General features: G+C 39.2%; 51 protein-coding genes (2 of these 51 only partly in view). 35 read left to right on the forward strand and 16 right to left on the reverse strand.

Going from position 1 to position 57671, the window contains the following annotated elements; translation table 11 throughout:
• The 7 genes from V5M36_RS02610 to V5M36_RS02640 all read left to right on the forward strand — a co-directional run.
• Positions 1–1958 carry the 3' portion of a carboxy terminal-processing peptidase gene (locus tag V5M36_RS02610; RefSeq protein ID WP_338561729.1) on the forward strand. The gene continues 229 nt to the left of window position 1, outside the view, so only the last 1958 of its 2187 coding nucleotides appear in the window; its start codon lies off the left edge, out of view; the stop codon is at positions 1956–1958.
• Positions 1959–2166: 208 nt separating this feature from the next.
• Complete coding sequence (locus V5M36_RS02615; protein ID WP_338561731.1) at positions 2167–4227, forward strand: bifunctional diguanylate cyclase/phosphodiesterase; 2061 nt, start codon at positions 2167–2169, stop codon at positions 4225–4227.
• Positions 4228–4375: 148 nt separating this feature from the next.
• Entirely contained in the window at positions 4376–5968 is a 1593-nt protein-coding gene (locus V5M36_RS02620) for a peptide chain release factor 3 (RefSeq protein WP_338561733.1), read from the forward strand.
• Positions 5969–6194: 226 nt separating this feature from the next.
• Positions 6195–7013: a hypothetical protein gene (locus V5M36_RS02625; protein ID WP_338561735.1), complete on the forward strand. Its 819-nt coding sequence runs from the start codon at positions 6195–6197 to the stop codon at positions 7011–7013.
• A 152-nt stretch (positions 7014–7165) separates the two neighbouring features.
• Positions 7166–8128 (forward strand): RsiV family protein, encoded by a 963-nt coding sequence (locus V5M36_RS02630; protein WP_338561737.1) that lies wholly within the window; start codon positions 7166–7168, stop codon positions 8126–8128.
• Positions 8129–8133: 5 nt separating this feature from the next.
• Positions 8134–8961, forward strand: a complete 828-nt coding sequence (locus tag V5M36_RS02635; protein WP_338561739.1) for a TatD family hydrolase — start codon at positions 8134–8136, stop codon at positions 8959–8961.
• 552 nt (positions 8962–9513) lie between these two features.
• Complete coding sequence (locus tag V5M36_RS02640) at positions 9514–10281, forward strand: tRNA threonylcarbamoyladenosine dehydratase (protein ID WP_338561741.1); 768 nt, start codon at positions 9514–9516, stop codon at positions 10279–10281.
• A gap of 7 nt (positions 10282–10288) precedes the next feature.
• Here the strand turns inward: V5M36_RS02640 and V5M36_RS02645 are convergent, their stop codons facing one another.
• Both V5M36_RS02645 and dusA read right to left on the reverse strand, forming a co-directional pair.
• Positions 10289–11083 carry a hypothetical protein gene (locus V5M36_RS02645; RefSeq protein ID WP_338561743.1) on the reverse strand — a complete coding sequence of 265 codons (795 nt, stop codon included), beginning with the start codon at positions 11081–11083 and terminating at the stop codon, positions 10289–10291.
• A gap of 94 nt (positions 11084–11177) precedes the next feature.
• Positions 11178–12215, reverse strand: coding sequence for a tRNA dihydrouridine(20/20a) synthase DusA (gene dusA, locus V5M36_RS02650; RefSeq protein WP_338561745.1), 1038 nt, complete (start codon positions 12213–12215; stop codon positions 11178–11180).
• Between the two features lie 523 nt (positions 12216–12738).
• Between dusA and V5M36_RS02655 the strand changes: the two genes are divergently transcribed.
• The 6 genes from V5M36_RS02655 (at position 12739) to V5M36_RS02680 (ending at position 19334) form a co-directional block, all read left to right on the forward strand.
• Positions 12739–13854, forward strand: a complete 1116-nt coding sequence (locus V5M36_RS02655) for an aromatic ring-hydroxylating dioxygenase subunit alpha (protein ID WP_338561747.1) — start codon at positions 12739–12741, stop codon at positions 13852–13854.
• Positions 13855–13938: 84 nt separating this feature from the next.
• The gene (locus V5M36_RS02660) at positions 13939–14901 is read left to right on the forward strand and encodes a PDR/VanB family oxidoreductase (RefSeq protein WP_338563988.1); all 963 of its coding nucleotides are present in this window, start codon (positions 13939–13941) and stop codon (positions 14899–14901) included.
• A 30-nt stretch (positions 14902–14931) separates the two neighbouring features.
• Positions 14932–16086, forward strand: coding sequence for an OmpP1/FadL family transporter (locus V5M36_RS02665; protein ID WP_338561749.1), 1155 nt, complete (start codon positions 14932–14934; stop codon positions 16084–16086).
• A gap of 186 nt (positions 16087–16272) precedes the next feature.
• Positions 16273–17229, forward strand: coding sequence for a PDR/VanB family oxidoreductase (locus V5M36_RS02670; protein WP_338561751.1), 957 nt, complete (start codon positions 16273–16275; stop codon positions 17227–17229).
• 34 nt (positions 17230–17263) lie between these two features.
• The gene (locus tag V5M36_RS02675; RefSeq protein WP_338561753.1) at positions 17264–18145 is read left to right on the forward strand and encodes a LysR family transcriptional regulator; all 882 of its coding nucleotides are present in this window, start codon (positions 17264–17266) and stop codon (positions 18143–18145) included.
• Between the two features lie 79 nt (positions 18146–18224).
• The gene (locus V5M36_RS02680) at positions 18225–19334 is read left to right on the forward strand and encodes an S-(hydroxymethyl)glutathione dehydrogenase/class III alcohol dehydrogenase (RefSeq protein ID WP_338561755.1); all 1110 of its coding nucleotides are present in this window, start codon (positions 18225–18227) and stop codon (positions 19332–19334) included.
• A 475-nt stretch (positions 19335–19809) separates the two neighbouring features.
• Here the strand turns inward: V5M36_RS02680 and V5M36_RS02685 are convergent, their stop codons facing one another.
• The 3 genes from V5M36_RS02685 to V5M36_RS02695 form a co-directional block, all read right to left on the reverse strand.
• Positions 19810–20985 carry a zinc-binding dehydrogenase gene (locus tag V5M36_RS02685; protein WP_338561758.1) on the reverse strand — a complete coding sequence of 392 codons (1176 nt, stop codon included), beginning with the start codon at positions 20983–20985 and terminating at the stop codon, positions 19810–19812.
• Between the two features lie 173 nt (positions 20986–21158).
• Entirely contained in the window at positions 21159–22340 is a 1182-nt protein-coding gene (locus V5M36_RS02690; RefSeq protein ID WP_338563991.1) for an MFS transporter, read from the reverse strand.
• Positions 22341–22619: 279 nt separating this feature from the next.
• A complete protein-coding gene (locus V5M36_RS02695; RefSeq protein ID WP_338561760.1) occupies positions 22620–23546 on the reverse strand; it encodes a DMT family transporter in 927 nt (308 codons plus the stop codon).
• Between the two features lie 874 nt (positions 23547–24420).
• Here V5M36_RS02695 and V5M36_RS02700 point away from each other — a divergent pair.
• Genes V5M36_RS02700 through V5M36_RS02710 form a run of 3 tightly spaced genes read left to right on the forward strand, consistent with a single transcriptional unit; the run spans position 24421 to position 27329 of the window.
• Complete coding sequence (locus tag V5M36_RS02700) at positions 24421–25548, forward strand: Re/Si-specific NAD(P)(+) transhydrogenase subunit alpha (protein ID WP_338561762.1); 1128 nt, start codon at positions 24421–24423, stop codon at positions 25546–25548.
• A gap of 11 nt (positions 25549–25559) precedes the next feature.
• The gene (locus V5M36_RS02705) at positions 25560–25883 is read left to right on the forward strand and encodes a proton-translocating transhydrogenase family protein (RefSeq protein WP_067655944.1); all 324 of its coding nucleotides are present in this window, start codon (positions 25560–25562) and stop codon (positions 25881–25883) included.
• Positions 25884–25886: 3 nt separating this feature from the next.
• Entirely contained in the window at positions 25887–27329 is a 1443-nt protein-coding gene (locus V5M36_RS02710; RefSeq protein ID WP_338561766.1) for an NAD(P)(+) transhydrogenase (Re/Si-specific) subunit beta, read from the forward strand.
• A 515-nt stretch (positions 27330–27844) separates the two neighbouring features.
• On the opposite strand, the gene rsfS is transcribed toward V5M36_RS02710, so the two are convergent.
• From rsfS to V5M36_RS02735, 5 genes are all read right to left on the reverse strand, one after another.
• On the reverse strand, positions 27845–28246 hold the full coding sequence (gene rsfS / locus V5M36_RS02715; protein WP_338561768.1) for a ribosome silencing factor: 402 nt from the start codon (positions 28244–28246) through the stop codon (positions 27845–27847).
• A 93-nt stretch (positions 28247–28339) separates the two neighbouring features.
• Positions 28340–29122 (reverse strand): hydroxypyruvate isomerase family protein, encoded by a 783-nt coding sequence (locus V5M36_RS02720; protein WP_338561770.1) that lies wholly within the window; start codon positions 29120–29122, stop codon positions 28340–28342.
• A 44-nt stretch (positions 29123–29166) separates the two neighbouring features.
• Complete coding sequence (locus tag V5M36_RS02725; RefSeq protein WP_338561772.1) at positions 29167–30033, reverse strand: NAD(P)-dependent oxidoreductase; 867 nt, start codon at positions 30031–30033, stop codon at positions 29167–29169.
• A gap of 12 nt (positions 30034–30045) precedes the next feature.
• Positions 30046–30834 (reverse strand): crotonase/enoyl-CoA hydratase family protein, encoded by a 789-nt coding sequence (locus tag V5M36_RS02730; protein ID WP_338561774.1) that lies wholly within the window; start codon positions 30832–30834, stop codon positions 30046–30048.
• A gap of 108 nt (positions 30835–30942) precedes the next feature.
• Complete coding sequence (locus V5M36_RS02735; RefSeq protein ID WP_338561776.1) at positions 30943–33747, reverse strand: GacS-like sensor histidine kinase; 2805 nt, start codon at positions 33745–33747, stop codon at positions 30943–30945.
• 152 nt (positions 33748–33899) lie between these two features.
• On the opposite strand from V5M36_RS02735, the gene cysM reads away from it, so the two are divergent.
• Genes cysM through V5M36_RS02755 form a run of 4 tightly spaced genes read left to right on the forward strand, consistent with a single transcriptional unit; the run spans position 33900 to position 39405 of the window.
• Positions 33900–34820, forward strand: coding sequence for a cysteine synthase CysM (cysM, locus tag V5M36_RS02740; protein ID WP_338561778.1), 921 nt, complete (start codon positions 33900–33902; stop codon positions 34818–34820).
• 16 nt (positions 34821–34836) lie between these two features.
• The gene (locus tag V5M36_RS02745; protein ID WP_338561781.1) at positions 34837–35658 is read left to right on the forward strand and encodes a 3'-5' exonuclease; all 822 of its coding nucleotides are present in this window, start codon (positions 34837–34839) and stop codon (positions 35656–35658) included.
• A gap of 8 nt (positions 35659–35666) precedes the next feature.
• Positions 35667–37052, forward strand: coding sequence for a 23S rRNA (uracil(1939)-C(5))-methyltransferase RlmD (gene rlmD / locus V5M36_RS02750; RefSeq protein ID WP_338561784.1), 1386 nt, complete (start codon positions 35667–35669; stop codon positions 37050–37052).
• A gap of 46 nt (positions 37053–37098) precedes the next feature.
• Positions 37099–39405, forward strand: coding sequence for a RelA/SpoT family protein (locus V5M36_RS02755; RefSeq protein WP_338561787.1), 2307 nt, complete (start codon positions 37099–37101; stop codon positions 39403–39405).
• 123 nt (positions 39406–39528) lie between these two features.
• On the opposite strand, the gene V5M36_RS02760 is transcribed toward V5M36_RS02755, so the two are convergent.
• Positions 39529–39957: a hypothetical protein gene (locus V5M36_RS02760; RefSeq protein ID WP_338561790.1), complete on the reverse strand. Its 429-nt coding sequence runs from the start codon at positions 39955–39957 to the stop codon at positions 39529–39531.
• Positions 39958–40037: 80 nt separating this feature from the next.
• The gene (locus V5M36_RS02765) at positions 40038–40814 is read right to left on the reverse strand and encodes an SDR family oxidoreductase (protein WP_338561792.1); all 777 of its coding nucleotides are present in this window, start codon (positions 40812–40814) and stop codon (positions 40038–40040) included.
• A 120-nt stretch (positions 40815–40934) separates the two neighbouring features.
• On the opposite strand from V5M36_RS02765, the gene mazG reads away from it, so the two are divergent.
• The 10 genes from mazG to V5M36_RS02815 all read left to right on the forward strand — a co-directional run bounded on the left by mazG (position 40935) and on the right by V5M36_RS02815 (position 48408).
• Positions 40935–41795 (forward strand): nucleoside triphosphate pyrophosphohydrolase, encoded by an 861-nt coding sequence (gene mazG / locus V5M36_RS02770; protein ID WP_338561794.1) that lies wholly within the window; start codon positions 40935–40937, stop codon positions 41793–41795.
• The gene (locus V5M36_RS02775; protein WP_445206322.1) at positions 41755–42216 is read left to right on the forward strand and encodes a ComEA family DNA-binding protein; all 462 of its coding nucleotides are present in this window, start codon (positions 41755–41757) and stop codon (positions 42214–42216) included. The genes mazG and V5M36_RS02775 overlap by 41 nt, the downstream gene beginning before the upstream one ends.
• A 153-nt stretch (positions 42217–42369) precedes the next feature.
• Entirely contained in the window at positions 42370–43845 is a 1476-nt protein-coding gene (pcnB, locus tag V5M36_RS02780) for a polynucleotide adenylyltransferase PcnB (RefSeq protein WP_338561796.1), read from the forward strand.
• Positions 43842–44330 carry a 2-amino-4-hydroxy-6-hydroxymethyldihydropteridine diphosphokinase gene (folK, locus tag V5M36_RS02785; RefSeq protein ID WP_338561798.1) on the forward strand — a complete coding sequence of 163 codons (489 nt, stop codon included), beginning with the start codon at positions 43842–43844 and terminating at the stop codon, positions 44328–44330. Before pcnB ends, folK begins: the two co-directional genes overlap by 4 nt.
• A 59-nt stretch (positions 44331–44389) precedes the next feature.
• The gene (panB, locus tag V5M36_RS02790) at positions 44390–45199 is read left to right on the forward strand and encodes a 3-methyl-2-oxobutanoate hydroxymethyltransferase (RefSeq protein ID WP_338561800.1); all 810 of its coding nucleotides are present in this window, start codon (positions 44390–44392) and stop codon (positions 45197–45199) included.
• 18 nt (positions 45200–45217) lie between these two features.
• On the forward strand, positions 45218–46066 hold the full coding sequence (panC, locus tag V5M36_RS02795) for a pantoate--beta-alanine ligase (RefSeq protein ID WP_338561802.1): 849 nt from the start codon (positions 45218–45220) through the stop codon (positions 46064–46066).
• 21 nt (positions 46067–46087) lie between these two features.
• Positions 46088–46939, forward strand: coding sequence for an RNase adapter RapZ (gene rapZ / locus V5M36_RS02800; protein WP_338561804.1), 852 nt, complete (start codon positions 46088–46090; stop codon positions 46937–46939).
• Positions 46936–47205, forward strand: coding sequence for an HPr family phosphocarrier protein (locus tag V5M36_RS02805; RefSeq protein ID WP_338561806.1), 270 nt, complete (start codon positions 46936–46938; stop codon positions 47203–47205). Before rapZ ends, V5M36_RS02805 begins: the two co-directional genes overlap by 4 nt.
• Before the next feature lie 2 nt (positions 47206–47207).
• The gene (gene yjgA / locus V5M36_RS02810; RefSeq protein WP_338561808.1) at positions 47208–47747 is read left to right on the forward strand and encodes a ribosome biogenesis factor YjgA; all 540 of its coding nucleotides are present in this window, start codon (positions 47208–47210) and stop codon (positions 47745–47747) included.
• 139 nt (positions 47748–47886) lie between these two features.
• Positions 47887–48408 carry a cysteine peptidase family C39 domain-containing protein gene (locus V5M36_RS02815; protein ID WP_338561810.1) on the forward strand — a complete coding sequence of 174 codons (522 nt, stop codon included), beginning with the start codon at positions 47887–47889 and terminating at the stop codon, positions 48406–48408.
• A gap of 83 nt (positions 48409–48491) precedes the next feature.
• Here V5M36_RS02815 and V5M36_RS02820 read toward each other — a convergent pair whose 3' ends face one another.
• Together V5M36_RS02820 and V5M36_RS02825 are read right to left on the reverse strand one after the other, a co-directional pair.
• Positions 48492–50138: an acyl-CoA synthetase gene (locus V5M36_RS02820; protein ID WP_338561812.1), complete on the reverse strand. Its 1647-nt coding sequence runs from the start codon at positions 50136–50138 to the stop codon at positions 48492–48494.
• Positions 50139–50460: 322 nt separating this feature from the next.
• Positions 50461–52080, reverse strand: a complete 1620-nt coding sequence (locus V5M36_RS02825; protein ID WP_338561815.1) for a glutamate synthase-related protein — start codon at positions 52078–52080, stop codon at positions 50461–50463.
• A gap of 597 nt (positions 52081–52677) precedes the next feature.
• Here V5M36_RS02825 and thrS point away from each other — a divergent pair.
• Both thrS and infC read left to right on the forward strand, forming a co-directional pair.
• On the forward strand, positions 52678–54600 hold the full coding sequence (gene thrS / locus V5M36_RS02830; protein WP_338561818.1) for a threonine--tRNA ligase: 1923 nt from the start codon (positions 52678–52680) through the stop codon (positions 54598–54600).
• Positions 54601–54605: 5 nt separating this feature from the next.
• Positions 54606–55157 (forward strand): translation initiation factor IF-3, encoded by a 552-nt coding sequence (gene infC, locus V5M36_RS02835; protein WP_081405911.1) that lies wholly within the window; start codon positions 54606–54608, stop codon positions 55155–55157.
• Positions 55158–55395: 238 nt separating this feature from the next.
• Here infC and V5M36_RS02840 read toward each other — a convergent pair whose 3' ends face one another.
• Positions 55396–55854 (reverse strand): Hsp20 family protein, encoded by a 459-nt coding sequence (locus tag V5M36_RS02840; RefSeq protein WP_338561820.1) that lies wholly within the window; start codon positions 55852–55854, stop codon positions 55396–55398.
• A 294-nt stretch (positions 55855–56148) separates the two neighbouring features.
• Between V5M36_RS02840 and V5M36_RS02845 the strand changes: the two genes are divergently transcribed.
• The 3 genes from V5M36_RS02845 (at position 56149) to V5M36_RS02855 (ending at position 57564) form a co-directional block, all read left to right on the forward strand.
• Complete coding sequence (locus V5M36_RS02845) at positions 56149–56766, forward strand: glutathione S-transferase N-terminal domain-containing protein (RefSeq protein WP_338561822.1); 618 nt, start codon at positions 56149–56151, stop codon at positions 56764–56766.
• 85 nt (positions 56767–56851) lie between these two features.
• Positions 56852–57136: a hypothetical protein gene (locus tag V5M36_RS02850; RefSeq protein WP_338561824.1), complete on the forward strand. Its 285-nt coding sequence runs from the start codon at positions 56852–56854 to the stop codon at positions 57134–57136.
• Positions 57137–57138: 2 nt separating this feature from the next.
• Positions 57139–57564, forward strand: a complete 426-nt coding sequence (locus V5M36_RS02855; RefSeq protein WP_338563999.1) for a YqaA family protein — start codon at positions 57139–57141, stop codon at positions 57562–57564.
• Here the strand turns inward: V5M36_RS02855 and V5M36_RS02860 are convergent, their stop codons facing one another.
• Positions 57565–57671 carry the 3' end of an energy transducer TonB family protein gene (locus V5M36_RS02860; RefSeq protein ID WP_338561826.1) on the reverse strand. Its footprint extends 631 nt past the window's final position, so only the last 107 of its 738 coding nucleotides appear in the window; the start codon falls outside the window, past its right edge; it ends in the stop codon at positions 57565–57567.

A 57671-nucleotide genomic window follows, 5' to 3' on the forward strand; every position in this document is an offset into this window, starting at 1 on the left:
ATATGTATCTAGATAGTTTGGATGCAGACCATAGCTTATTTTTAGCCAGTGAAGTTGCGAGTTATAAGAAAAAGTATGGTCCAACTTTTGGCGCTGCATTGAAGGCGGGTAACCTTGAAGGGCCGTATACCATTCATGCACAATATCGCACACGCTTAAAAACATTTTATGAGTTCATGCTGGCAGAGCTGAAAAAGCCACAAAATCTGAATCAACCGAATGTTTTTATTGAAACAGATCGAGAAAAAGCACCGTTTTTTAATACCAAAGCAGAACAAGAAGTGCATTGGAAAAAAATGCTGGTTTCTCAATTGATCAATCTGACCATTGCGAAAGAAGAAGATGCTGCTAAGCAAAAAGCACTGAAAGATGATCCATCTCTGGCAGATGGTCAGGATTTAACAGCTGCTGAAGATCTCACGCCCGTTCAAACATTGACGAAACGTTATACTCGTCAATTAGAGCGTATGTCTCGTATTAAAAGTGATGACGTTTTAGACAAGACCTTGAATGCGATGCTTGCGACATATGATCCGCACAGTAACTATTTCCCGCCTGTAGATGCGATGGAGTTGAATCGTCAAACCACATTACAGCTAGAAGGGATTGGGGTTTCAATCCGTCCAGAACGTGGCAATGAAGATTATACCAAAATCGAGACCATTGTTGATGGCGGTCCTGCGAGCAAAACGGGACAAGTTAAATCTGGAGATCGAATTATTGGTGTCGCTCAAGATGGCGATAAGATGGTCGATGTCGTGGGTTGGACAAGCTCTGAAATTGTCGGTTTAATTCGCGGTAAGCGTGGCACGAAGGTCACTGTGAAACTCTTAGGTGCAGGTGCATCAATGAGCCAAGCACGCAGTGTAACGATCGTCCGTGATGTGATTCAGGAAGAAGATGCGGGTGTACGCTCGCGTACAGTTGATATTACACGTGATGGTAAAAAATATACGATTGGTGTAATTGAAATTCCTTCTTTCTATTTGAACTATCGTGCACGCCGAGCAGGAGATAATTACCGTTCTGTCGCTGAAGACACCAATAATGCCTTGAAATCTTTGGCGAGTAAAAAAGTGGCTGGGATTGTTGTCGATTTACGAAACAACCCAGGGGGGTCACTTGAAGAAGTCGCGAAAATGATTGGACAGGTGGTTAAATCTGGGCCTGTCGTTCAAATTCGTGATGGTAACGGCAATGTCAGTGTGTTCGAAGACAATGATCGCGGTGCTCAAACCTATACGGGGCCATTGGCAGTGATGATCAATTTGGCATCTGCTTCTGCGAGTGAAATTTACTCTGCTGCGATACAAGATTATGGTCGTGGTATTGTGATTGGTAGTACAACGACAGGTAAGGGAACTGCGCAAGTTCAGTTAGACAGCTTGGCTTATGGTCAGGCGACACTGACACAGCGAAAATTCTACCGAATTACAGGTGGAAGTACACAGAACAAAGGTGTTGTTCCAGATATCAAATTGGTAGATATTTACGATGAAGAATTTGGTGAGCGTAAAGCGAAGAACGCTTTAGAGTGGGATACGATTCCAACAGCACCGTTTAAACGTGAAGGTGAAATTCGACCTTATGTGCAACAGTTAACGACGCTTTCTCAACAACGTGTCGCAAAAGATGCTCAATTTAAGTATTTAGATGCGCGTAAAAGTATTGCTAAGTCGGCTAAAGATCAAAAAAGTGTTGTTTTAGATTTAGCACAACGCAAAGCTGAACTGTTGGCTTTAGAGAAACAAACCTTGGCTGCCGAAAATGCTCGCCGTGAAGCATCAGGTAAAAAACCTTATGCCAACTGGGAAACTTACCAAGCGACTTTGGATGCACTGGCAGAATCTAGAGCAAAAATGAAAACAAACCAACGTCCAGCTTTACCTGAAGAGGAAACTTTTGTGACCGAATCTGTAAATATATTGTTGGATTTAATCGCTGTTCAGAAACAGTAAAACTACTCATTAATTTAAGTTAAAAATGGCATATCAAGATATGCCATTTTTTGTTTTCTTGAGTCAAAAAGAACTTGACCTTCAATGAGATGGTGATATCGTTGTAAACGAAAACTGCTCATTAAAAGATGTATATACTTACACGTATTCGCTGCATTTGGCGCTATTGTAAAACTATAACTAGCTTCAGGAATGGAATAATCTTGATATGATTCACATGAGTTATGATTATGCAATGGTGGCGGGTTCTGTTGTAGCGGCAGTGATCACCTGTTACATTGCGATTTCATTTGGTCAACTCATGGAAAGCAATAAAAGCCCAATCAGTAAAAAAATTCTGTTGATTCTGAGCGGGTTGGTTTTCGGCTTAGCCATCTGGATTATGCATTTCGTTGGAATGATGGCATGTCATTTACCAGAAGGGCATAGTTTCTCAACGGGATTAACGTTCTTTTCTTTCGTGATCGCAGCGTGCGCATCAATATTTGCAGTATGGTTGACAACTCAAGAATCCTTACCTTTTGCTCGGCTTATTCTCGGTTCGTTTTTAATGGGAATGGGTATTTCAGGTATGCATTATACTGGAATGATGGGATTGGTTCTGCCGCATCATGTTGTAAGGTATGATTTCATCTTGGTTATTTTTTCCGTTCTCATTGGAATTTGTGGATCAGGTTTATCTTTTTGGTTGTTGTTTAAATATAAGAACTCTACAAATAATAATTTACTTTATAAACTGTCCGTCGCATGTATGATTGCGTTCAGTATAGTGGGAATGCATTATACAGGGATGGCCGCTGCATCATTTCACACTTTCGGTGAGCAGTTAGGTACGCTTGATGAATTTCATGAAGGGCAAGGCATTTTATTATTTGTCATTATCTTCGTGACGTGCTTGGTCTTGATTGCCAGTTTTTTGGTGGCGGTTTTAGAATTACGTTTAGAAGAAAGAAATCTGCAACTTTTAAAAATAAATAAAGAAATCGAAAATTTAGCGCTCACAGACAATCTCACCAAATTACCGAATCGACTTTTTTTAATTGAATACACAGATTCACTTTTTTCTTCCAAGAAGCCAACCACAGATAAAACAGCACTCATCTATATTGATTTAGATCGTTTTAAAGCTGTTAATGATGCGTTTGGTCATCATGTGGGGGATCAACTCCTTGTGGAGTTATCTCAACGTTTAAGTGCGTTATTGGAAGAGCACCATAAACTTATTCGCATTGGTGGTGATGAGTTTTTATTGGTACTTGAACACTTCTGTGTGGATCAAACTGAAAAAATTACCGATGCCATTTTACAAACCATTCAAGAAAGCTTTGTTTTTTCAGATAAAGAAATCAATATCTCTGCAAGTTTAGGCGTGGTGTACTATCCAGATCACGGTACAAATCTACACGATTTGTTAATCAATGCAGATGCTGCAATGCTCATGTCTAAAGAACAAGGGCGCAATACGTATAGTGTTTTTAATTATTCACTCGATCAGCAAGAAATTGCGCGTAGCCAGTCCAAATTAATTAATGATTTATATAAAGCTGTTGAAGAGCAACAGTTTGTATTATTTTATCAGCCAAAATTTACCGTTGATTTTAAAATTTGTGGTGTTGAAGCGTTAATTCGTTGGAAGCATCCAAGTTTAGGTTTACTTGCACCGGGCATGTTTATTGAAGGTGCAGAGCAAACAGGACTCATTATAAAAATGGGGTATTGGGCTTTAGAAGAAGCGTGCATACAGATCAAAAGCTGGACCAAGCAAAAAATGCCTTTTTGTCCAATTGCTGTCAATTTATCTGCGGTACAGTTTGAACATAAGCAGCTCGTTGAAACCTTAAAAAGATTACTCGATAAATATCAAATCGAACCGAATAAATTAATTATTGAAATTACTGAATCAACCGCGATGCATCATATTGATGTGAGTATTCGGACCTTTGAAAGCTTAAGAAATTTAGGCATAAACTTGGCGATTGATGATTTTGGAACAGGACATTCAAGTTTCCTCTATTTAAAAAACTTGCCTGTGGATGAGTTGAAAATTGATCGAGAATTTATTAAAAACTTATCACCGGGTTCTAAAGACGAAATTATTTTAGAAAGCATTATTCAGCTGGCCAATCGTTTAGGTTTAATCGTGACGGCGGAAGGTGTGGAAACCCAGAAGCAAGCAGATATTTTAAAACGTATGGGCTGTCAACAACTACAAGGCTATCTCTTAGGGATGCCGCTGCCAGTGGATCGTTTAGAGTCCACCTTTAGATAATTCAAAATTATAATTAATATAAAACATTCAATAAAAACGCGTGAATTCTCAACATTCAAATTGTTCTTTGATCTGCTACAATATCGCAAATTTTATGTTTTGATCGAATCTGATCATTTGCACTGCGTGTCTGCAGTAGGTGTTTTGAATGAGCTTTAAAGAAGAATTGGCGGCGCAGGTCGCGCAGCGACGTACGTTCGCAATTATTTCCCACCCCGATGCGGGTAAAACAACCATGACAGAAAAACTTCTGTTATGGGGTCAAGCAATTCAGGTTGCTGGGATGGTAAAAAGCCGTAAATCAGACCGTGCTGCAACTTCAGATTGGATGGAAATGGAGAAGGAGCGTGGTATCTCGATTACCACGTCGGTGATGCAGTTCCCATTCAAAAAGAACATGATTAACTTGCTCGACACCCCTGGACATGAAGACTTTTCTGAAGATACTTATCGTACCTTAACTGCCGTAGATTCTGCGTTGATGGTGATTGATGGTGCAAAAGGTGTTGAGGATCGAACCATCAAACTGATGGAAGTCTGTCGTATGCGTGACACACCGATCATTTCATTTGTGAACAAGATGGACCGTGAAATTCGTGATCCATTAGAATTATTGAATGAAATTGAAAATGTATTAAAAATTCGTTGTGTTCCTTTAACTTGGCCAATGGGTACAGGTCGAGATTTTGCAGGTGTATTTAACCTGATTGAAAATAAATTCTATGTCTATAAGGCTGGTTTTGGTTCAACCATTACCGACATTGAAACACGTGATGGCTATGACTATCCAGACTTACGTGAGAAAGTTGGTGATTTGGCTTGGACTGCATTTGAAGAGTCATTGGAATTGGTTCAAATGGCCAATGAGCCATTGGATCGTGAAGAATTCTTAGCAGGACGTCAAACACCAGTATTGTTCGGTACGGCTTTGGGTAACTTCGGTGTTGATCATGTTTTGGATGCATTTAGTCAATATGCACCAGAACCGAAAGCACATCCAACTGCAGACCGTACAGTAGAAGCAACGGAAGAAGGCTTCACTGGTTTTGTCTTTAAAATTCAGGCCAATATGGATCCGAAACATCGAGATCGTATTGCATTCATGCGTATTTGTTCAGGTCGTTATGAAAAAGGCTTGAAAATGAAGCATGTTCGTTTAGATAAAGATATTCGTATTAGTGATGCTTTGACATTCTTGGCAGGTGATCGTCAACACTTAGAAGAAGCATGGCCGGGCGATATTATCGGTTTACATAACCACGGTACGATTCAAATTGGTGATACATTCACTTCAGGCGAAAAGCTAAGTTTCATCGGGATTCCTCACTTTGCCCCTGAAATGTTCCGCCGAGTTCGTTTGAAAGATCCGTTAAAATCGAAGCAATTGCAAAAAGGCTTGAAAGAACTTTCGGAAGAAGGCGCGACTCAGGTTTTCATGCCACAGAACAGTAATGATCTGATCGTAGGTGCTGTGGGTGTACTTCAGTTTGAAGTGGTTGCTTACCGCTTGAAAGAAGAATACAAAGTTGATTGTGTTTACGAGCCAGTGAGTATCAATACAGTTCGTTGGGTTTCTTGTGCAGATGAGAAAAAATTTAACGAATTTAAGAAAAAAGCACATGATCAATTGTCAGTCGATGGCGGTGGACATTTGACTTATCTTGCACCAAGTCGCGTGAATTTACAGTTAATGCAAGAGCGTTATCCTGATATTGAGTTCCGTGCGACGCGCGAGCACTAAAAACGCTAAATTTTTTACAGCTTTGACGTAAATTAATGTTTAAACAGCTTCCTCATGAAGCTGTTTTTATATCAAAATGGTGATAGATCTAATTTAGAAAAAAGTTAGCAAAGCAATTCGATGTCCAAAAAACAATGTTCAAAAAGTAATGTGTAGAAAGCGATGTGCAAAAAGCATTGTGTAAAAACAACGTGCAAAAAGTAAAAATTAAAAAGGAAAACATGTCTTGCATCTTTATCATTTAAAAAACTTGATCGTTGCTATTGGTGTCTATGCATTAGTGGCATGTGATACTAATAATCAACAGGTCGAATTGACGGAACAACAAAAACAAATAGCGCAGCAAGAACAAGCAGAAGTTTTACCATTTCTGAACATTCAAGAGACGAATGCAAACCTTAATGTGCCTTCATGCGGCAATAAAAAATGTATTGAACTCGATCTTCAAACCATTACCACACAAGATCCATGGTTGAATGAGTGGATAGCTGATCGTCAATCTACAGTCATTTCAGATCAAATAAGATTAGAAAAATCGCAGTCTTTACAAGAGGCTGTAAATGCCTATGCAAAAGCGTCGCAAAAATGGCAAAAAGAGTTTATAAAAAATAAAACCTATGAATTACAAATAGATACGAAAATTTCATTACAACGCAATCAGTATGTATTACTTCAAGTGATCGTTAATACAGAACAGGCTGGCATCAAAGTTAAAGATCGTGGTTATTTTTATGTGGCTGATCGAAAATTAAAGAAAAACCTCACTGTTTTAGATGTGGTAGAGCCCAAAAAGAAACGATTACTCAACGAAATCGTCAACACCCAATATACGCAATGGTTGAGCGATCAAAAGCTTGATCGTAAAAAGATAACGCCCAAAAAAATATCTTGGGAGCAACATGATTGGTTCTTTGACAATGAAGGGATGGGGATTCATTTTCGAGCAGGTGAAATTGCTAAAGATGCACCTCAACTCGATATTTTTCTAAGTAAAGCTCAAACGCAACAAGTGCTACGCCCTAAGATATTTGAACGAATGTTTTAAGAATAAGATGTAAATCATGTATTGAGTTATCAAAAGGCATTGAAATCTATACATACAGGACTTGAGCATTTAAAGTCAAAGAGTTAGGCTAAAATGATCATTCGCTACAACATGCACTACTCGCTGCAACATGCTATAAAAAGGTTTGTAAGATGTTAAAAAATAAAAGTGTATGGGTTATCTCCGTCTTGGCATCCGCAATAGCATTAAGCGCATGTCAGCCCAAAAACGATAAGATGAACGATGCTGAAGTCGATCAAAGCAGTATTTCTGAAGTTCAGGTCGAACAGCTCAGTTTACAAGGCAAAACGGAAAAAGTTCCTGTGGTCTTAGCCGAGTGTAAAGCGAAGAATTGTCCTGAAATATCGATAGATCGATTGCAAACCAATCAATTCGTATTGGATAACCTGATTGATCAGGCAATTTTAATGCATCTAAAAGAAATGCTTGAACATACGGATTCCTCAGAAACCACAGCGAAAAATGATCATCCTCAAAAGCAATCAACGGAACAGTCTGCTGCTAGTCAAGTTGCTGTCTATAAATCTGCTGCACAATTATTGGCAGAACAAATTCAACCTTATGTAAATAACTTTATCGCTTTAGATGATGAATTAAAAAGCTTAGGGGCTGGACATCAAATCAGCTTAAGTATTAGCCCTAAAATTTTGAACTCGGATGGTGCTCTAGCGACCGTAGTCATCAATACCAGCAGCTACTTGGGTGGAGCACATGGTGCATCTTCACAAACATATTATAATTTTGATTTGAAGGCGCAAAAACAAGTCGAGCTTGATCAAATTATTCAAGACAATCAAAAAGCAAAACTGAATGCCTTAGCCTATGACGCTTTTAAGGTTTGGGTGCTGGAAAATAAATTGTCTGAAAATGTTGAAGAGTATGAGCAAACTTGGAAATTCAGTTTAAGTCCTAACTTTTACTTGGGTAAACAAGGCTTGATTTTACAATATGCTGAATATGAGCTGGGGCCTTATGTTGTTGGATTGCCTCGACTTACCATTCCTTATACTCAATTGGAGAACGTGATCAAGCCAGAGTATTTGCCGCAAAGCGCTCAGGAAACTCAAACTGCTTCTCAAAACGTCACTGAGTAATTTACATGACCCAAACATCAGAATGGCGTCTGTTTGATACCCATACACATTTTGATGTGGAAGATTTTGATGCCGATCGTGAACAATTGGCGTATCAAGCGAAGTCGGTCGGAGTAGAGGCGATTATTTTGATTGGGTTTTTACAAAGTCGATTTCAGTCTTTATTAAAAACCCAGTACTTTTTAAACACCCTGAAAGGTGCTCCCAAAAGTCATTTAGCACCAGGGTTACATCCTTTTTATATTGAGCAACACGAACCACAACATTTAAATGAATTAGAGCAGATCTTAAAAACGCAACAATGTATTGCGGTAGGGGAAATTGGCTTAGATACTTTTCTAAAGCAACATAAACAGCCAGAGATGTTTGACAAGCAAAAAAAATACTTTTCTGCTCAAATTGAATTAGCCCAACAATTTGACTTACCCGTGTTATTGCATATACGTAAATCACATGCAGATGTTCTCGCTATACTTAAGCAGCATCAGTTTAAGCAGGGAGGTATTGCTCATGCGTTTAGTGGTGGTGTTGAAGAAGCGAAAGCATTTATAAAAATTGGATTTAAATTGGGTATTACAGGTCAAATTACCAATCCAAATGCTAAAAAACTTCATCAGGTGGTTCGTGAAGTTGGCGCGGAACATTTGGTTTTAGAAACGGACTGTCCAGATATGACACCTTTATGTTGTCAAGTTTCAACACAGCAGCGTACGCGGAATACACCCGTAAATTTACCTTATGTGCTCCAAGGTTTAGCTGAAAGCTTGAATATGGAGCCAAAAGATTTGGCCCCTGTTTTATGGCGTAATACAATGAATTGTCTTAAATTATAATTTAACTAATAAGATTTACATTTTGAGCTTAAGCTTTAAGCATCAACAAAAATAGACACTAAAAACCAATATTAAATGCTATTTCTGGATCGTAAATGAGCAATCGATTATAAACAGCGTTTCAAAATGTTATGAGCAGTTGCTTGTTTAAATGAAGTAGCATATTTTAATAGGATCAATAAAAATTATTCATAACATGCTTATTCAGTGCATGATATTCAGTTTTTTTAGTGAAAATATTCATCTGAAAATCGTCATAAAATTTCTGAATTAAATTCTCAATATTTAAAAATTATTAATATTTAAAAATTAAAAGATTTACGAGTTAAAATATTAAAAAGCCCAAGATTTAGATTCAAACCAGTTTAAACTAGATTTAAAGTTCTCCAAGCCCTGTATATTTTACAGGGCTTTTTTTTGTCTAAGTATCTTGATATCTGAGCACTAAAGCGATCAACCAATATTCCATTTTGAATGTTGTTGATTAATACTCGATTTGTAGAGAGAGTTTGGTAAAATGGCGCTGAATTTACCAATGATTTATGTTGCCTTATGACTGCTGCTCAAAATGATGAATATGACCGACGTTTTGCCGGTGTGGCTAAAATTTATGGTGAGGACAGTTTTAATCACTATGAAAAAAGTCATGTCATGGTCATCGGCATTGGTGGCGTAGGATCATGGGCAGTCGAGGCGCTGGCTCGATCAGGCATAGGTGAGTTAACTTTGGTGGATATGGATGTGGTCGCGGCATCCAATATTAACCGTCAGTTGCCTGCAATGAGCAATACCTTGGGGCATGAAAAAATAGAAGTGATGGCAGAGCGTTGTCGCTTAATTAATCCTCGAATTAAAATAAATCTGATCGATGATTATTTAACGCCTGAAAATGTGGCTGAGCTATTAGCAAATGCTCCAGATTTGATTCTAGATTGTATCGATGACGTCAAAGCAAAATTTGCCTTAATGTTGCATTGTCGATTCAATAAAATTCCGTTAATTGTGTCTGGCGGTGCAGGTGGGAAGCTGGATCCTTTAAAAATTCGAGTTGCAGATTTATCGAAGACTGAACAAGATCCAATGTTGGCAAAACTACGTACTCAGTTGCGCAGTAAAGGGATTTGTAAAAAGCCAAAAGAGAAGTTTGGGATTACCTGTGTGTACTCAATAGATAATCCATTTTCGAGTGCAGATGTTCGTCCAAGTGCTGGATTACGCTGTGGAGGTTATGGTTCAGCCGTTGTGGTGACGTCTAGTTTTGCGATGGTTGCTGTTTCAGAAGGTTTAAAAAAATTAGATGCAAAAAAAGCAAAGTTTTAAAATTTTCTTAGACGCTCATTTTTTTCTTTAACTCAAGAATTAGATTAATGTATTCATACTGAATGCTTATGATGTCTTCCGAAATTTTCTTATCTATAGATATTAGAAGTAAACCTTTTTTACTCTGCTTTGATAATAAAGTGTATTCATTGTTTTTGTTAAGCAATGAATAAATTTTTTTAAAATTCTTAGCATTTTTTTCTTTAACAATCTTTTCAATAATGTTTATTATCATTAACGTATGGTTTGGAAAGTCTAAAAGATTGTTTTTGAAAAAGTGCTCTTCAGTAAACATCTCGGTTAATAGTGTTTCAATATAATTTACTTTTTTTCTTAAAGTATTGAAATCGATATCAAAAAAATTGGTTAAACGAGTATCTTCAAGTTCTTTTTCTAATTTAGATTGTATCTCTATAGTATTTAATTTATTTGGAATTGAGTTCTTAAAGCCAAGCACATCAGAGTAAATCTCTAATTTAGATGCTAATACAATAATTTCTCTATAAATTGGATCTAAATTTTGATGAAGATCTCTCATTGCTGTAATTACTTCAATAAAATAATTAGTTGTTAGCTGCTTGTTAAATTGAACTTTCCAAGAGATAAATCCAATAATTGCTATAATTGGGGTTAATACGTAAGCAGTAACAGTCAATATATTGAATATATTTTCTCCATCAAGCTTACAATTTAATGACTGTGCATTGCAGATTGATATGAATTGAAAGAAGCCAAAAATTATTAAAATAATAATGTAGACACTTAGATAATACCAAATATATTTTTCAATTTCAGATTTCATGTTATTTCACTATAAATTTAATTTATATCAGAAAATTATTGATATTGAATCAAATGTATAACATATAGCCCCTATTGTAGGGGCTTAATTTATTCTATTCTGAGTCTAAAATTTCAGATTCACTAGCTTTAACTTTACTTTCTTGAAGATAATCTTCGGTACGTTGCATGGCTTCTTTAATACTAGAAATCGCATTTTCTACATCAGCAAGTGTTTTCGCATTTCCGCCACTTAATGCCTGACGCCATTTTCGAGCACCGGGTAAGTTTTGAAATAAGCCTAAAATATGACGAGTGATAATAGAAAGCGGAGCGCCTTCTTCCATGCGTTTGGCAATATAAGGCATCATCTGATCCATAATATCGAAACGATTGGGTAGATCTAAATTCCACAATTGACCCAATTCAGCCAAAAGATAGGGATTATGATAAGCCTCGCGACCAATCATGACGCCATCAACATGTTTTAAATGCGCTTCAGTCTCAGCATACGTTTTTACGCCACCATTGATCTCAATGAAAAGATTAGGACGTTCTTTTTTTAATCGATACACATCGTCATATCGTAAAGGCGGTACATCTCGGTTTTCTTTTGGAGATAGACCTTTAAGTAATGCAATACGAGCATGGACAATAAAGTTATCACAACCTGTTTGGGCTACAGTGTCTACAAAGTTCAACATCTCTTCGTAAGACTGCATGTCATCGATACCAATGCGGTGCTTGACATTCACAGGAATGTTGACCGCATTCCGCATTTCAGCAATACATTCTGCAACGAGTTCAGGTTCTGCCATCAGGCATGCACCAATTTTATTGTTTTGCACTCGATCGCTTGGACAACCGACATTTAAATTGACTTCATCATAACCCCAGTCCTGAGCCATTTTGGTACAGATGGCTAAGTCTTTGGGGTTTGAACCACCGAGTTGTAAAATAATCGGATGTTCTTCGTTGTTATAATCTAAATGGCGATTTGCCCCACCGAATAATATTGCACCTGTAGTGACCATTTCGGTGTACATAATGACATTTGGGTTAAATAGACGGGCAAAATAACGGTAGTCACGTGTCGTCCAATCCATCATCGGCGCGACCGAAATACGAGGTTGTAAGGATTGGATGTCTGACATAAAGAACCTGAGTATTGAATCGTGATGAGCGCGGCATATTATCACAAAAATAAAGTCAGTTCATTTGGCTGGGTGTGTTGCTTGGAAAAGCAGGATGCTTATATAAATGGCTTGAATAAAAAAAGATACGACGTCCTTCATCATCAACCCTAAGTTTAATTTCTAGAACGAAGTGGAACAACATCGAGTGTTTCACACTATCAGGCGGGAAGAAATCCTTTATTTCTGCAACTCGCTTTATCATAAAAACAAGCCAATCACTCAATCAATACATGCTTCGATTAAAGATCAATGGGTCTTCATTACATCTTTAAAGATAAAGCCAAACAATAAAACCGCTGATACTTAAGGATATTTCTTCGTAGATCTGCTACTGAATTCAACCCTTAAACTTGCAGAATGAAACTAATACCCTGAGGGTATTTCAGTCAGAGATATTTGATATTGGCAAGTCTATTTGAATTCATCTAAAAATATAAATGGACAAATAAGAAAGATTAATCAACTAGCAAGGAAAAGCTAAATGAATAAGATGATTTTTAAAACACAACCCCAGCTAGAGCATACTTTTTTAAAAAACTGTTGGTATGTGGCCGCATTATCTACGGACGTAGATGCATTTAATCTTTTTAAACGCAAGATTATGAATATCAATGTTGTCATATATCGGACTCAAGATGGAGAGCCTGTTGCGTTACAAGATCGTTGTCCGCATCGCTTTGCGCCGCTCAGTTTGGGTAAGCGAGATGGAGATGAATTAGTTTGTCCTTATCATGCGCTAAAATTTAACTCGACGGGCCAATGTACCCATAACCCACACGGCAAGGGGCATATTCCCACTGCTGCAAAGGTTCAAACATTTCCATTGGTAGAGCGTTATGGCTTTTTATGGATATGGATGGGTGATGCAGATAGCGCGGATGATGAGTTAATTCCAGATTATAGTGAACTGGTGTCTGGACATGAAAACTCTGTCGGTCATACCTATATGCATGTGAAATGCAACTTTGAGCTATTAACTGACAATGTCATGGATCTCAGCCATATCGATCACGTCCATGGTGAAATTATTACAACGCGAGGAAAGTTGTCGCCACTTGTGCCTAAAGTGACAGAAACGCATAACAGTATTGCAGCGCGATGGGAGTGGGAACAACAACCCGCAATGATGATCTTTGCGCCATTGTTACCGTCACCTAGTGAGTCAGCAGAGCAATATTTTAACATTATCTGGACAGCACCTTCGCATATTCAATTGACAGTGGCAGCAGTGCAAAATGGTGAGTTCGGTGTGGATGATTTAAACCAATATGATCTACATACCACGACGCCAGAAACTGAAAATACCACGCACTACTTTTTCGCGACTCGACGCAATCATATTGAAGAAGATGCAAGTTTTAATGTGATGAAAATTCAAAATATGCATCGTGCATTTGAAGATGAAGATGTGCCATTACTTGAGGCTGTTCAAGACGAGATGGTGTCCACAGATTTCTTCTCACTCAATCCTGTTCTAATGTCGAATGATATTGCGCCAGTACGTGTACGCAAAAAATTATTGGAGTTGATCGAACAGGAAAATCAGCATAATGATGTGCATGATTCTGCGCAGAACCTTACTCAGAATTCTGCCTAATTTATAGTTCAATGATCAAGGGAGTACTTATCCACTGGATAAGTACTGAGATGAAATATTGTCAAAGGATTGTAAATAGTGAATATGCAGAAATTAAGATTAAAAGTTCACGATATTCGTTGTGAGGCAAAAGACACCTTACTGCTTGAATTAAGAAGTGAAAAAAATGACGAATTACCTGCATTCACAGCGGGATCACATCTAGAATTTCATTTGAAAAATGGATTGGTTCGACATTATTCATTACTGAATGATCCTGCTGAGCGAACGCGTTATGTCGTTGCAATTAGTTTAGATGCAAATAGCCGAGGTGGATCTCAATTCATTCATCAAAAACTGAAAGTGGGAGACTTTGTCTCCGTCAGTACACCTCGCAATAATTTTCCACTTGCTGAGGCTGAACAATACTGTTTCATTGCCGGCGGAATTGGGATTACACCAATCTTAGCCATGATCCACTGGTGTATTGCTCACCAGAAAAAATGGCGATTATATTACGCGGTTCGCAGCAAGCAGCGTGCAGCTTTTTATGAAAATTTACAGGCATTAAATCAACTCAAAAATATTCATTTTCACTTCAATGATGAACATGAAAGTTTATTAGATTTAAAAAAAATTGTTCTGGGTTTAGACGAGGGTGAGCACGTTTACTGTTGCGGTCCAAATCCATTCATGCTGGCGCTTAAGGATATGCCTGAAGCACCAACTGATCGTTTGCATTTTGAATGGTTCAGTGCGCCTAAGTTGGCGGAACCAGCGCTTGGTACTGAAAATGCTATAGCAGACTTTAGGGTTAAGTTGGCAAAGTCGGGACATGAAATCATCGTTAGATCAGAGCAATCTATTCTAGAGGCGATTGAAGAATCAGGCGTAGATGTTCCCTTTTCCTGCCGCGCGGGTATCTGTCGAGCGTGTGAATGTAAGGTTTTAGAAGGTGAGCCAGATCATTTGGACATGATTTTGAGCGATAGTGAAAAAAAGACCAATCAGACGATGTTGATCTGTGTTTCCCGAGCCCGAAGCAAAGTGTTGGAATTAGATATTTAAAGAATAAATTAATTTATATGGATATAAATAATGAAAAAAATAACAGTGATGATGTTGAGCGTTTTATCACCTGCTTTATATGCGTATAACGGAACATTACTCACAGGAACAGGACAGATTTCAAGTGGTATGGGCGGTGTCAGCTATGGTGGCGGTTTTGACCGATCTTCGATTGCGGATAATCCAGCCAATTTATCCTACCAGCCAGCTGGTGGTGATATACAAATGTCTTTGCTGAATATCCGTTCAGAAGCAAGTTTTATTGATCCAAATAAGCAATATCAGAGTAATCAGTATGTTCCCGTGCCGAGTCTTGCTATTGTGCAGCATGCTGGAGAACAACTCAGTTATGGCGTTGCCGTTGTAGGCTCAGGTGCATCTGTAGATTATAAGCAGGCGATTACTGCTGATGGTCAAAATGCGACAGCCAAAGATAATTTGGCGATGGCCACGATTAATCCGACCGTGTCTTATAAAATTAATCCAGAGCTAAGTGTGGGTGCAGCGATTCACCTTGGTGTACAGCAATTTAGAGCAAAGGGCGTTATTGTTGGAGTGGATTCTAATCAGCAAGCGATAGAACTCCCTGGGCATGGCAATCAATGGGCTTTGGGTTATGGCTACGCCTTTGGCGCAACATGGCAGTTTCAACCGCAATGGACAGCTGGAGCATCTTTTATCAGTGAAACAGTTTTTTCAAAACTGGATGGCTATGAAGATGATCTTCTTTTAAGCAGTGAGGGTCGCTTAAACTTACCCATGCGATTCGGCGTCGGAATCGCTTATCAGCCGCGAGAAGATCTTAAAATTGGCTTTGATGTGTTGAAAATTAATTGGCAAGATACCGATGGATTTGGTCAAGGCACTGCTTTTAATTGGAAAAATCAAACGGTGTACCGAATTGGCGCAGATTATAAAGTGAATGATGTTTCAAGTTTGAGGGCGGGTTATAGTCATGCCAATAGCTTTTTGGATAGAGACTTTAGCAATGCCAATATTTATACCAATGCGATCGCACCTCAAGCAATGACGCTTGGATATGGACATCGTTTTAATTTTGCAGATTTCAATCTGGCTTATGAATATGACTTTTCTTCATATGAGAAAGGAACCAATCAAAGCACAGGAACAAATTTAAAAAATGAAAATCACACGTTGACCTTAGGGTTTTCAAAGGCATTTTAGTTTTTGCTGAGGGTTTAAACCGCGTTAAATACGACTTGATGAATATTTCTTGATGAACGTTCTTTGGCGAACATTCTTCGATAAAGGTTCCTCGATAAAAACTCTTTAATGAACAATGTTAAAGCGAGTAATCATGCTACTTAAACCCTCATACACTTAGATGGACATAGGCTGACAGTTAATCAAATGATAGATGTACGCGTACAACAAATTCGCTATGAATCTGAGAATATTATCAGTATTCAATTGTATCCGATTCACAGCAAGCTGCTGCCAAGCTTTAACAGTGGGGCGCATATCGATGTCCATCTTCCCAATGGAAAAGTACGGCAATACTCTTTGATCAGTCCCTTACAGGATCGCCGTTATTATGAAATAGGCGTGCTTAATAGTCCGACCTCAAAGGGCGGCTCAAGCTATATTCATCGCAAGTTAAAAGTGGGCGATATTCTAACGATTACTGAACCACGCAATCTTTTTGAACTGGATGATACCGATCAGAAAGTGTTGTTAATTGCGGGGGGTATTGGCATCACGCCGATCCTGAGCATGTGGTCGAGTCTGGCAATTGATCAACGGAAGTGCGAACTTCATTACTGTACGCGTCAAAGCAAGATACCGTTCATTGAACGTATCGACGCATTCAAGATTATGAATAGCGATAGTCATTATGTAACGTATATTGGTAATAAAGGGAATAATGGCTTTGAGATTGCTGAAGTCTTAAATTCCAACAGTATGAATACGCATATTTATGTTTGTGGTTCTTACGAGTTTATTCAGTATGTTGAGAATACTGCGCTTTCAATGAACTGGAATAAACATTTTATACACAAAGAATGTTTTAAGAATACGAACCTGATGCTGCCAGTATCTTCCGTTGAAGATCACGTACTTGAGATTGCCTCTACAGGCCAAAAAATACCTATTCTACAGAATGACAATATTGCTGAAGTGCTCAATCAGGCGGGTTATGCAGTTCCCATGTCATGTGAACAAGGGATTTGTGGGACTTGTACACTGCGTTATATCGATGGAGAGTTTTTCCATCAGGATATGATTTTAAATGATCAAGATCATTTAACCTTGTTTACGCCATGTTGTTCAAAAATAAAGTCTAAAAAAGTCATTATTGATATTTAAAAAGGAACATCAAAATAATATGGATATCAGGCAAATGAAATATTTTATCGCAGTGGTGGAAGAGCTCAATTTCACTAAAGCTGCTGAAAAACTATTTATTGCTCAGCCGCCATTAAGTCGTGCTATACAAAATTTAGAAGAAGAATTGGAAGTCTCTTTATTGGTGCGTAATACTCGATCTATTGAACTCACAATAGCGGGAAAATATTTCTATGAAAATGCAAAAAAGATCGTACAGAGTGAAATTCACCTCAAGAAAATGACACAGCAAATAGGCGGAGCCAACAACACTCTTCGTATAGGATTTATTGGTTCGACTATTTATAGTGAGCTGGCGGAATGTATTAAAAACTTTCGAATTGAATATCCTGATACCGCGATTCATGTTGAAGCCATGAATACCTTGAAGCAAATTGAGAAATTAAAAAATGGCACGATTGATGTGGGTATTGGCCGACTTAAACTCATCGATCCTGAGATTGAAAGAATTATTCTTAAACAAGAAAAATTATATGTGGCTTTCTATAAAGAGCATCCACTCTTGCAACAAAAAAGCAGTCAACCATTGTATTTAGAAGACATTGTTAATGAACCCTTAATCTTATTTCCAGATACAGCACAACCGAATTTTCTGTCTAATATTCTAGAAACCTTTGCCGTTAAGATGATTGCACCAACTAATCTTTTTGATCCAGTACGAGATGTACAATCGGCTTTAGGGCTTGTATTGGCAGGACTTGGCGTCTCGATAGTCAGTGAAGGTGTTGTTAATAATTATAGTCGGGATCTCGTATTTCTACCCTTAAGTGAGTCTTTTGCATCCACGCCGATTATTCTGAGTCACCGTAAAAATGAAAGCTATATTCTCGTTGAAAACTTTATTCGTTTATCCAAGAGAATATTTGGCTGTGAATAAATAAGCGTTCTTAGAATCAATCTGTTGATGACAATGAACGTTAAACAACACATAAAATTAAATAAAAGGAAGATATTCAATGAAATCACGTGCAGCGGTTGCATTCGGTCCAGGTCAACCATTAGAAATTGTTGAAATTGATGTTGCTCCGCCTAAGGCAGGCGAAGTATTGGTCAAAATCACGCATACAGGAGTATGCCATACAGATGCATTTACCTTGTCTGGGGATGATCCTGAAGGTGTATTTCCAGCGGTCTTGGGGCATGAAGGCGCAGGTATTGTTGTTGAAGTCGGTGAAGGCGTCACCAGTGTTCAACCAGGTGATCATGTTATTCCACTATATACTGCAGAATGCGGAGAGTGTTTATTCTGCACATCAGGGAAAACCAATCTTTGCGTTTCTGTGCGTGCCACACAAGGCAAAGGCTTAATGCCTGATGGAACGACTAGATTTTCATATAATGGTCAGCCGATTTATCATTATATGGGCTGTTCAACTTTCTCAGAATATACTGTTGTGGCTGAAGTTTCTCTGGCAAAAATTAATCCAGATGCTAATCCAGAGCATGTGTGTTTATTAGGCTGCGGTGTAACAACGGGACTTGGTGCAGTTAAAAACACAGCAAAGGTTCAGGAAGGCGATAGCGTAGCTGTTTTTGGTTTGGGGGGAATAGGTTTAGCAGTCGTGCAAGGCGCGCAAAAAGCCAAAGCAGGCCGAATCATTGCGATTGATACCAATCCTGAAAAATATAAACTTGCAGAAAAATTTGGCGCAACAGATTTTGTGAATCCTAAAGATCATGAGCGTCCTGTTCAAGACGTTATTGTGGAAATGACTGGCTGGGGTGTAGACCATTCCTTTGAATGTATTGGCAATACGCAGGTTATGCGTTCTGCATTGGAATGTACCCATCGTGGTTGGGGCCAATCGGTGATTATAGGTGTCGCTGGTGCTGGACAGGAAATTTCAACTCGACCCTTTCAATTGGTGACTGGTCGTACTTGGAAAGGTTCTGCATTTGGTGGTGTTAAAGGCCGTTCGCAGTTGCCAGATATGGTTGAAGAGGCAATGAAAGGCGATATTCAATTGGAGCCTTTTGTGACGCATACCATGGGGCTAGATCGCATTAATGAGGCTTTTGATTTAATGCATGAAGGTAAGTCGATACGCTCAGTCGTGCATTATTGATTCTTTAAGCTCGTTTTCTCTCTGTAACGTTATTCGTAGTTAATATTATTTTTAGCTAAAGCTATTTGTGAATGAAGATTTACAAATAGCCCTATCAAAAATTGATCTTTTCATCAGTCATTTTTATACAATAAATGCACTCTCATTATTTCCTTAGCCTAGCCTTCGCTTAGAAGGCGTAGGTGTTTTTACATATCAATTTATTGCTGCTCAATCATTTTTTTAATTTATGAAAAGTCTAATGAATATTTGATCAGAATCTATGGAGAACTTATTCAGTTTTGGTGCCATGCCGCTAGATATTTGAGATTGAAGATTGTTGAACACGCTGATTGAATAAGCTTATAGAAAATGGTTGTAGATAGAAGAAGGTTGTAATAGAAGAAGGTTGTAGAATAGAGTCATAGTCGATTGTGATAGAAGAAGATATTTAAAAAAATATCTTCTTCTACTTAGTGTCACTTCATTCTTATCTTTAAGCCGCTGTTGCGCTGAGTTTATTGCCTAATTTTTTAGGATCAACCATAATTTTGGCATGTTTTTCAGGATCACTTAAGGCTTTGAACGCTTCCTCTACGCCTTCTAATCCAACGACTCCAGTGAGTAAACAAGAACAATCAATTTTACCTTCAGCGATCATGTGTAAGGCATCACGAAATTCTAATGGGGTATAACCCATGACGAATTGAATTTCGATTTCTTTATTCACGGCTAATGCAGGCTCAATTTGATCGCTCTGCATACAGACACCAACCCCCACAATTTTAGAAAATAAGGGTGCGCCATTGATGATCTGTTGCAAAATCCCAGGGACACCAACACATTCAAAAATAACAGGTCTCTTCGGCAGCGCGCCCAATTTATCTGCAACTCGCCAAGCATGCCACCAAGGTAAATTTAACGCTTGGATTTTTTCAAATAATCCGATGCCGTAATTAATTGCCTCTGATGCATTGCCAATTAAGCCGTACTCTTTCCAGTTATCAAAGGGTGAACTTTGTTTAGGATCAATCACCACATCTGCACCACAGATTTCGGCGAGACGGCGACGATTTATAGAGAAATCACTGGCAACCACGGTTTTTACGCCAGATGCTTTGAGCATTAAAATAATACCTAAGCCGACTGGACCACAGCCAATCACAATAGCAGGCTCATTTTTTTTAATTCTGCTACGACGTACTGCATGCAGCGCGACCGCCATAGGTTCAGTCATTGCAGCTAAATCAGGAACTAAACCATTGGGTACCGCAAACATCAGCTGAGACTGTACTAAAATTTGCTCGGCATAACCGCCTGATGCATGAGGTGATAATCCCGTTGCTTGATAACCCAGTTCAGCTACATTCAATAAAGGCATTGAACAAACCAAGGTATCCGTTTTAAATTTATGACGAGTTTTAGGGCCATAATCTAAAATTTTTCCACAAAATTCATGGCCCATGACAAATTTATCTGAAGACTTCGCCACACCTTTTAAACCAATACGTGACGTCAGCTCATGCATATGATCACAGCTATGTTGCATATGTAAATCACTGCCACAGACTCCGCAACGTATGACGTCCAACAACACCTGACCTTTGGAGGGTTTGAGCTCGGGTAAGGTCTCCAAACTCAGTTGATGCTTATGACAAATAACGGCTTTCATTGTTCATTCTTTTTGTTTGCTGCTTTATCTTTGTTTTAGTTGCAATTTTTAGTTTTAAGAGTGTGGCATAGATCGAGCATTGAGCCAAGTCATAGAAACTGCGAACGGACGTAGTTTCCTAGAATTGAATTTTTTAATTGATATTCATGATTGCTAAATTTTCTAATCAACAATTAAAGTGTTTTAGCTTTATAACGATTGTCTAAAAGCGTGAAAACAACAGCACAAAGCACTAAGCCGATACCCACTAGGCAGACGCTTAACCACCCACCATGATGCCATGCATAAATACCCAAGGCAGAACCGCCGGCACCGCCAATAAAATAACTGGTCATATAAATTGAATTAATTCTTGATTTGGCATCCGGGCGTAAACGAAAAACAATATTTTGATTACTGGAGTGTATAAAGGCGAGACCTAAGTTCATTAACCCGAAGCCGAAAATATAACTGATGAGATAAATTTCACCCAAGTACAGGAATAACCAAGCACTAGCTAAAATTCCGATACCAGCCCAAGTGATGATATGGGTATAGCCCTTATCTGCAATTTGTCCAACCTTCTTGGTGGAAAGTGCGCCAAATACACCCGCAAGCGCAATTAAACCCACGATGACATCTGAAAGCTGAAATGACGCTGTCATTAAAATGGCAATAGTTGAAAACAAAATGCTCATGGTTGCGAATGCGAAGCTGCCAATGAGAGAGCGATAGATTAATCTCGGTTCTTTAGCAATCAGTGAGCCCATAGAACGGAAGATGCTTAGATAACTCATAGTTGAGCTGGGCAGGAATGGTAAACGGGCATTTAAAACCACTGCAACCATTAACATTAAAATGCCGCTGACAATATAAATAAGTTTCCAGTTGAAGAGATTCGATAATAAGCCAGCCAAACTCGTCGACAACAAAATGCCGACCAGTAAACCACTCATCAGCATACCGACAACTTCACCTGTTTTTTCAGGTTTTACCGCCATCGTGGCAAAGGGAATCAAAATTTGAGCAGCAACAGAAAAGAGTCCAGTGATAATTGTGCCAATCCAGAGCATCGGTAAACTGACTGAAAAAGCGCAAATAAATAATCCGATCGCGGCAAAGAGCATCAATAGAGGAATGAACTTGGTTTTGTTGACAATATCCCCCAAAGGCACAATGAATAATAAACCAATGGCATAAGAGATTTGAGCCAAGGTTACAGTCAGTGCGACCTCTGCCTCAGGTGCATGAAAATAGAGTTGGATCGAATGAATAAGAGGTTGTGAATAGTAATTTGCACCTGCACAAATTCCGCAAGCGATTGCCATGAGCCAGAGCAGCGCTTTATCTTCATGAATATCGAGTGGGTTTTCAATCAACAGCTTTTACATCCTTTATTTGAACGACTATTTTATGTTTAGGTTATTTACGTTGAGGTTGTCGTGTAAAGCGCATACTCAATATCATCAACTTGAAGTCAACATGTCTGGCTAAACTAAAAAACGATGATAAAAAGAGACAGCAATAGTCGTATAGATAGGTAAGTCCTGATTTGGCCTTGTTTTGAACATGATGAATGGGTGTGTCATGTTTTTCACTATTATGATCTACGACCCATATTTTGAATATAGTGATTAGTGTAAAAATAAAATAAATTAATGCGCTAATTTCTTTTTAGATAAAGTAATAATCAATACCCCAATAATATTCAGTGCACAACCAAACCATTGGATGGCATTCATATTTTCACCTAAAAATAAGGTGGCTAAGATGATCGTCAAAATAGGCCCAATCGAGGCGATCATGGCAGTTTGAGATGCGCCGATTCGAGCAATCCCTTGCGCAATTAAAATTGTGGGAAGGACCGTGACGGCAAAACCAAGTGCAACGCCATACCAAATGACACTGCTGGGTAATTGCTCAATCAACGCTATCGGATTAGGCGTAGAGAGGACATAGTGTAGAAGCGTTCCAATACAAGCAATACTCAGCGCTAATCCCGTAAAATTCCATGAGCCAAATTTCTGAATCAAACGAGGCGTGAGCAGTAAATAAATTGCGAAACTGACAGCACTTGCAAATACTAGACTTACCCCGAGCCAGAACTTTCCTTCATGGGGAACGTCGCTCTGCTCTTGCAACATGACAATGAGCGTTCCGCCGTAGCTTAAAGCAATTGCACAGATACTTTTAATACTGAGTTTCTGTCGATAAATAATGCTGGATGCAATAACCGTTAATGTAGGATATAAAAATAAAATAATGCGTTCAAGCGATGCACTGATGTACATCAGCCCCATAAAATCTAACCAGCTTGAAAAGTAGTAACCAATTAAACCTGCAAGGGTCAAAAGTAGCCAATCAGATACGCTGAGATTGCGATTATTTTTGCGGTTGAACCAGCACAATAATAAAAAGAAGGGTAAGGCACTGCCCATTCTCAAGGCTAAAAGGACAGTCCCATCTACGAGAGGTGAAAGTTCATAGGCTTGTTTGATGAAAATGGCTTTAGTGCTAAATAAAAAAGCGGCTGCAATTGCAAATAAAGTTCCTAATTGCGTTTTGCTAACGGCTAAAGACATTTTCGTAAAAACCTTAGAGTTGTATGTTCAAGCAGAACAGCGTTAATCAAGTAGAACAGGGTTAATCAAGCAGAACAGAGCTAAATAGCTCAGGTCAGAACGAGTATAAAACTCAGCAGCGCAAATATAAAAGCTTAAAATCTGATGAAGTACATCATTAAAAAGAATAGATGCTCAACTTATTTTTTGAAGGACAGCGCAAAGCACCGACTGATTAAGTAATGCTCTATTTTGGTGCGGTAAAATCCTTTTTAACAGCGCTTATCAATAATTAAAATGAATAAATCATTTTTTAAAGTTTTTTTGTTGCCAAATAAAATTAATTTTCAATGAATAGTGATTTTTATAATTTTATATGGATGTCTGCATTAAATATAAAAATCTAAAAATAAATGAATGACTATTTTGACAAAAATATTTGAAAATTTTGTCATAAGAATGACTCATCATTATTGGTGAAAGTGTCGTTAAAGCAAATGCTTAAATTAAACAAACCTGAAACATAGGCCTGGATTCATTTGAAGCAAAAAAATAAATTGACCTGATTGCCAAAATTTAGATTTTGAAATGTCACCAAGATCAATCCATGGCATTTTAAAAACGGATCTTTAATTCAATTCAATCATTAAATAATCAGCATTTTCATTCATGAGAATTTTTTTTGACAGATAATGTTCATTTTTGATTGGTTTTTGTTCAAAAATAATCCATATTTGTGAATCATCAGTTCAAAATGAGGGTATTTATTAAATAAATATTGGGTGGTATTTTAAAAAAGTTCAATTAGAATCCAAAAATTCATATGAATAAATATCTGGGGGAATATCGCAGGGTGCGATATTTACTTATAGAAAAATTAGCTTGAGGAATGCTCATGCAGATCGGAATCCCTACCGAAACTGTCGTCGGTGAAAGTCGAATCGCCGCTACACCGGAAACAGTCAAAAAATTCATTAGCGCAGGTCATAGCGTTGTTATTCAACGTGGTGCAGGCGTTAAAGCAGCCTTCATCGATAGTGCTTATGAACAAGTCGGCGCTACTGTGACAGACGATGCTTATACTGGAAGTCAGTTGATTTTGAAAGTTCGTGCCCCTAAAGGCGATGAGATTCAAAAGCTTTCTGCCAATACAACCGTCGTTGCAATGTTTGATCCATATCGCAATACGGAACTCGATCAATTTGCAAATCAGCAAATATCTGCATTTGCATTAGAGCTATTGCCTCGAACTTTATCTCGTGGGCAAAGCATGGACGTATTGTCCTCTCAAGCTAACTTGGCAGGTTATAAATCTGTACTTTTAGCAGCCGCAGAATACCAGCGCATGTTTCCAATGTTGATGACCGCAGCAGGTACAGTTAAACCTGCACGTGTAGTGATCATGGGTGTTGGCGTGGCAGGACTACAAGCGATTGCAACCGCGAAACGTTTGGGTGCCATTGTAGAAGCGACAGATTTACGTCCAACCGCACGTGACCAAGTGGAATCTTTAGGTGGCAAATGGCTAGATGTGCCAATGTCCGACGAAGAAAAACAAAAAGCTGCTGATGCTGCGAAAAATGGTTATGGCTGGATGCCAGGTGAACAATATATTCAAGATCAAGCAGCCATTGTGGATAAAGCTGTTTCAAATGCGGATATCGTGATTACCACAGCGCTTCTTCCTGGTCGTGATGCACCTCGTCTAATTCGTGCTGAAACGGTCGCGAAAATGAAACCGGGTTCAGTGATTCTTGATATGGCCGTTGAATCTGGCGGAAATGTTGAAGGTTCGGTATCTGGTGAAAATGTGGTGACTGAAAATGGCGTGAAAATTTTGGGTATTCCGAATATTCCAGCCACGGTGTCTACAGAAGCATCATCACTTTATGCACGAAATGTATTCAATTTCGTAGAAACGCTTTTTGATCAAGATAAGAATTTTAAGATCAATCAAGAAGATGAAATTCAAAAAGCATTGCTTGTCACGCATAGCGGTCAAGTCCTGTTTAAACGTGGTTAAGGAGACTAATCATGGTTGAAACAATAACTATTTTCGTTCTTGCAATCTTCGTAGGTTATTACGTGGTTTGGGGCGTGACACCAGCATTACACACCCCTTTAATGGCGGTGACCAATGCACTTTCATCCATCATCATTGTGGGTGCGATGATTCAAACTGTGGGCTTACCTGTGATGGGTGTAGAAGGCAGTGTGGATTTTCAAACGATTAATGTGGTGAGCGTGTTGGGTGCGATCGCCGTGTTCTTGGCAAGTATTAATATTTTTGGTGGTTTCGCAGTGACTGCACGTATGCTCGAAATGTTTAAACCAAAACAAAAAAAGAAAGAGGGCTAAGCCATGGAATTTATTCGAGAGTATGCGGATTGGTTCTACCTGATTGGTGCCGTTCTTTTTATTTTAACGCTTCGTGGTTTGTCTGGTCCTAAAACAGCGATTCAAGGTAATCGTTATGGCATGATCGCCATGGGAATTGCAGTACTTACGACATTCTTCGTCGCAGATAATCCAGTGGTTTGGATGATTTTAGGCGCGATGGTTTTAGGTGCGATTGTGGGCATTGCACGTGCACGTACAGTGCCAATGACGCAAATGCCTGAAACAGTTGCGTTGATGCATTCACTTGTCGGTCTAGCTGCGGTTCTCATTGCGATTGCTGCGATTATTCATAACAACAAGTTAATTGAGTTGGGTCCAGATTTACTTGCTGTGAATGGTGTTGATTTTCACCAAATGAGCCGAGTTCATTTGTTTGAATTGTTCATTGGCTGCTTTGTTGGTGCGATTACCTTTACTGCATCTGTATTTGCTTATGGTAAGTTGGCTGCAAAAAAATGGGCAAAAACCATTTCGGGTACTTGGGTTAAACCTGTACAAGCCATCATTTTTATCGCAATGCTTGCGGCGGGTATCCATTTCTTCTTGACTGGAAATATGACGTCTTTCTGGGCAATGACGGGTCTTGCTCTGGTGTTGGGTTGGGTTTGGATTGCGCCAGTGGGTGGCGGTGACATGCCAGTCGTGGTTTCATTATTGAACTCATTCTCAGGTTGGGCTGCAGCAGGAATTGGCTTCACACTTGAAAATAATATGTTGATCGTAGCAGGTTCACTTGTTGGGTCTTCAGGTGCGATTTTGTCTTATATCATGTGTAAGGCAATGAACCGTTCAATCATCAATGTACTGTTTGGTGGTGCAATGGGTGGAACAGCTGCCGTTGCAAACACAGGTGATAAAGTTCAACGTAATCATCGTTCAGGTTCAGCAGATGACGCAGGTTTCCTAATGTCCAATGCAGACAGTGTTGTGATTGTGCCTGGTTATGGTATGGCGCAAGGCCGTGCACAGAACGCGGTGAAAGAACTTGCCAACATCTTAAAAGAACAAGGTGTGACGGTACGTTTTGCGATTCATCCTGTTGCTGGACGTATGCCGGGTCATATGAACGTGCTTTTGGCAGAAGCAGATGTTGCTTATGAAGATATTCTAGAAATGGATGAGATTAACTCAGACTTTCCTGCAACAGATGTGGTGCTGGTGATTGGTGCAAATGACGTAGTTAACCCAGCGGCTAAAGACGATCCGACATCACCTATTTATGGTATGCCAATTCTGGAAGCACATAAAGCGCGCACAATCATGGTGATTAAGCGTTCTATGGCGACAGGTTATGCAGGTCTAGACAATGACTTGTTCTACAACGACAAAACCATGATGATTTTTGGTGATGCGAAAAAAGTTGTGGAAGACATGACTAAAGCGATCAATGGCTCAGGTCACTAATTCTTAGGTCAAAGATTAAAATTAAAAACTGCCGAAAGGCAGTTTTTTTATGTGCGAATTTCTAGGCAGATACTAGGTGAGTCATCTTAAAAAATCGCGCATATATAAAAAAGTATTTTTAATGAGATGACTGAAGTACTTTTCAATAGTCAGAGTTTCTGAAAAATTAGACAATAGCATGGTTATAAACTCATATTTTCTAAAAATAAATTGGCTATGCTTACTTTCTTAAAACTGCAATATCAGTCTTAATCTGAATGAGGATCCGTCAGATTGATTCTGAATTGATCATTTCAAAATTACTTAAGGCTTTGATAGAGTCGGAGTAGAGCAGAATAGGATTTAAAAAAGACGGGTTAAAAAGCAGTTCATTAAATGTTTAGTTTTTATATTGAGAAGATCAGTAAGATCATAATTGTTAAATGAACGCCCAATAGGGGATATATTTTTTTAAAATGACGATTGAACCAGATGACAGGAATTAAAAAAGCGACTTAAAGTCGCTTTTAAAATTATTACGCTACAGATTCTGCTGTATTGCGCCATAAGCTTTCTAGGTCATAGAATTTACGTGCAGTAGGAAGCATTAAGTGAACCACAACGAAACCTAGATCCACAAGAATCCATTCTGCATCGCTTTCACCTTCAACACCAATCGGGCGAAAACCAGCTTTACGTGCTTCTTCAGCAACGTTGTTAGCCAATGCTTTCACATGACGGGTAGATGTACCTGATGCAATCACGATAGCATCGGCAACATTACTAATCGCGCTGATATCCATGACTGTGATATCTTTAGCTTTAACGTCTAGCAATGCCTCTTGTACAACTTTCAAACAAGATTGTACGTCTTTAGATTGAGAATTCATTGAGAGTTCGTGAGAATTAGAAGCGCCGGGCGATGGTTCTAAATTCATGAGAAGTGTTTTTTCCTGACTATAACTCAATCTATAACTATAGCGCTTTTATGTAAAAAATTCAAATTTAGCATTGAATAATTCAGTAAATCCTTAGTTCAAAAAGTATTTATTTTTCCAAGCAAAAGATGTTGATGAATTTGGGCTAGGTTTATACTCAGCTGCAACATAACCTGAATACGGACTTTTCTGTAAATAATCAAAAATTTCCTGAAATTGGATATTCGCTGTATCAGGTTGATTACGTCCCGGACAATCTGCAAATTGAATATGTCCAATTTGATTTATATTAACCTGTAATGCGTCTAATACATTTTCTTGCATCATCGCCATATGATAACAATCAAACTGCATTTTTAAAGCAGGGTGTTGGACGGCTTCTATGATCTCTTGAGCTTGAGCAATATTCTGGACCAAAAAATGAGGCATGTCTGTGCCATTAATCATTTCAAATACAGGTTGAATCTGATGTTCGGCCAGTTTTGTAGATGCATATTTTAAGTTGCTTACAAGGGTCTCTATACAAGATAAACGCTCAACATCTAGCGGTTTTCTGCCGGCTAAAATATTGACACGAGGTACGGCAAGTGCATGTGCATACTCTATTGCAAGATCAAGCGCTTGCTTAAATTCAGCTTCAGCTCCCGGCAAACCAGCAATGCCGTTTCCACCTTGCATTAAGTCACCAGCAGGAACATTCATCAGACAGAGTTTTAATTGGTGTTGATTTAACTGCTGACGGATATCAGCAATGCTGAGCTCATAGGGGAACTGAATTTCAACTGTGGAAAATCCATGTTCAGCGGCTAAAGCAAAACGCTCAATAAGAGGCACTTCAGTAAAAATCATGGATAAATTAACCGCAAGTTGAATCATATGTCTACCTTATATAAAAACGCTAAGACTTTATTTTCAATATTTTATTTTTCAATATATTGAATGATCGTTGCTAAATCTGACTCAGCAAAACCCGATTGTTGATGTGACTCAAGCTGTAATAACGCGCGCTCTGCAACAGGAATATTTAAATCAAATTGTTGGGCCAGTTGCACTGCATTATTCAGATCTTTTGAAAGTGTTTTGACTTTCCACTGAACAGGTTCAAATTGATGCGTTGCCATACGGGGCGTTAAAATCTGAAAGGGTTTTGAGTCCGCAAATCCACCAGCAAGGGCAGGTGCAAGTAAGCTAGTATCAACGCCTGCTTGTTGTGCAAGTGCGACTGCTTCAGCAATAAGCGTACTATTCGCAGCAACGATTAACTGATTACAAATTTTAGTGGCTTGTCCCGTTCCTGTTTCACCCATACGTGTCAAACGCTGTGAAAGTACAGAATAAATGGGAGCTAAGCTTTGAATTGTGGCGGTGTCTCCACCAGCGAAGATCACCAAACTGCCATTTTCAGCGCCTGCCGTACCCCCAGAGACTGGTGAGTCTATCCATATAGCATCACGCTGTTGAGCTTGTTCTGCCAATAACTTGGTTTTGCTAACAGACAAACTTGAAAAGTCGACCAGAATTTGATCTGCTTTGAGGTGATTTTTGAAATGATCAAAAACATTTTGAACAGCATCATCATCTGAAAGACAAATCAAAACCACTGGATAGGTTGCAATTCGATTCAGTTCGAGCATTTCTGCTCCCAAATTAATCAGCGGATCACACGCACTTGCTGTCCTATTCCATACTGCAACCGAATAGCCTGCTTGAATTAAGCGTGTGGCCATTCGACTGCCCATTAAACCCATTCCTAAAAAAGCAATTTTGGTTTTAATGTCTAAACTCATTGTGCACCTATATTATTTATACTGGCGAGGTAAAAATTTGACGTCAGGATTCTTGTCTTTTTTACGCGCAATCAAACTATTTTTTCCCAAAAGCAGCTTCAATTGCCAAATTTTTTCTAAACGTAAAGACTTTTTCGGATTATGTTCCATGGCGTCGAGGACTTGTTTAACTGCGGCCACAGCATCTGGAGAGCGTTGAATAATTTCTTCTGCAAGCTGCTGTGCTTTTTCTAGCGGAGTTTCGGCTAAATGTGTGACTAAACCAATTTCTTTGGCATATTCAGCATCAAAAATACGCGCAGTTAATGACAGCTCTTTAGCAAGATCAACACCAATAATTCCTTTGATCGTGCGAGTTAATCCCATATCAGGGACTAAGCCCCAGCGAGTTTCCATAATAGACATTTGCGTTTTAGGGTGTGCAATTCGAATATCAGCAGCCAAGGCCAATTGCATACCTGCGCCAAAACAGTAACCTTCAATTGCCGCAATCACAGGAACAGGAAGTTCTTGCCAAATGAGAAATGCTTTTTGAAATAAACTTTGACCCGGTTTTATAAGCTCCCAAGCAGCGTAGGCTTTATTCTTGGGATTATTTAAATCAGCTAGATCAATACCTGCGCTAAATACTTGAGCTTCACCGATCAAAATTACGCAACGAATACTTCGATCCTGTCTAATTTTATCAGCCGTTTTGACCAGTTCTTTTAATAGGGCAAAGCTCATCGCATTGCGTTTATCTGGACGGTTTAAATAGACTGTTGCGATACCATTATTCTTTTCTACTCGAAGCAGCGTCATGATCGATACTCTGGATTATTGTTTATCTGATCAAGCATAACATGTGTTTTTAATGCGTACGTGACAGCATAGTCATGGAAATCAGTCAGAATAGATAACAAATTCAATTTACGAATTTAAAATTAATTTTGCTGCATTTTCAACATCTTCAGTTGCCAATTGCAATTGTTGGAAGCGATCTAAAATAGCTTGAACAAAGGGCTCATCTGCTTTGCGACGTTCTTTACGTAATGTCGATACGAATTGTTCAAACTCACCTGTGATTTGTTGTAATTTTGGTGTGCCGACATAGCGTGTAGCACCATATAAACGATGTAAGACATGCTCAAGTTGAGGATAGTCTTCCATTTCAATGAGCTGCTTAATTTCATTTAATTCAATGTCAAAGCTATCGACCAACATGCTCAACAAATCGTGAGCTAAATCTTCTTTATTGGCGGCGAGTTGAATGGATTGATTCCAATCTAAAATTGAATGATCCAGACTTTCTATACGTAAGATTTTTTCAGATGTTTTAACTGGATTAATAAATTTGTCACTGGTCCATTGCGTTAAAATATGGATGATCTGATCCATCTGAATCGGCTTAGTCACATAATCATCCATACCAACTTTGAGCAATTTTTGTTTTTCATCGGCAAGGGCATGTGCCGTGAGTGCGATAATCGGCATGCGCATGTCTTCAATAGTCGATTCTAATGAACGTATAGCACGCGTGGTATCGATCCCAGACATGACCGGCATTTGAATATCCATAAAGATCAAGTCAAAAGGTTTTAACTTTTGTTGAATACGTTGCTGAATAATTTCAAGCGCTGCTTGTCCACTTTGTGCTTTGGTGGTCTGCACATTAATTTCACCCAATAATGCTTCTAATACCACTAAATTGGGGAGGTGATCATCGACTGCCAAAATATGCAAATTGAGCGCTTTAAAATCATCGTGCTGTTCTTGTTCGAATATCGGTTGGTTTTCTAAAAGTTGAATGAGTGAGCTACGACTGAGCGGTTGATAAAGTGGACGTGCTTTGTATTCATTGAGCATGCTCAGATCTAAAACCATTTGGTAGCCATAAACAGCCAAATGCCCGTCATAACGTCCACGAATTTCTTTAAGTAGGGCTTCGGTATCACCGCTATGATCTACAATTAACCATGTATTTTCAGCATCTAGTTTTTGTGAATTTAATCGACTGAATAAATCTAATATCGACTGTGATTCCGTATGTTCGACATCATAATTTTCTAAATAATGACGCAATACATTCGCTGTAGCAGGATGGGCTAGATATGAAACGACATGGATATCATCAAATACAGGATGAATAATCTCTTCTTCATCAACGCCAAATCGAGCACTAAACCAGAATGTAGAACCTTTTTCAGTGGGCGCACGTTCTTGATTGTCTTCGAAGCCAATTTGACCATGCATTAAGCTGACCAATTGTTTAGAAATCGCTAAACCTAAACCAGTTCCCCCAAATTGACGAGTGACCGATGCATCACCTTGAGAGAATGATTCAAATAGACGTTTGCGATCTGTGCCGCTTAAACCAATGCCGCTGTCTTGTACACTAAAATGTAATAAACACTGTCCAATATCATCATGCTCCATACGTGCACGGACAATAATTTCACCATCTGGCGTGAATTTGATCGCATTGGAAATCAAGTTGGTGAGAATTTGTTTGAAACGGAGCGCATCACCAAATACATGTTTCGGCACCGTATCCGCATAGTAAAAGGCCATGTCGATTTGTTTTTGTGCTGCCAATGGAGACAACATATCCATTACATCATAAATGGCTTCTTCTAAATCGAAGGGTGCGATTTCGAGTTCTAATTTACCTGCATCAATTTTAGAAAAATCGAGTACATCATTAATCAAAGCCAATAAGTGTGCGGATGATTTACGAATCGTTTGTAAGTATAGACTTTGGTCATTACTGAGATTGTCTTGACGTAAAAGCAAATGAATAAAGCCATCAATACTGTTGAGTGGCGTACGTAATTCATGACTAATATTGGCCAAGAAAACAGACTTTGCTTGATTGGATGAAATGGCTTGGTCACGTGCTTGTTTATAGGTGATGTTTTGCACTTCAAGCGTGTCTAAAGTACGACGTAAATCGTCTTCCGTTTGTTCAGTATGTTCTTTCAGTTCTAAAAAGCTAAAGTGTAAGCGCTTAACAACATTCGCGATATCTCGTTGTAAGAGTCTGAGCTCTCCTGTGCTATTAATGACCATATGCTGATCAAGCGTATCTGCGTTCAAACGTTGCAGTTGCATGCGAATTTCATACATCGGTGCAATCCATCGTCTCGAATAAAAATTCAAACACAATAGAAGTAATAATAGCGTGAGTAAGCCCGTGGTGATGAGGACGATAAAAACGCGATATTGAGAAATCGCCAAGGGCTGATTGTCGAGTTCAATCACTAACCAGCGCTGAGTTTGATTGGGCGATGTAAGCTTGATGCCATATATATTGTTTTTTTGATCGTGGACTGGGCCAAAAGTGTTGTACTTGACTGGGAATTTAGGCCACTTACGATTGCCTTGATATCCAAGACTAAAATAGTTGTTTTGATTTTGATCAACAATAGCGGCACTAATTAAGTACTTTTCATTAAACATTCTTTGCAAAATGATTTTTGCACGATCTGATTGCGCTACGCTGGGATTGGTTTCAACGACTTTAATAATGTTTTCAGCGGTTGATTTATAACGGTTGAGAATCGCTTGCGCTGCAAATCGTTGTTCAGATTTAGCGGAATTGGATGTTTCAGTTAAAACCAGTGCAGAACCTACACTTGCCAGTACCGCAATGGGCACAAAAATGAGCGCAATAAGTTGCCCATATGCATGGTTGAGTTTAAGACGATTAAAGAGTTTTTTATTAAAATTCGGCATGTGTAGAGTGGCTCATTCCCCATGTGAGGCATATTAGCACGCTTTATAAAAAATGACGGCGCTTTAATCGCATTCAATAAAAAGCAGTTGAAGTTAATGCAGAAGTATCGTTTTTTTCATACAATAGCCGCACCTCGATCTAGGTGCAAACAATGAGTAATACACAACCTGATTTCTTAGCAGACGAATTTTTGTTAGACCATTATGTTGGGAAAACCCCACTGGTAAGGCTTCAGCGTCTGGCGAGTCATACTCAAGCGACCGTACTTGCAAAACTAGAAGGGAATAATCCAGCAGGTTCTGTAAAAGATCGCCCTGCTTATAATATGATCATGCAGGCTGAAAAGCGCGGACAAATCAAACCTGGTGATACTTTGATTGAAGCGACGAGCGGAAATACAGGTATTGCACTGGCGATGGTTGCTGCGATGCGTGGTTACCATATGAAGTTGATCATGCCTGCAAGTTCAAGCCAAGAACGTAAAGATGCGATGCGTGCATATGGTGCTGAACTCATTGATGCCGAAACGATGGAAGAAGCGCGTGATATGGCGCTACAAATGGAAAAAGATGGTTTAGGTTTGGTTTTAAATCAGTTTGGTAATCCTGATAATGTTGAAGCACATTACTTGACGACTGGTCCTGAAATTTGGCAACAAACGGGCGGCAAAATTACCCATTTCGTTAGTTCTATGGGAACAACGGGTACGATCATGGGGATTTCAAAGTATTTGAAAGAACAAAACCCTGATGTTCAGATCATTGGTTTGCAGCCTTCAGAAGGGTCTAATATTGCGGGGATCCGCCGTTGGCCTGAAGAGTATTTGCCAACGATTTTTGATGCGAAACGTGTTGATCAAATTATGGATATTCCGCAAATTGAAGCTGAAAAAACAGCACGTCAATTGGCACGTAAAGAAGGCATCAGTGCTGGAACTTCATCGGGTGGTGCCGTTTGGGCATCGGTTAAGATTGCTGAACAGCATCCAGATGCGGTTATCGTTTGTATTGTTTGTGACCGTGGCGATCGTTATTTATCAACAGGACTTTTTTCTGTTGAAGATGAAGAATAATTAAAGAGAAAGAAAAATGCGCTTACCTGTTTTAGTGTTTGATATTGAAACATTGACTGATCTTAAATCAGGAGCGCATTTATATGGCTTAGATTTACCTCAAGAGAGTTTAGATCAGGCCTTGACGAAGCTACGCCGTCAAGAATCGGGTTCTGATTTTCAGCGCTTACCCTTACATGAAATTGTCTGTATCTCAGGGCTATGGATTGATGAAAAAGGGGTCATGACTTTATTTTCATTTAGTCAGGAAAACTTTAGCGAAGCTGAAATTTTACAAAAATTCATTTCTATTTTTGATAAACGTAATCCGACCTTGATTAGCTGGAATGGCTCTCAGTTTGACTTGCCTGTGATCTTATTTCGTGCCATGTATCATGGACTATCTGCACCGAGTTTGTTTGATCAAGGCGAAATTGACTCGCAAAAGCGCTATAATAATTACCAAAATCGTTATCATCATCGTCATATCGATTTGATGGACTTTATGGCCATGTTTAATGGGCGTAATTTTCAAAAACTGGATGACATCGCCTATCTCTTGGGGTATCCGGGTAAGCGCGGTTTAACGGGCTACTTTATTCCTGAATATGTACGTACTCAACAATGGTTAGAACTCACCAGCTATTGTGAGGGTGATGTGTTGAATACATGGTTGGTGTATTTGCGATTCTTATTGCTTAAAGGGCAAATTTTGCCTGAAGACCATCGTTTGTGGATTCAAGCGACGATTCATTATTTACAAGGTCAGCCACAGCAAAAAGATTTTTTGCGTGTTTGGCAAGAAAGTTCTACTCAGACTGATTTTACAACATCAGATTTCCCCGCTTCACAACATTAGGTATTCCTTTGAAACATAGAGCATCTACTCGCCCATCTCAGCTTCCACGTTATATTTTTAAAGTTGAGAGACTTTCACACGAAGGGCGAGGGATCGCGCATTACGCTGCTGATGAGCAAGAACACCCAAGTGACAAGCATGGTAAGAAAGTATTTATTCGTTATGCTTTACCAGGTGAAACGGTTGAGGCGCAAATTACACATCAAGCCAAAAAACTTGAAGAAGCAGAAAGTGTTCGTTTAATCAGTGAGCCTAGTCCATATCGCATAGAACCGATTTGTCCACATTTCGGTGTGTGCGGTGGTTGTAATATGCAGCATATTCAACCTGATGAACAAATTCGTCTCAAACAAGAGGTGTTGAAATCTCATCTAGAACATTTCGCAGGGATTCAAACAGAACAATGGTTAACGCCGGTGCGTTCAGATCGAGTCGATTATCGTCATAAAGCTCGGATCGGTGTACGGTATATTCCCAATCAAAATAAATTTTTAATGGGTTTCCGTGAAGCGCAGAGTAATCGACTGACTGAAATTACCACCTGTAAAATTTTAGATGCTGAGTTAGATCAAGCGTTACCTGAGCTCAAGCAGATGCTTGAAAGTCTTAAAGGCAAAGCAGACCTCGGTCATATTGAATTGGCAAAAGGTCATCGTGAAGTTGCTTTATTGATTCGCCATATAAATAAATTGAATAAAAATGATGTCAACCTATTAAAAGATTTTGCGTTAAAGAAGAGTTGGCAGTTGTATTTACAGCCAAAAGGCACCGAATCAGTTCATCGTATTGATGATGAAAATGCAGAGATGCGATTGCATTATCATTTAGATGATTTTGATATTAACTTTGCTTTTAAACCGACTGATTTCACGCAAGTGAATCCCACAGTGAATCCAAAGATGGTCAAGCTGGCATGTGAATTGCTTGATTTGAAAGGTGGCGAACGGGTACTCGACTTATTTAGCGGTCTTGGGAATTTTTCACTTCCACTCGCGCAATGTGTAGGTGCCGATGGCAACGTAGTCGCAGTTGAAGGTAGCGAGGAAATGGTGTTGCGTGGTACAGAAAATGCACTGAAAAATAGCATTAAAAATGTTAAGTTTTACGCGCAGGATTTGACGCAAGACTTTTCGCAACATTCTTGGGCAAATCAAGGTTTTGATGCACTTTTAATTGACCCTCCTAGGAGTGGTGCTGAAGAAATTATGCATTATGTGCCTAATTTTGGCGCGAAAAAAATAGTATATGTGTCATGTAACCCTGCTACATTAGCACGAGATGCTGGAATTTTAGTACGACATGGATATCAACTAAAGAAGGCGGGCGTGATGGATATGTTTACGCATACTGGTCATGTCGAATCTATTGCTTTATTTGAAAAAAGCGAATGCTAAAAGTGTTGATTTAATATAATGAAGAGTAGATTGATAGGAGAAGGGTATGGTCACAGTGCGTGAGCAGTTACCTGGACGATTCGATGAATTGTCTGAGGAAACGACTGTAGAACATGCCGCAGAAGCGCAACAAGGTTTAGCAACTTGGCTAGATCGTGTGCGTACAATTTTAGACGGTGCAGAACTTAAACAACTAGAAGAAGTCGCTCAGACTGTTTTACAGAAAGAGCTTACGTCTACCATAAATATCAAGACCAATACCTTTGCCACAGGTCTGGGAATGGCCGATATTTTGGCGCATTTGCATGTAGATGAAGATACGTTATCCGCTGCAATGTTGTACCGAAGTGTACGTGAAGGCATTACTTCACTCGAAGAAATTCAAAAGCTGTTTGGTGATAACGTTTATAATCTCGTCAAAGGTACTTTGGCGATGGGTAAACTTTCTGAGCTGATTGAAAAGAATAAACGCTTAGAAGATCATTTTAATAATAACCAGCGTGAACATTTGACAGGCATTTATAAAATGCTGATTTCTGTCACTGAAGATGTTCGTGTTGTCTTAATTAAACTTGCTGAACGAACGTACTCGCTACGTGAATTACAGCAATCTTCTCGAGAACGTCAAGAACGTGTGGCTCGAGAGATCTTGACCATCTATTCGCCTTTGGCGCATCGCTTAGGCATTGCTCAATTAAAGTGGGAACTTGAAGATCTCGCATTTCGCTATTTAGCACCAGAACGATATAAAGAAATTGCGTCATTACTGAATGAAAAGCGTTTAGAGCGTGAGCAGTACATTCAGTTCGTCGTCGACAAACTAAAAGCTGAATTATTAGGTCATGGAATCGATGCGGAAATTTCTGGTCGAGTGAAACACATTTATTCGATTTATCGAAAAATGAAAAGTAAAAACCTAAGTTTTGATCAGCTTTATGATATTCGTGCGCTGCGTGTTTTGGTCAAGTCTGTACCTGAGTGTTATCACACCTTAGGTATTGTTCATCAAATCTGGCGTCATATTCCACATCAGTTTGATGATTATATTACCAATCCGAAAGCCAATGGCTATCGTTCATTACACACAGCGGTAATTGCGGAAAATAAATCTTTAGAGATTCAGATTCGTACACAAGAAATGCACGAAGAAGCTGAGTTAGGGGTGTGTTCGCACTTTAATTATAAAGAAGGTTCAAAAACCACTGATTATTCATTTAATCATCGCTTACATTCATTGCGTTCAGTTTTAGAGCATTATCAAGAACGTAACGAAAGCAGTGGTCATCCGAATGAGGATGAGACTGAAAGTTTCGAGCAGCTACAAGACTTTGAAGATTTTGAAAAAATCTATGTGTTTAGTCGCGATGGCGATATTAAAGAATTACCGCGAAACTCGACGGTACTCGACTTTGCTTATCATGTGCATACCGAAGTAGGTAATAAGTGCTATGCAGCGCGTGTGAATCAGCGCTACGTACCTTTGACCTATACGTTGAAGACAGGCGAGCAAGTTGAAATTCTGACCAAGAAGGATCGTGAGCCTAACCGTGATTGGTTAGTCCATTCGTTGGGTTACATCAAAACAGCTCGCGCACGTGATAAGTTGCGTCATTGGTTTAGGCAACAAGATCGTAGTAAGAATTTAGAAGTAGGTCGTGATCTCTTAACCAAAGAATTGTCGCGCCTCGCAATTCATCCCAAAAGTATTGATTTAAATGATTATTGTAATCATTTTAATGTAAAAGCTGGCGAAGATATCTTGGTTGCATTGGTTAGTGGAGACATCAGTCTGCATGCCTTAATGAATCAAGTAAATCGTCATATGCACTTGGATCAGGACGAGCCTGAACTGGTATTGAAGCCGACATTAAACCCTCGTGCGAGCCATACTCTTTCTGCACATGGCATTCTGATAGATGGTTTAGATAATGTCGAACTCCATGTTGCGCAGTGCTGTCAGCCAGTACATGGTGAATCGATCGCAGGGTATATCACGCTAAATCGTGGCGTTAGTATTCATAAAGTGGCGTGTCCTGACTATGTTCGCATGATCAGTCAAGAACCTGAGCGAGCAGTTGAAGCAGACTGGGAAATGCAACCCACACGAGGGCAGAGTGTCCAGATTGTGGTGGAAGCTTACGATCGTCGTGGTTTGTTGAAAGACTTAACTCAAGTTATTTTCTCAGATCAAATTAATATTCGACAGGTTAATACTATTTCTGAATTAGATGGTATTGCGAATATGAAGTTGCTGATTGAGGTGAAAGGCTTGTCACAATTGTCACGTTTGCTGGCTCGTTTAGAACAGCAGCCGGGAATTATTAGTGCGAGACGATTGGTTCAAGGTAATTAATCACTGAAAAAAAGCCTGCAATTGCAGGCTTTTTTTGTGTCTAGCAAATTGACTAAAATTTTTGTCTTTAAAGGTCTTAGTCTTTAAAGATTTTAGTCTTTAAAATCTTAGTCTATGAAGACTTTAGATTTTGCACTTCTTAGAACCTTGGTAAATTGCAATATTGTCAAGATTTGCTTGAGATGTTGCTTTAATTTTTTGTTGTAATTCAACGTTTGAAGCATCAGAAGTATCTTGTTCGCCAGCTAAATTATTTGCAAATTGCCCAGCTTTAGTTGCTTTTTCAGAGTTTCCACCAAAACTTGAAAGTGCGCCACTTGCCACGCCAGCCCACTTACTTAATGATTTAGCCGGTGTTTGTGTAGCAGCTGCGGTAATATTTTTATCTGCTGCTTCAAAGCTACGTTTAGCATTAGATTTCTCTACAGCAAGGGTTGCACAGTCCATAGCTTTTAGTTCTTTGCTACTGATTTGTTGAACGCCGGAAGTCGTTTCAGCAAAAGTTGTTGAAGAAATAGCTGCAATAATTGCTAAAGATATGAATTTTTTCATTTATATTCTCGAAGTATGTGTGAGTTTTTATCTAAACCCTAGATGGGTTGCGGGAATATTACATAAATATGACGAAGTTGTCATTTATTTTTACTTAAAAATAAATTGCTGATTCTATTTAGGAATTGTGGGCTTAATCGAGAAACTTGGTACATTAGCTCGGATTTTACGCCAACCGTGTGGTGTGTAGCAGTCAGAAGCGAATCCTTGACCTTTACAGATTTAAAGATCTGTTGAGCAACATCATGTGGGCTTAAATGAACTCCCATACTCTGAATCGTTCCTGCATTCATATCCTTGACCATATTTGTTTTTACAAACAGCGGCATCACGTCTAAAACGCGGATACCATATTTCTGCCACTCTACATCCAAGCCTTCGGTGATACCACGCACAGCAAACTTACTTGCAGAGTATGAAATAAGATCGGCTTGACCATAAATTGCAGAAGCAGATGAAAGGTTGATCACGCGTGCAAATGAGGCGTTTTTTAAATAAGGGAATGCAGCATGACATCCATTAAGTACTCCATTGACATTGACGTCTATAGTGCGGTGATGTGCTTCAATCTCGGTTTTTTCAAAGGGCCCTGAATAGAGTACTCCTGCATTATTGACCAGAATATTAATCTCACCCGCCCAATCATTAAAATCGCTAAGGGCGTCTTGCCATTGCTGATAATTAGAAACATCTAATCGCCCTGCTTTGGCATTTTTACCCAGTCTTTGCGCGAGCTGTTCTGCCTGTTGAGTATTGACATCATAGATGCCTACTTTGTAATTATTTCGATAAAATAATTCAGCTACTGCAGCACCTATACCTTGCGCTGCCCCACTAATAAAAATACTCTGCATCATCCATGATTCCTTTTTATGTCTTTTATTTGAACTGTTCCTGCGTTAAGCAGTTGAGCACAAAAGAACGTCATTTTACAAGTCATCTCATGGATTAACGAATCAGCTGAAAGGTGTATCTCTATGGAAAAACTACTAAAAATCATGCAAGAGCTTCGAGAAAAGTGTCCTTGGGATCAAGCTCAAACACCTGAAAGCTTAACCGCTTATGCCATAGAGGAAGCCTATGAAGTTGAAGAGGCTGTCCGACAAGGCAATGCTCTGCATGTCAAAGAAGAACTTGGTGATTTGCTGTTGCAAGTTGTTTTCCAGGCACAGATGTACAGTGAACGTGGTTTATTTAATTTTAATGATGTGGTTGATGCCATTTCTGAAAAGTTAATTCGTAGGCACCCCCATGTTTTTCAAGCTGAACAATTTGAAAACCTGAGCGTAGATGAAGTAACGGCACTCTGGAAGTCAATCAAGCAATCTGAAAAAAAAGATCAGAAACTATCGAGATTAGATGAAGTGAAACATGCACCCGCTTTGATTCAAGCACAGCAAATTCAGCAAAGCGCGGCTCAAATTGGTTTTGATTTTGAATGTGTTGAAGATGCATATTCAAAACTGAATGAGGAGCTGGCAGAGCTGGAAGAAGCTGTTTTAAATCATAATTCCGATGAAATACGTGATGAATTTGGCGATTGTTTGTTTTCATTGATTAATGTCGGGCGTAAACTAGGCGTTTCGAGTGAAATGGCGTTATTGGGCACAATCCATAAATTTAAAAGTCGATTTGCCTATATTGAAGACCAAGCCCAAGAACAGCAGAAAAAAATTGAAGAAATGACTTTAGAAGAAATGGATCTGTTGTGGGAGCAAGCGAAACATCATTTAAACGCTCAACAATTAACAGCAGATAAACAAAATAAAAATATGGACTTTTATGAAAATAATCGCAATCAAGATTCAGCAGCTTTATTCAAAACCAGTGAGCTTTAAACGAATTCATTCTTTATTTTATAGTGTCGTGCTGATGTTGAGTTATGCCTTGTTCTCTGGTCATGTCATGGCTCAACAATTTGATCAGTCTTATCTGAAATGGAAAGCAGAGCAGAAAGCTGAAGATGAACGTTTAAATAAAGCGGATGCTCAGTTTTACTTGTCTAAACCGACTGTAAGCAACGCAAAGACAAATTTTACAAGTAAAAATTCAAGTGTTGGAGCAGCTGATAAAGTCCGATTGAACTCAGCCACAGTTGCAGAACTTCAACAGCTTAGTGGCGTGGGGGAGAAAAAAGCTCAAGCGATTGTGGAGTATCGACAAAAAAATGGAAAATTTAAATCTGTAGATGAGCTTCAGAATGTCAAAGGCATCGGTCCTAAATTATTGGAAAAAAATCGGGCACGTCTGGGGCTTTGATCTGTAATTTTAGATGGTATTGATCACAAAAAATTTTGAATAAATTTAAATATTCCTTACCAGATTTTGATAATCAAATTGCCCTTTGATTGTGATAGAGCTATGATTAGCACAATTATGATTTTTACGTCTTGACGTAGGAGACAGCGTCTTTTGCAAACTTTGCACGCGTCTAAGTGTGGATTATCCACCGCTCAATTACCTTCTTATATATTAGATGTTATTGATTCTTTAACCAAAGCAGGCTACGAAGCCTATATCGTCGGTGGCGGTGTACGTGACTTAATGCTAGGTTTAACGCCTAAAGATTTTGATGCAGTGACCAACGCAACCCCCAATCAGATTAAAGAAGTCTTTGGTCGTCGTTGTCGAATTATTGGTCGTCGTTTTGAATTGGCCCATGTCTATTCAGGTCGAGAGTTAATTGAAGTAGCCACTTTTCGTGCACCACCTAAAAAAGCAGTGACCTCTGCCGCGGGGATGATTCTTCGTGATAATAACTGGGGTACGATAGAAGAAGATTTTGCTCGTCGCGATTTTTCAATTAATGCGATGTATTACCAGCCACGTAAAGGAATTGTTCTAGATTTCTGTAATGCGATTGAAGATATTCAAGACAAAACTTTACGATTGTTGGGGGATCCAAAATTAAGATTCGAAGAAGATCCTGTTCGAATGCTGCGTACTTTACGCTTTGCAGCAAAATTAAACTTCAGCATTGATCCAAAAATTTTAAAAGTTTTCACTCCTGAACTGACCAATCTATTACGTGATGTATCTCCACACCGTTTATATGATGAATCGCAAAAGCTTTTCACGATGGGACATTTGAATCGTGTGTTGCCGATGCTGATTGAGTTTGGAATTTGGAATCAATTATTTGCTGAAGTTCCAGCAGATATTAATCAATTCATCGAGCGCGCTGCGCAAAATACAGATCAACGTATTCAAGTGGGTAAGACCATTAATCCTGCGTTCTTTTATGCGGTGTTGTTATGGCAGCAATTCTTAGAGCGTTGTGAAATTTATTCAAATAAAGGTGTCGTGGCGACTGAGGCACGTGCACAAGCAGGCTTAGATGTTTTAAAACGTCAGGCAACCCGAACCATTATTCCACGTTTTGCTGAAACATTTATTCGTGAAGTATGGGAAATGCAAACACGTTTGTTGAATCCAAAAGCACAGCAAATTGAGTCGCTTTCGGGTCATGCTCGCTTCCGTGCCGGATTCGACTTTATGTTGCTGCGTGAAAAGTCAGGTGATGAAACGACGCAGGGCATGGGCAGTTGGTGGGATGCTTATCAAAACATGTCGCTTGATGAAAAAGAGCGTGCGATTAGTGTTTATAACCGACAACGCAATAAGAGTCGTCGAAAGTCGACAACTGCAACGGATGAAACTGTTGATACGAAGGAACAGTCTTTCATTGAACCATTAGTGAAAGAGACGGAATCTCGAAGTAGACGTTCACGCAGTAAACCCGCGCATAACTCTGGCTTTGAAAATAAACGTTCAAACTATGCAAAAACGCCTATTGCTGAAGGAGAGATCCATGCAGATCATCCAATTTTGAAGCGTAGACGTGTGAAACGTGATTTAAGTACAGTGGTTTTCGGCCCGACTCAATGATGACGAAGACCTATATTGGGCTGGGAAGTAACTTAGGTGATTCTCGACAAATATTGATAGACGCATACCAAAAGCTTGCGGCATTAGGTCGAATTCAGGCTTCAAGACTGTATCACAGTCCGCCAATGGGCCCTCAAGATCAACCCCATTATCATAATGCGGTTGTTAAACTAGAGACAGTGTTTGCACCGCTGGATCTCTTGGACCAATTACAAAAAATTGAACAAGAATCAGGGCGTGTTCGTTTGCGCCGTTGGGGTGAAAGAACACTTGATTTAGATCTATTACTTTATGGTGATGAAAAGATCCAACATGAGCGTTTGACTGTGCCTCATATCGGCATATTAGAACGTGACTTTGTTCTATTACCGTTGTTGGATTTAGATAGCAATTTAAAAATCAATGGATTGAATATTCAAGATGCGGATAGTGTTAAGCAGAGTCAATTAACTGTGCTTGCAGATGCGTCATGGGTGAATGTTTAATTTTTCAGAATGCTCCAAGGAACTGTGCTTCCTAAGGGACTGTGTTAGAGGACATCTTTATGCTAAGTCTGAATGATTTAAGACAATTTAAGCAACAAGGACGAAAGTTTTCTTGCCTCACTTGCTATGATGCAAGTATGGCTCGAATAATGGAAGTTGCTGAAGTTGATACAATTTTAATTGGTGATTCCTTGGGGATGACGATCCAAGGCCATGACTCGACATTGCCTGTGACTGTTGATGATATGGCTTATCATACAGCCGCGGTACGTCGTGCCAATCAACATGCATTTATATTAACTGACTTACCATTCATGAGTTATGCGACACTAAATGATGCATTACAAAATTCTAAAAAAGTGATGCAAGTTGGCGCGCAAATGGTCAAGTTGGAAGGTGGTGCTTGGCTCAGTGAGATTGTGCAAGTATTGACGCGTAACGGCATTCCTGTGTGTGTACATCTGGGATTAACGCCTCAGTCAGTACATGTATTTGGTGGTTATAAGCTGCAAGCAAAAACTCGTGAAGCCGCTGATCAGCTCATTGCTGACTGTAAGGCTGTTGTTGAAGCGGGTGCTGCAGCACTTTTACTCGAATGCGTTCCAGCACAGTTAGGTAAAGAAATCACTGAACTTTTCCCGAATACGCCGGTGATTGGTATTGGTGCGGGCGTAGATACCGATGGTCAGGTTCTTGTTGTCCAAGATATGCTTGGATTGACCATGGGCCGTGTCGCAAAATTTGTCCGTAATTTTATGAAAGAACAATCGGGTGAGACTGCTATTTTGGATGCGATTAAAGCGTACCATCAGGCGGTACAAGATCAGTCATTTCCATCGAAAGAACAGACATTCCAAGTCGAACTGTAAGAAGTTGAGTTGTACAACATGAAAACTGAAACCACTATTCAAGGGTTAACGGCATCTCTCAGTGCTGCTCGCCAAGCTCGTAAAACGATTGGCTTTGTCCCGACGATGGGGAATTTACACCAAGGTCACTTAAATTTGGTACGTGAAGCCCGTAATTTCTGTGATGTTGTAGTGGTTAGTATTTTTGTGAATCCGATTCAATTTGGTCCAAATGAAGACTTTGATAGTTATCCGCGGACATTAGAACAAGACAGCCAGCTTCTGGCAGACGTAGGTTGCGATATTGTTTTTGCACCTTCTGTAGAGCAAATGTATGGTTCCAAACCACGCTTGACCAATATCAGTGTGGGAGAGATCACCAACGAATTATGTGGAGCACAGCGCCCAGGTCATTTCGATGGTGTTGCTGTTGTGGTCACTAAGTTATTGAATATCGTGCAACCGAATTTTGCTTTATTTGGTCAAAAAGATTATCAACAACTGGCTGTCATCAAACAATTTGTACATGATTTAAATATACCTGTAGAAGTTATTGGTGTTCCGATTGCACGTGCAGAAGATGGTTTAGCACTCAGTTCACGGAATTCATATTTGTCAGCAGAACATCGTCAGATAGCACCTGTCATTTATCAGTCACTTCAAGCTGCTGAAATAGCGTTAAAGCAAGGACAGGCGCTGAATGATGTATTGAATGCTATTCGAGAAAAACTGGTTGATGCAGGCTTTGCCATAGATTATGTCGAGGCAAAAACACCTTCATTACAAAACGTAGAACAGTTTGATCAAAACATTGTTCTTTTCGTTGCAGCAAAAATTGGCAAAACACGTTTAATCGACAATATTCAGATTCATTATTCAAGTTCATGATTCAATTAAGGTAGCTCTGCTATGAAGCGCATTCTTATTGTTACGGGTCAGTCTGGTTCTGGAAAATCATCTGCTTTGCAGGTATTAGAAGATTTAGGATATTACTGTATTGATAATTTGCCTCTGGCATTATTACCTGAAATTGTTGAAAAACTTGATCAAGAAAATCATTTGGAGCAATTGGCTCTCGGTGTCGATGTTCGAAGTACACGAGCTGATTTACAAGAGTTTGATCAAGTTTTTCAGGAGCTTGCAAAACATGGCGCGGTCGATGTTATTTATTTAACGACCAAGGATCACGAATTAATAGCGCGTTTTAGTTCCTCTCGTCGTCCACATCCATTGGCGAATCGTTTTAAAAGCCTCAATGAATGTATTCAAGAAGAAAAACAATTACTGCATCCGATTCAAATGAGAGCGACGCTTCAGATTGATACATCTGATAAAAGTGTTCACGATCTTAAAGATACTTTATTATCTCGTTTGGGACAGGTTGATAAACTGATTGTTATTTTACAATCATTTGGTTATAAACATGGCATACCGTTAGATGCCGATTTTATTTTTGATGTTCGACATTTGCCGAATCCACATTGGGATATAGAGTTAAGAGAATACTGTGGTTTGGATGAACCAATCCAGAATTTTCTAAGCTCTAATGATAAAACCAATGAAATGTTTAATGATTTAAATCAATTTTTAGAAAAATGGTTGCCTGCATTCGCTGCAGGACATCGCCATTATATAACGGTTTCCATAGGATGTACGGGTGGCAAACACCGCTCTGTATATATTGTAGATAGACTGAAAAAAGCACTTGAGGCACAATGGTCTATTCAAGTCTTGCATAGAGAAATGAAGCACTGGTCATGATTGACACAACTGTTGACGTAATTAATAAATTAGGGTTACATGCGCGAGCATCTGGTAAACTTATCGAAGTCACTACTAAGTTTCGTTGTTCGATTCAAATTGGTAAGGGCGATAAACTGGTTGATGCCAAAAATATTATGTCATTGCTCATGCTTGGTGCGGGCAAAGGCACAACTTTACGTTTAGTGGTGGATGGGTCAGACGAAGAGAAAGCGTTGTCTGAAGTCCAAGCGCTATTCGCAGCAAAATTTTACGAGGCAGAATAATCGTGGCACGTCGAACGCAACGTTTTACTGAAGATGACTTTGAATCTTTAGAAGGACGTGCAAGCAAAACTGAACAAAAGAAGGCTGTGCAACGCATGGCTGCTTTGGGGGAAAGACTCGCTGAGTTGAATCCTAAACAAATTAAAAACCTTCCTGTGGAAGAGCGTTTAATTGAAGCATTAGAAGATGTACGTTTAATTACGTCACATGAAGCACGTCGTCGTCAATTTTTACGTATTGGTAAATTATTACGTAATGAAGATGAAAGTGTAATTCTCTCTTATCTGACACCACAACAAGGCTTAAAGAAAACTGCTCAGTTGCATCGTTGGGTAGATCGAATGATTGCACAAGGTGATCCTGCGATTAAAGAATTCATTAAGATCTTTAATGCAGCTGAACATCATGCGATTCGCCAACATATCTTGCGTATTCAACGTGATATTAAGCAAGAATTGGGTGATGATGCTGTTGCACAGTCGAAATTAAATATGACCAACTATATTCAACAGGTTGCATTGATTTCGGACAACACAAAGTAGTTTTAGTTTGTATATGAAAAAAGCGATCATTGAGGATCGCTTTTTTTATTTCTTAGATTTTTATTTGACGCTAAATTAAACTTTTATGCTTTAAAATTCTTTAACGTATAAATAATGACTTAAGCAAAGGCTGAATTTTATGAGCTTAGACATTCCTGAACAATTACAAAATATGAATGCCAACTGCGGTATTTATGCTGTGTGGATGTTATTGCAACATTGTGATATTGAAATTGATATCCAAGAGTTAGCCAATGTTTGTGCTTACGATGAAGAATATGGAACTTTTAGCATTGGGCTGGCTGTCGGTTTAAAAAAAATGGGTTTTACGGTCACTTTTCATACGGATGAAGATTTGCATAAAGACGTGAACGAACTTCCAAGCTATCGAGAAGCTGAACGACTGAATATTCCAATTTTACCCGCACTCAATTACTCAGCGCTTCAACATGCAGTGGAGCTAAATCATTGGGTGATCGTGTATTACGACACATTCGCGGGTGTGGGGAATCATTCCTTAATTTATGATATCAATGAGCGTGAAATTAGTTTTTTTGATCATTTTGATGTGATGACGCCAGCGATCTTTGAACAACAGCGTAAAGTAGAGGGGATTTGCCAACAAGCGATTTTAATCCGCCGTGAGTTTTCCGCGCTTTAATTGAATGATGTTGATAGCACTAAAAAACGACCACGCATGGTCGTTTTTTATTTTTATCTTATCGAAATCTCTATAACTCTAGATTAGCTTAATTCACGCTCAGAACGCTCTTTGGCCCAGTCACGTAAAACAAATTTTTGTAATTTTCCGGTCGACGTTTTCGGAATTTCAGTGATCACCACATCTTTAGGAACTTTGAAACGGGCCAAATGCTGTTTGCAAAACTCGATGATTTCTTCTGGTGTTGCGGAAGCACCTTGTTTTAACTCAATGAATGCGCAAGGCACTTCTTGCCAACGAGGATCTGGTTTTGCAACAACTGCAGCAGTAAGCACTGCTGGATGTTGATATAAGACTTCTTCGACTTCTAGAGAAGAAATATTTTCACCACCAGAAATAATCACGTCTTTGGAGCGATCGGTAATTTTGGCATATCCATCAGGCTGAGACACGGCTAAATCACCAGTATGAAACCAGCCCCCTGCAAATGCTTCGGCTGTTGCTTCAGGATTTTTGAGATAACCTTTCATGACGATGTTTCCACGGAACATAATTTCTCCCATCGTTTTTCCATCATGCGGTACAGGAAGCATCGTTTCCGGATCAATGACTTTCATACCATCTTGCAATGGGTAGGGTACGCCTTGACGAGAATGCAGTTGCGCTTGTTCTTGAATACTCAGCTCACTCCAGCCAGCTTGAGAAGCACACAGTGCAGAAGGGCCATAGGTTTCAGTTAGACCATAAACATGAGTGACGTTGACGCCAAGGTTACGCATACCTTCAATAATCGCGGCAGGAGGTGCAGCACCAGCAACCATGACTTCTACTTGATGATCAATTTTTACCTGTTTTTCTTTAGGTGTATTAATCAACATTGAAAGCACAATCGGTGCGCCACAGAAATAATCGACTTTATGTTCAGCAATGCGTTTAAAAATAAGTTCAGGATCTACTTTACGTAGACAAATATTGGTTCCGCCATTTGCGGCAATGGTCCAAGCAAAGCACCAACCATTACAGTGAAATAATGGCAGTGTCCAAAGATAAGTTGCACGTGGTGTCATGCCACAAGCAATAATATTACTTGCTGCATTGATATAAGCCCCTCGGTGATGATAAACCACACCCTTAGGATTGCCTGTTGTTCCAGAGGTATAACTTAAGCTAATCGCATCCCACTCATCCTGTGGTAGTTCCCATTCAAACTGCGGGTTACCATTTTCTAACCAATCCTCATATTCAACCTGACCAATTGCAATACTATTTGCATGATTTTCATATTCAGTATCCATTACGTCGATGACATAAATTTCTCGTTGAACCAAAGCGAGTGCTTCTTGTGCCAAAGCCGCGAATTCAGGATCAACCAATAATACTTTTGTTTCTGCATGTTCCAACATGAAGGCCAAAGTCTTAGCATCAAGACGTGTATTTAGCGTATTTAAAACAGCACCAGACATGGGTACAGCAAAGTGTGCTTCTAGCATCGCGGGAACATTGGGCAGAAGTACTGAAACGGTATCGTTTTTTTGGATACCTAATTTTTGTAATTGATCGGCAAATTGACGACAGCGAGTATATTTTTCTCGCCAAGAAATCCGACGTGCGCCATGAATGATGGCATCTTGATGAGGATAAATATAGGCAGCACGTTCTAAATAGCGCAGTGGTGACAACGCAACAAAGTTTGCTGGTGTGCGAGGGAGCTGATCATAGGCGCTATTCATTTATATTTCCTTATTAAATTTTTATGGCTGTAATCAACATAGACAAATTTGTGCAAGAAATCAGTAGTTCTTTAGTCGATTATATTGACTGTTTGAAATTTAAATAACTTTGAAGTATTGAATCTCATCCGCCATCTCAAGCAGTTTTGCGATGGCTTATTTATTGTTATAGGTTGGGATCTCAGCTTAGTTCAGGGTGAAAAGCATTTTGGGTACTTTTTTGATCAAATTTAAGCAAAAAAAAGAACACGGCTGTGTCCTTTTTATTTGTAGTTTGAATCTATACAAAGATCATAAAATTAAAGCATCTGATGCTTTGAAATTATTGAACCCCGCCGTATTGAATGCCAGTCAATTGACTCATTTCGTGTTTCCATGTGGTTAAATCATCGATACTGAATTTGCTGAGATGGTCATGACCGCAGGCACGCGCCATAACTTGCATCAGTTCAGTGGAAGCGTGTAGGAAATTTGCCAATTGTTGCGCTGATTTTTCAATTTCTATACGGCGACGTAAATGATCTTGTTGCGTCGCAACCCCCACAGGACAGTCATTGGTTTGACAAGCGCGCATACCTAAACAGCCAATGGATTGCATCGCTGAGTTTGAAATCGCAATGGCATCTGCACCTAAAGCCAATGCTTTAATAAAGTCAGCAGGAACTCGTAAACCGCCTGTGATGACTAAGCTAATATCACGACGACCTAAACGATCTAAATGACGACGTGCTCGAGCCAAGGCTGGAATCGTTGGAACGGAAATATTGTCACGGAATAAGGTCGGTGCTGCACCAGTACCGCCGCCACGGCCATCTAAAATAATGTAATCGACACCAATACTCAGTGCAGCATCAATATCTTTTTCAATATGTTGTGCCGAAAGTTTAAATCCGATGGGTATGCCACCTGTTTCTTCGCGAATATATTCAACAAATGCTTTGTATTGTGATAGCTCTGTCCAATCAGGGAACGTTGCAGGGGAAATAGCGGCTTGACCTTCTTCTAAGCCACGAACTTCTGCAATTTTGCCGACCACTTTATGGCCCGGTAAGTGACCTCCTGTCCCTGTTTTAGCAGCTTGACCACCTTTGAAATGAAAAGCCTGACACTGCTTAACTTTTTCGATGTCATAACCAAAGCGACCTGAAGCAAGCTCATAGAAATAACGAGAGTTGGCCGCTTGCTCATCTTCAAGCATGCCACCTTCACCTGAGCAAATACCTGTTCCAGCCAGTTCGGCACCCAGTGCTAATGAAACTTTGGCTTCTTGCGAGAGGGCGCCAAAACTCATATCTGAAACAAAAATTGGAATTTTGAGCTTGAGGGGTTTCTTTGCATTTTTACCAATAATCACTTCTGTTGATACCGCGGCATCATCAAGTAGAGGGACTTTCCAAAGTTGTGCTGTGACTAACTGAATATCTTCCCATTTTGGAAGTTGATTATAAGGAACACCCATCGCGGCACTTGGCCCATGATGACCAAACTTGCTGAGACCATGGCGTGCGAGCTCTAAAATAAATTTATTATGTGGTTCTTCAGGTGCACTTTGTGAGTCTGCATACAAACCTTGATACTGATCTCGTTTGAAGTTTTGTGGGTTTTTAGTTTCCCAAGCTTGGATTTCGTCTAAATCGACACAAACAAAATCATCTTCAATCCAAGCTTTAAATTTATGTAAGTTTTTATTGATATAACGTGGGTTTATACCCGTTTTATAACTGTAATGTGAGCCATGAAGTCCACAAGTGATTTTATCGCCTTGAATATGTGCATCAGACATTAACGCGCCGCGGTGTTGACAGCGGCCATACATCACCACGACTTTTTCAGGATCAGTGTCTTCTAAACGGAGAACCACGAGATCCACATTGGCTGCAAGTGCATAAGTAGGTTTTAAAGTGTCTAAAGATGACCAAGCGAGTAATTTTTTTATTTGCATGTGACCTGCCTAATTGATTTTGGGTGGGTAGTGTTTTGCATGAGATTTATATTTTTTCAATCAATATATAAAATAATCGACTTTAAGTATGCCATATCACGTGAAAGGGTTGTTTTCGAAAAATGGTATACAGTTTTCTAATGATGAGATAAAAATTGAGATGCACTATAGAAATAGAGAAAGCCAAGGGCGAGTTACAAATAAATGAGTTTCAAATAGATGAGTTACAAACCTATGTCACTTTCGGTCATTAGCGTATTTTTTTTTGCTGAAACGATTTGATTGTTATACAAATAAAGAACGCACTATTTTTTAAAATAGTGACAAAAGCCTGTTCTTTGATTTGTCCTTGGATTGTAGTGAAATAATGATGTTCCTATCAACTTCTGTGTTTTGATTGGTTTAGCGCTATTTATACGAATGAATTCATCTAGATTTGTGTTTAATTTAAGTGAATGGTTTATAAAAAACCATTAAAGGTGTAAAATTTTGGCACTTTAATATATTGCACCGATTTTATATTTTGAGGTTTTCCTCGATCATAATCTCGCGGTGACATGCTCCATGGTACGGGGCATCACTCCTTAAGGATTTTTTATGCCTGTTATTACTTTGCCGAATGGTGATCAAAAGCAATTTGATCACGCGGTTTCTGTTATGGATGTTGCTTTAAGCATAGGTCCTGGTCTTGCAAAAAATACAGTTGCAGGCCGTGTTAACAATCGTTTAGTTGATGCATCTGACCTCATTACTGAAGACGCTACGTTGCAAATCATCACCCCTAAAAATGAAGAGGGTGTTGAAATCATTCGCCATTCTTGCGCGCATTTAGTGGGTCATGCAGTAAAGCAATTGTTCCCTGAAGCAAAGATGGTGATTGGTCCAGTCATTGAAGAAGGTTTCTACTATGACATTTGGATGCCACGTCCATTTACTTTAGATGACATGGCTGCAATCGAAGCACGCATGAAAAAGCTGATCGATCAAGATTATGATGTCGTGAAAAAAATGACTCCGCGTAATGAAGTGATCGAAGAGTTCACAGCACGCGGCGAAGAATATAAATTACGCTTGATTGCGGACATGCCTGAAGAAACAGAAATGGGCTTGTACTACCATCAAGATTATTTGGATATGTGCCGTGGTCCGCATGTACCGAATACTAAATTTTTAAAATCATTCAAGTTAACTAAAATCTCGGGTGCTTACTGGCGCGGAGATGCGAAGAATGAACAGTTACAGCGTATTTACGGAACAGCTTGGGCAGACAAAAAAGAACTTGCTGCTTATGTAAAACGTATTGAAGAAGCAGAAAAGCGTGACCATCGTAAAATTGGTAAAGCGCTTGATCTCTTTCATATGCAAGAAGAAGCACCAGGTATGGTGTTCTGGCATCCGAATGGCTGGACGATTTACCAAATACTTGAACAATACATGCGTAAAGTTCAGCAAGACAATGGTTATGAAGAAATTCGTACACCACAAGTGGTTGATTTCACTTTGTGGGAAAAGTCTGGCCATGCTGCAAACTATGCGGATGGGATGTTTACAACACATTCTGAAAACCGTAACTACGCCATTAAACCAATGAACTGTCCTTGTCACGTACAAGTGTTCAACCAAGGCTTAAAGTCTTACCGTGACTTGCCTGTGCGTTTGGCTGAGTTTGGTTCATGTCACCGTAACGAACCATCGGGTTCATTACACGGCATTATGCGTGTTCGTGGCTTCACTCAAGATGATGCACACATTTTCTGTACCACTGAACAAATTGGTAAAGAAGTTGCTGATTTCATTCAGCTGACTTTAGATGTGTATAAAGATTTTGGCTTCGAAGATGTACAAATGAAGCTGTCTACACGTCCTGAAAAACGTGTGGGTGAAGATTCACTTTGGGATGTTGCTGAAAAATCTTTAGCAGACGCTTTAGATGCAGCGGGTCTGGATTGGGAGCTTCAACCAGGTGAAGGTGCATTCTATGGACCGAAAATTGAATTCTCATTAAAAGATTGCTTAGGTCGTATCTGGCAATGCGGTACAATACAGTGTGACTTTAATTTACCGTTACGTTTAGATGCATCTTATGTGACTGAAGATAACGATCGTGACCATCCTGTCATGTTGCATCGTGCAATACTTGGCAGTTTCGAACGTTTTATTGGTATACTAATTGAACATTATGCTGGATTCATGCCACCTTGGTTGGCTCCGATTCAAGCATGTGTCATGAATATTACCGATTCTCAAGCGGTTGCTTGCGAGCAAGTCGTCGCAAAACTCAAAGAAAGTGGAATTCGTGCCATTTCAGACTTGAGAAATGAGAAAATCGGCTTTAAGATTCGTGAACGTACATTAGAGCGTATTCCTTATTTATTGGTCCTTGGTGATCGAGAAGTAGAGGAAGGGACAGTCAATGTTCGTACTCGCGCTGGAACAAATTTAGGGACTATGTCAATTGATGCCTTCGTTGACTTAGTGAAAGTAGCCGTTGCCGATCGTGGCCGGTATATTGTGGAGTAATAAAGATTAAACAGCCTGACCGTAACCAACAACAGGGTGCTAAAAGCAATCGTCCTGCATTAAACGACGAGATCCGTGCAAAAGAAGTACGTCTCGTTGGTGCTGAGGGAGAGCAAAAAGGCATCGTTTCATTAGCTGAAGCGTTGCGCGCTGCAGAAGAAGTTGAGCTTGATCTTGTTGAGATCGTAGCCAATGCAGAGCCACCTGTTTGTAAGATCATGGATTTTAACAAGCATTTATTCGATCTGAAGCAAAAGCAAAAAGATGCTAAGAAAAAACAGCATCAAGTTCAGGTTAAAGAAATTAAGTTGCGCCCTGGTACAGACATTGGTGATTACAACATCAAGCTGCGTGCCATTCTTCGTTTCTTAGAAGAAGGTAACAAGGTCAAAATTACTTTGCGTTTCCGTGGTCGTGAAATGGCACATCAACAGCTCGGTTTAGCTCAATTGCAAAAAATTGAAGCTGACGTGACTGATTTTGGTGTTGTTGAACAATCACCAAAAATGGAAGGTCGTCAAATGGGTATGTTACTTGGTCCTAAAAAGAAAAAGTAATATTATCCAGACTGGAAAAAGCACTGCACTATGCAGTGCTTTTTTTTGTTTGCAGTTAAATTAAAGAATTTGAATAAAATCATGAGTACTCAATACCTCAAAAATATTGAGCTAACTCAATCAGGTCAAATTGATTAAAAAATCGAATTTATCTTGTTGGAATAAAGAGTCAATTTAGAAAGAGAAGAACAAAATTTAAATATAAAAAGACCTGCGCTGGGCAGGTCTTTTATTCATGTTAAGCATCTACAGTAACGGATTCTAAACGATTCACATTTTTTCCAATCGGAATTTGGCGAGGTAATTTTTCTTCAGGAATAATACGCTCTAATGCAATGGTGAGTAATCCATTTTCATAGTTCGCATTTTGTACTTCGATATGTTCATCTAAGCGTAAAGATAACTTAAATGCTCTACGGGCTATACCTTTATGTAGGAACTCCGTATTTGTCTCTTTGTTTTGCTCGCTGGGCTTACCTGAGATGCTCAGGACTAAGTTCTCAAGATGTATTGAAAGCTCTTCTTCAGAGAAACCCGCTGCGGCAACCACGATACGATAATTGTTGTCTGCAATCTTTTCGATATTGTACGGTGGATAATTGGGTGTATCGCTTTGCATGGCATAATCAAATAAATCATTAAAACGATCAAAACCAATACTACGACGGAATAGCGGAGTTAGACTCATGTTGCTCATTGATAAAACCTCCTGAGGTCAGCAAAGTTATAAAAATAAGATTTCAATTTATTGTGCATAGCACCAATAAAGATTCAACAGCATCATCAGATCCTTGCTGTTATTTTAAATATCGGTACGAGGTTCAAAATTTCAAGATTATTTTTAAATTTTTTTGAGCAAAAATTTTGAGTGAGTCATATACAGATTTTGAGATGAGTATTGATTAACTTTATATGTGATTTAGAATGCAAAAACATGTTATAAAATAATCAAAACTGAAGAATACTAGACAGAATCGAAAAGGATTAAAACATGATTGATTTATATTATTGGGGTACACCCAATGGTCATAAAGTGGCAATTGCTTTAGAGGAAATGGCCCTAGATTATAAAATCTATCCAATTAATATTATGGAAAATGATCAGTTTCAAGCAGATTTCCTCAAGATCTCTCCCAATAATAAAATACCCGCTATCGTGGATCAGCAAGGCCCGCGAGGTGAACCGATTTCGATCTTTGAATCTGGTGCAATTTTACAATATTTAGGTCGCAAAACAGGAATGTTCTATCCGAGTGATGAGCAAGAGCGTGTTGAAGTTGAACAATGGCTTATGTGGCAAATGGGTGGCTTGGGTCCGATGTTAGGACAAAATCACCATTTCAATAAATTTGCAGCAGAAAAAATTCCTTATGCGATTGATCGTTACGTAAGTGAAAGTAAGCGACTTTATGGCGTGTTGAATAAGCAATTGATTGGGCAGAAATACGTCGCGGGAGCATACTCGATTGCAGATATGGCCATTTTACCTTGGTTGCTGCGTCATGATTGGCAAAGTATTCAATTAGAAGACTATCCACATGTGCAGGATTATATCGAGCGACTCACTGCACGATCAGCTGTTCAAAAAGCACTTTCAATACAGGTGTAATCAAATTGCACTGGACAACTGTGCTAAGATTTCATGATTAAGCAATTTACCACCTTAACGGTGGTTTTTTATTGAGTCCAAAGTGATGAAAGCATTCTTTTTAAATTCAACAACCATTATTGAAAATAACGCAAAAATTTACGTCTATATTATTATGGGTTTGGTCGGCTGTTTGATTCTGCTGGTTGCGGAAGCAGTACATGTACAAAACTTGGTACAGACATTGCAAACTCAAGATAATGTTACAGTGCGCGCAGCTATTGATCCCTTAATAGATCGCTACCGATGGAGTCGTTATTTCATTTTGATTTTGTCTGTTGTTGGATCTGTGTATCAGTATAAAAAAACCAAGAAGAAACTAGGACTGTAGTGCTGAGTTTATTTTTACTTTTTATTTCTGCTTTTGGTGCAGCGACTTTATTACCGTTGCAGTCTGAAGCAGTATTATTAGCCCTTCTGATGAAGACAGAATATTCAGCGGTACTATTAATTTTGGTGGCGAGTATCGGAAATATACTGGGTTCTTGTGTCAACTGGTATTTAGGCGTTCAGATTGAAAAATATAAGAATAGAAAATGGTTTCCTGTGTCAGAGCAGAGTATGAAAAAGGCACAAAAAACCTATCAAAAATATGGATATTGGTCATTATTGCTGAGCTGGGTGCCCATTATTGGTGATCCCATTACGCTAATAGCAGGATTGCTTAAAGAGAATTTCTACCGATTTTTGCTTATCGTATCTATCGCAAAAATCGGTCGCTATATATGTGTTTATTTAATTTTTTTAGGGTTTTTATAGTCAATTTGGTGATTGGCAATCATTTAAATTAAACATAATTTCATCTTTTAATTTTGACTTTTTATAAACCCAATATTTTCGTGGAACTTTAACCTGAGCAGCTAAAA

This window comes from Acinetobacter sp. KS-LM10, from assembly GCF_036896575.1.
Classification (GTDB): domain Bacteria; phylum Pseudomonadota; class Gammaproteobacteria; order Pseudomonadales; family Moraxellaceae; genus Acinetobacter; species Acinetobacter avistercoris.

Bases quoted from the DNA above. Each gene is read 5' to 3' on its own strand.
- V5M36_RS02615 (WP_338561731.1), top strand. From the start codon at position 2,167: ATGATTCACATGAGTTATGATTATGCAATGGTGGCGGGTTCTGTTGTA.
- V5M36_RS02620 (WP_338561733.1), top strand. From the start codon at position 4,376: ATGAGCTTTAAAGAAGAATTGGCGGCGCAGGTCGCGCAGCGACGTACG.
- V5M36_RS02630 (WP_338561737.1), top strand. From the start codon at position 7,166: ATGTTAAAAAATAAAAGTGTATGGGTTATCTCCGTCTTGGCATCCGCA.
- V5M36_RS02635 (WP_338561739.1), top strand. From the start codon at position 8,134: ATGACCCAAACATCAGAATGGCGTCTGTTTGATACCCATACACATTTT.
- V5M36_RS02640 (WP_338561741.1), top strand. From the start codon at position 9,514: ATGACTGCTGCTCAAAATGATGAATATGACCGACGTTTTGCCGGTGTG.
- V5M36_RS02645 (WP_338561743.1), bottom strand. From the start codon at position 11,083: ATGAAATCTGAAATTGAAAAATATATTTGGTATTATCTAAGTGTCTAC.
- dusA (WP_338561745.1), bottom strand. From the start codon at position 12,215: ATGTCAGACATCCAATCCTTACAACCTCGTATTTCGGTCGCGCCGATG.
- V5M36_RS02655 (WP_338561747.1), top strand. From the start codon at position 12,739: ATGAATAAGATGATTTTTAAAACACAACCCCAGCTAGAGCATACTTTT.
- V5M36_RS02660 (WP_338563988.1), top strand. From the start codon at position 13,939: ATGCAGAAATTAAGATTAAAAGTTCACGATATTCGTTGTGAGGCAAAA.
- V5M36_RS02665 (WP_338561749.1), top strand. From the start codon at position 14,932: ATGAAAAAAATAACAGTGATGATGTTGAGCGTTTTATCACCTGCTTTA.
- V5M36_RS02670 (WP_338561751.1), top strand. From the start codon at position 16,273: ATGATAGATGTACGCGTACAACAAATTCGCTATGAATCTGAGAATATT.
- V5M36_RS02675 (WP_338561753.1), top strand. From the start codon at position 17,264: ATGAAATATTTTATCGCAGTGGTGGAAGAGCTCAATTTCACTAAAGCT.
- V5M36_RS02680 (WP_338561755.1), top strand. From the start codon at position 18,225: ATGAAATCACGTGCAGCGGTTGCATTCGGTCCAGGTCAACCATTAGAA.
- V5M36_RS02685 (WP_338561758.1), bottom strand. From the start codon at position 20,985: ATGAAAGCCGTTATTTGTCATAAGCATCAACTGAGTTTGGAGACCTTA.
- V5M36_RS02695 (WP_338561760.1), bottom strand. From the start codon at position 23,546: ATGTCTTTAGCCGTTAGCAAAACGCAATTAGGAACTTTATTTGCAATT.
- V5M36_RS02700 (WP_338561762.1), top strand. From the start codon at position 24,421: ATGCAGATCGGAATCCCTACCGAAACTGTCGTCGGTGAAAGTCGAATC.
- V5M36_RS02705 (WP_067655944.1), top strand. From the start codon at position 25,560: ATGGTTGAAACAATAACTATTTTCGTTCTTGCAATCTTCGTAGGTTAT.
- V5M36_RS02710 (WP_338561766.1), top strand. From the start codon at position 25,887: ATGGAATTTATTCGAGAGTATGCGGATTGGTTCTACCTGATTGGTGCC.
- rsfS (WP_338561768.1), bottom strand. From the start codon at position 28,246: ATGAATTTAGAACCATCGCCCGGCGCTTCTAATTCTCACGAACTCTCA.
- V5M36_RS02720 (WP_338561770.1), bottom strand. From the start codon at position 29,122: ATGATTCAACTTGCGGTTAATTTATCCATGATTTTTACTGAAGTGCCT.
- V5M36_RS02725 (WP_338561772.1), bottom strand. From the start codon at position 30,033: ATGAGTTTAGACATTAAAACCAAAATTGCTTTTTTAGGAATGGGTTTA.
- V5M36_RS02730 (WP_338561774.1), bottom strand. From the start codon at position 30,834: ATGACGCTGCTTCGAGTAGAAAAGAATAATGGTATCGCAACAGTCTAT.
- V5M36_RS02735 (WP_338561776.1), bottom strand. From the start codon at position 33,747: ATGCCGAATTTTAATAAAAAACTCTTTAATCGTCTTAAACTCAACCAT.
- cysM (WP_338561778.1), top strand. From the start codon at position 33,900: ATGAGTAATACACAACCTGATTTCTTAGCAGACGAATTTTTGTTAGAC.
- V5M36_RS02745 (WP_338561781.1), top strand. From the start codon at position 34,837: ATGCGCTTACCTGTTTTAGTGTTTGATATTGAAACATTGACTGATCTT.
- V5M36_RS02755 (WP_338561787.1), top strand. From the start codon at position 37,099: ATGGTCACAGTGCGTGAGCAGTTACCTGGACGATTCGATGAATTGTCT.
- V5M36_RS02760 (WP_338561790.1), bottom strand. From the start codon at position 39,957: ATGAAAAAATTCATATCTTTAGCAATTATTGCAGCTATTTCTTCAACA.
- V5M36_RS02765 (WP_338561792.1), bottom strand. From the start codon at position 40,814: ATGATGCAGAGTATTTTTATTAGTGGGGCAGCGCAAGGTATAGGTGCT.
- mazG (WP_338561794.1), top strand. From the start codon at position 40,935: ATGGAAAAACTACTAAAAATCATGCAAGAGCTTCGAGAAAAGTGTCCT.
- folK (WP_338561798.1), top strand. From the start codon at position 43,842: ATGATGACGAAGACCTATATTGGGCTGGGAAGTAACTTAGGTGATTCT.
- panB (WP_338561800.1), top strand. From the start codon at position 44,390: ATGCTAAGTCTGAATGATTTAAGACAATTTAAGCAACAAGGACGAAAG.
- panC (WP_338561802.1), top strand. From the start codon at position 45,218: ATGAAAACTGAAACCACTATTCAAGGGTTAACGGCATCTCTCAGTGCT.
- rapZ (WP_338561804.1), top strand. From the start codon at position 46,088: ATGAAGCGCATTCTTATTGTTACGGGTCAGTCTGGTTCTGGAAAATCA.
- V5M36_RS02805 (WP_338561806.1), top strand. From the start codon at position 46,936: ATGATTGACACAACTGTTGACGTAATTAATAAATTAGGGTTACATGCG.
- V5M36_RS02815 (WP_338561810.1), top strand. From the start codon at position 47,887: ATGAGCTTAGACATTCCTGAACAATTACAAAATATGAATGCCAACTGC.
- V5M36_RS02820 (WP_338561812.1), bottom strand. From the start codon at position 50,138: ATGAATAGCGCCTATGATCAGCTCCCTCGCACACCAGCAAACTTTGTT.
- V5M36_RS02825 (WP_338561815.1), bottom strand. From the start codon at position 52,080: ATGCAAATAAAAAAATTACTCGCTTGGTCATCTTTAGACACTTTAAAA.
- thrS (WP_338561818.1), top strand. From the start codon at position 52,678: ATGCCTGTTATTACTTTGCCGAATGGTGATCAAAAGCAATTTGATCAC.
- V5M36_RS02840 (WP_338561820.1), bottom strand. From the start codon at position 55,854: ATGAGCAACATGAGTCTAACTCCGCTATTCCGTCGTAGTATTGGTTTT.
- V5M36_RS02845 (WP_338561822.1), top strand. From the start codon at position 56,149: ATGATTGATTTATATTATTGGGGTACACCCAATGGTCATAAAGTGGCA.
- V5M36_RS02850 (WP_338561824.1), top strand. From the start codon at position 56,852: ATGAAAGCATTCTTTTTAAATTCAACAACCATTATTGAAAATAACGCA.